Source organism: Anabaena subtropica FACHB-260 (genome assembly GCF_014697105.1).
Lineage (GTDB): Bacteria > Cyanobacteriota > Cyanobacteriia > Cyanobacteriales > Nostocaceae > Trichormus > Trichormus subtropicus.
In genome coordinates this window covers 1-57,671 of sequence record NZ_JACJRF010000033.1, presented here as the reverse complement: position 1 = coordinate 57,671, position 57,671 = coordinate 1, and the positions used below count along the sequence as shown (strand labels likewise).

Genomic DNA, 57,671 nt, shown 5'->3' with positions numbered 1-57,671 from the left:
TCAGGTAATTTATCCTCAATTACTCCGCCACCTGCGGTTACGAGGTTTTTTTGACGTTCAGCAATACCATCTAGAACAATCATTCGCACCCAGTCACCAGAACCGATGGGTACTGTAGATTTATTAACAATTACTTTATAACCACCATTGAGGTTAGCACCGATACCACGGGCTACAGCTTCAACGTAACGGGTATCACTTTCACCGGTAGGTAAAGGTGGTGTACCGACAGCAATAAATAAAATTTCTCCGTGGGCTACTCCTGCTGCTAAATCTGTGCTAAACTCGATCTTCCCAGTTTGGATTGCCGACTGCATAATTTCTGAAAGTCCAGGCTCGAAAATTGGTGACTGCCCAGCTTTCATAATCTTGACTTTCTCTTCGTTATTGTCTACGCAGATCACATCATGCCCGATGTGAGCTAAACAAGCTCCTGTAACCAAGCCAACATAACCAGTCCCAATTACACAAACACGCATTTTGTTTAACTCCTCACTTGGGGTTATTTTTAAAGCAAAAATTTGTCAAGATGACACTTACACTCTTTCTGGTTGCACTGTTGCTAAAGTACTTGCTCAAAAAAGTCAGCTACCACTTTAACACAGTGCCTCAGGCTGCTCAGGAGCCTGTATCCTAGACTGCACTCTTGATGCGATCGCGGAAATCTTCTATTGTCAGTTTTAACCCTTCTTGCAGAGGAATGGTAGGTTCCCAATTTAACAAGGTTTTGGCTTTTGTGATATCTGGTTGGCGACGACGTGGATCATCAGCTGGTAATGATTCAAACTTGATTTGTGCATCTGGATTGATCAAATTTTGCACAGCTTGCGCCAATTCCAGAATAGTGTATTCACCAGGATTTCCTAAATTCACTGGCCCCACATAGTCGCTATTCATCAAGCGAATAAACCCTTCTACCAAGTCAGAAACATAGCAAAAACTACGAGTTTGTGAACCATCTCCGTACACAGTGAGGGGTGTTCCTCGCAAGGCTTGAACTATAAAATTACTTACCACCCGCCCGTCATTTTCTAGCATTCTGGGGCCGTAGGTGTTAAATATACGGACGACGCGAATATCAACTTTATTTTGTCGGTAGTAGTCAAATGCTAGAGTTTCGGCAATTCTTTTTCCTTCGTCATAGCACGAACGTATACCGATAGGGTTAACGTTACCTCTATACTCTTCTGGTTGGGGGTGAACCTCTGGATCACCGTATACTTCGCTAGTAGAAGCTAAGAAAAACCTGGCTTTGACACGTTTAGCTAGCCCTAACATATTCAGTGTACCCATCACGTTAGTTTTAACAGTTTTGACTGGGTTGTACTGATAGTGTACTGGGGAAGCTGGGCAAGCTAAATGATAGATTTGATCAACTTCTAACCGAATTGGTTCAGTGATATCATGACGAATGACTTCAAAATTGGGATGATTCGTCCATTTCTGGATATTGCGTTTGTCGCCTGTATAGAAGTTGTCTAAACAAATAACTTCATGGCCTTGAGGTATGAGTCTGTCGATCAGATGAGAACCAATAAACCCTGCACCGCCCGTCACCAAAATTCTCATATTTTCCCAGTTGCTTACAAATACTGTTAGTGGCTTGTGATATTGTTTCTAAACGATCTAGCCCAGATATGACAATACAGCACGAACAAGAATAATTCCAGATTTTTGATTGAGGATATTTACATTTTTTTAATATTTTTGTGAATTCACTTAGAAAAATAACAAACATCATGAAGTATTTGTGTGTTTTAACCAAGACTTCATCAAATCTTCAACAAAGTAAAGTGTTGTTATAGTTCTGTACTTATACAGTAGCTGTAGGATTAGAAAAACCTGTTGTGACAGTACTTGTTTGCACGCGCTGCGGTTCTCCCAACATCACAATAGAGCAGGTAATGTAACTAGCTAGTTGGGTTGTGACATCACTCAGAGCTAATCCCCCAGGACTTGTCCGGTTACGGTTAAACGGTAAGACTACTAAGTCATATAATCGTGCTGCTTGCAAAATTGCTTGAGCAACATTTTCATGAGCAATAATTTGAATTTCTGGTGAATTTGGCAAAGCTAATGTAGACACCAACAAGGCAAGTTGCGATCGCCGTGAAGCAATTTTACTAGAACTCGTGTGGCGATCGCACACATTTAACACTGTCACTTGGGCTTGGTTTGCTTCTGCTAACATCTGAGCAAACTGGACTGGCTGTAGTGTTGGTGTGATTAAATTTTCCAACGGTACTAAGATGCGTTGAATTTTCTTGGGTGATTCTACAAGACGTGTCACAGCGACGGGACAATGGGAAGACCACAATACATTATCAATTACATTGCCAAATAAGCGCGCTCTTAACCCAGTCCGTTTACCCCAACCCATGACAATTAAATTCGCTTTTTGTTCACGAGCTGCTCTACTAATCCCTGGTGCAAAAGCATCATCAATGCGGAGTAATGGCGATGCTTCCACACCCAAGACTTGGCTTTGGGTGGTGGCTTTTGTGAGTAACCGTTCACTTCTTTGCAGGGAAGATTCTAATTGGGGTGCATCCATGTGAGCCGCAGCTGAGGCGATCGCTAATGGTATAATTCGCCCTTGAGCTTGACTTGCCAATAATGCCGCCATTTCGATCAAATATGGCTGAGTATGGGGATTATAGATAGGTACAACAATAGTAAAATCACTTTTGTGGATTTCTTCTCTCTGTTGCTCAGGCAATTTTGAAGTAACTGGCTCTGTAACTGCTCCGGTAGTTAAAGCTACAGATGTGCGACTAGTAAGCAACGGCCCTAAAGTTGCAGTCACTAACATTAAGACAATGACGCTGGTTAAAACTGCTGGTGATAATAAACCTGCTTTATACCCTACGAAAGTTGCAGCTAATGTTGTACCAACTTGAGGTATGGATAAAGACCACATGGTTAACATTTCCTGCCAACTATAGCCATAGAAAAACTTTGCTAACCAAGCAGCAATAAATTTGCTAGCAATCAAACCGAATACAATCAAAAAAGTTAACTTTAGAGTAAAAAGATTATTAATTAAATTAGGTAAATCAATCAGCAAACCAAGGTTAATAAAGAAAATTGGGATAAATAAGACACTACCAACAAAAACTATTTTTTCTTTGACAGGCCCTTCACCAACAGCTTCATTGACTGCTAAACCTGCTAAAAATGCTCCCAAAATTTTTTCTATATCGATAAATTGAGCTACTACAGTTGCCAGAAACACTGTTAGTAATACAAATAAAAACTTGTTACCCTCATCGTCCCCTGAACGCCGAAAAAACTCTTTACCAGCCCAATCAAATCCCAGCAAAATTGCCACAGAGTAAATAATTAACCAGCCTAACAAGCTGAATAACTGAGATAAATTTAATACAGTAATTTGTGATGCAGATACACAAATAGCTAATACTAAAAGTGCGCCAATATCTGTCAGCACCGTAGCGCCAATCGCCACAGTGACAGCTTGGTTACTGATTACACCTAAACGATTGATAATAGGATAAGCCAAGAGGGTATGAGAAGCGAATAATGAGCCAAGTAATACTGAAGTATTCCAATCTAGGTTCAAAAATCGCCCCAACACAGTTCCCATCAACAAAGGCACAGTAAAACTAAAGCAGCCAAACCCAAAGGCACGTTTTCTTTGCCGCCGCCACAATTTTAAGTCAACTTCTAAGCCTGCTACAAACATTAAATAAACTAAGCCAATCTCTGATAGCAGGCCAATCATGGGTGATTCTGTATGGAATAAGTTCCAACCCGACGGCCCTAATATTAATCCAGCGAGGACTAAACCTACTATTCCTGGTAATCTCAGTCTTTCAAATAGGATGGGTACAACTAAGAGAATTACCAGTAAAATTGCAAAGGGAACAATTGGTTCCTTACCGAGAACTTGAGAAGTTTGTTCTAGAGCAAGAACTGGTGATAAGGGTTCCATAGGTGGAATTTGAAAGGGCGACGGTAAGAGGGAGATTACCCTGAGGTAATCGTCCGATCAATCATACATAACTGTGAAAGCTACCCTGTAAAAAATCAAAAAGCCTTAACCTAAAGTACCGAGGTAATAGTATTTGAACTAACTACCTATGGATGGATCTGGCTGAGAATGAATCTTAGGCGATCGTAATCGTCTTTTAGCAATATGCTTAAAGTACGCCCAGCTTTGATTAACCATTCCCGATCAGCTTTGCGTAGTTGGTAGACTTCCCGAATGGCAGCTGCGGTTAACGATTCTACTGGTGCGCCATTAATAGAAAGTAACGTCCGCAAAAATTCTAATTCTTCAGTGAATTTAACTATCACCTCAGGTTCACACTGATACACGGCTTGGTGAATTTGTGGAGGACGTGGTGGTAAATACTGGTATACTCTTCTGCTGGCATTGGGAGAGGTTGGTGACTGCTCAAACCCCACGATCGCAGCTCGAAATTCCGTCTTCAGCATAGCAAATATCTGGGGTTGTTCTTCTCGCAAATCTTGCAATGACATCCCCATAGCTACTGCTCGGTGAACGGAATCCACAGGCATAGTCGTAGCATGATAGACGATCGCGTAGACTTGATTACCTGACTCTTCATCCACAGCACACACCCAACTCCCAAACGGCGGCATTGAGGGAAAGGTCAAGTCTTCCGGTTCTAGACACTGCGCCAAAAATTCAGTGCTAGCCGTTTCTATCACCTCAGCAATGTGGCTGGGGTGGCGATCGCTTTTGTCAAACTGTGGTAAGGGGAGGCGCATGATAGTTAAGAGTCAAAGGTCAACAGTCAACAGTCAAATAGCTGGGACTATTGACTATTGACTTTGGACTAAATCATTTTCCTTTCTTCTTGCCGGCAGTGATTTCGACTGCTTCTAATTCCGATAAACGAAAGGTAATTAACTTGTCCCAGTTACCGCCTTCAAACAAAACAGCTACTTTACCATCACTTACCCTTTGTACAAGTCCTTCGTAGCGATAATAAGTATCATTGGGATTTTTGACGCGAACAGTGGCTCCAGGTAGGATCATGATTTCTTGCCTCGCTTACTTCCTGTTATTAGCTTAATACTTGTGAGATGTCAGTTGTTAGTTGTCAGTGGTCAGTGGAAAAACAACTGACTATTTACTCAAAAATAATACTTTTGTCGCTGTCGGAAGTTTGCTACCGATTCTACTATTCCTAAAGCTATGAAATTGGTCAGCATGGCAGAACGTCCATAACTCATCCACGGTAAGGGAATACCTGCTACTGGTGCTAAACCTACAGTCATACCTACATTAACAACCAACTGGAACACAATCATCGATAAAACGCCAATCGCCAACAAAGAACCAAAGTTATCTTTGGCAGTTTGCGCGACGTGCAGTAACCGGAAGCAAATAAAGCAAAACACAAATAAAACAATTAAACATCCTACAAAACCGAATTCTTCACCCACCGCAGAGAAAATAAAATCGGTGTGCTGTTCAGGCACAAAATTTAATTGCGTCATCGGCCCTTTAAACAAACCCCAACCCCAGGTTTCCCCAGCACCAATGGCAATGCGAGATTGGTGTTGGTGATAGCCAGCCCCCAAAAGGTCTTGTCCGGGGCGAAGAAATGTTGTTAATCTGTCTTTTTGATACTCTTTTAAAATATTGTTCCAGGCAAATATACCTAATTCACCACCTAACATATTGAGTGAAAAGGCACCAATACCACTAAGACCAAACCGTCGCCAAGGGAGAGTTTGCCAACCGACAATGCCCATAGCAATTGACCAAATTATCCCTAAGGGGCCAAAAGATATTTCTTTAAATACCAAGGGTTCTGATAGCGGCCAGTATATGCCAAATAAAATAGCTGCGATGATGGGAGAAATCAACAATATTAACCAACCTGGATTAGCATTTGCCCAATACAGCATCCCTAAAACGATCGCTCCAAATACTAAAGATGTTGCCAAATCCGGCTGTAAAAATACTAACAACCAAGGTATGGCAGTAAATGCCAAAGCACGGCAAAAGTTAGGTAAGGTAGCAGCCGTAGTCTTGTGTAATAAAGCCGCTAAGGTAATGATGATCCCTACTTTGGCAAATTCTGACGGTTGCACGTTAAAACCAGCAATACTAATCCACCTTTGGGCCCCTTTGGCGCTAGTCCCAGCAATCATTACTATAATCAGGCTGAAGTTGGTGAGTGCATAAGTCACCCAATGCCACTGAAGTAAATTTTCGTAACGAAAACGAGAGATAAACAACGCTATCAAAACACCGATACTCGCTACTAACCAGTGCCACCACCAGTCTGTTACTGGCTGCTTAAGTTCTGTACTAAGAATCATCAAACCGCCAAAAAAGCTGACCCCAATAGGCAAAAAAAACAGGGGCAAATCTATTTGTTGCCAAGGCTTAACCCAAGACTTCCAGCGCATTTTGGGGAGCGAACGTTTTAATAGCATTTTTGTGAGTTAAAAGTTTAGCTGTTAGATTTATTCAATATTAATAACTCTGTATTCCTAAGTTGTGACGTAGGAATCAGACAAAAATTTCCCCTGAGCAAATTTAGTACTGAGTGCTGAGTAATGAGTTTTAACTTGGTACTTAGCACTCAGAACGCATAATTTTTATTATGTTAAGGCGGCGACTGATACTTTACCAGCAATTGCTAAAGCGATCGCTTTTAGTGCTTTTGCTGACGCTGAATCTGGGTCAGCCACAACGATAGGAACACCATTATCACCACCGATTCTGGTGGAAATTTCCAAGGGTATGCAGCCTAATAAAGGTACTCCTAATTCTGCTGCTGTTTTGGAACCGCCACCGGAACCAAAGATATCGTAATGTTTATCTGGCATATCAGGGGGAATGAAGTAGCTCATGTTTTCTACTATTCCCAAAACAGAGACGTTCATTTGCTGGAACATCCGCAAACCTTTACGAGAATCTAATAAAGCTACGTTTTGGGGTGTAGTCACAATTACTGCTCCAGACATTGGTACAGCCTGAGTTAAGGTTAACTGAGCATCTCCAGTTCCTGGAGGCATATCCACGATTAAATAGTCAAGTTCGCCCCATTCTACTTGATAGAGAAACTGGCGGATTACCCCATTTAGCATCGGCCCACGCCAAATTACTGGTTGGTCTCGGTCAATCAAAAAGCCCATTGAGACTAATTTGACACCATGATTAAAGGCAGGTTCCAGCACCTCACCTTTTTCTGTGGAACGCACAACAATTTGAGCATCACCCAGCCCCAGCATTGTGGGGTCGTTGGGGCCGTAAATATCCGCATCCAGTAAGCCGACTTTCGCCCCTGTTTGCGCTAAAGCCACAGCAACATTGACTGCGACCGTACTTTTACCTACACCACCTTTACCACTGGAGACAGCAATAATATTTTTTACCCCAGGAACACCATTGCGGTCTGGCAAACTTTTTTGTTGAGGTGTCTCTGCTGTCACATCTACACTGACATCTGTTACCCCAGGTAGCTTTTTCACCGCTCTTTGACAGTCTTCGACAATGAATTCCCGCAATGGGCAAGCAGGTGTAGTCAAAACCAAGGTGAAGCTTACGAGACCACCATCAATTTTGACGTTGCGAATCATATTCAGTTCTACCAGACTCTTACGCAGTTCTGGGTCTTGCACTGGTCGCAACACTTCTAAGACAGATTGTGAATCGAGGACATCGTACATATACAATTCAAAATTCAAAATTCAAAATTCAAGCTAGAGATAGATGCGACTTGGTTTTTGACCAGCTGCAAATTAGATCAGCAAAAATTGCTGAGTATTTCCTCTTGGATCGGCATAATAAAATTTAAGAAATTTTTATTATCACCTAATAAAATCTTAACTTTCTTTAGGGATTAAAGATTCGGGAGTGGGGCGTAAGAGCAAATTGCAACTCAGCACGTCAAAATTCCCTAGCCTAAAAATCAAAACAATTATCATTTAGGCTCTTTTTCTTCCCTGAAACCGCTTGTAATGTGGCTTTTTCTACGGATTCTACTAAGGAACGTGCTACACGGTCTACGTAAGGACGGGAGAATGACCAAACTAGTGGTGATAACCAACCGCGTAATGTCACAGAATACGATAAACACGTTCCACAAACTGTAGATTCTACCTGGTAAGTAACCCGTTCTTCCACACCAGGAATCGCCATGACCCGGATACAAAGTAATTCCCTGGGGTTGACACGTTCTACAAAAATCTGGATGGGAATTGGGGAAAAGCGTGTCACTGCTTGGTAAATTAATCCAGGTTTGGGTACTAATCCGTAAGGTACATTGGTACTTTTAAGTAGTGGATGCCAAGAAACATCTGTTAGATCGACTACTTTTTGCCACAGTTCATCTACGGACGCATAACTAATTTCTCGATATGTCTGTACCAGAGAAACGCAAAATCTACGGCGTTTGCGGTGGACGAATTTGGATAACCACGTTCCCATTTGCCTAATCCTCCTACCTACACACTTGCTGGTAACTCTGGAATAGTTGGCTACTGTGATTCAACCCTAAAATACATTTGCTCACAATTGCCTTCAGTATGATAAATCTCGATTAGGCATAAAGAACAACAAGATTGATCTGGGGTTGAAACTTCAACTCGTGGGGTATCACCATAATCCGTACAGCATGAAATTTGTACATGGTTCATTGAGAACCTGAAAGTATAACCTCACGGTCAAGGTATTTGTAGACTAGTTCACCAGAGTCTGGTGTTAACACCAGAATGTTTCCATCAAGAAGTACAACAAAAACTTAGTCAATATACAAGCCTATACGCATTTGAGGGAAAATAACTCTAGTCATGCCTATTAATCGTGTAAACGTTTAACAAGTAAAAAAACTACTTGGGTAATTTGAGCCTGATTTTTGGTTCGTGTAGCCCAAAAGTTTTTAAACTAGAAATTTGCGGCTTTTTTTAGGAAATTGTAATTTAGGTTCGGGAATCTATGGTGACAAACTCGCAAACCCCAACGGTAAAAGCAAAAGTATCCCCGTCTCTACCAGCGACTGACGCTAAAGCTAGAGTCAGTCATTTTATGAAACAGCTACAAGATGATATTACACAAGCCTTAACAAAACTTGATGGTGTGGGGGAGTTTCACGAAGATAGTTGGGAACGTCCTGAGGGGGGTGGCGGGCGATCGCGTGTGCTACGTGATGGTGCAATATTTGAACAAGCAGGTGTAAATTTTTCGGAAGTTTGGGGTTCTCATCTGCCTCCTTCAATTTTAGCCCAGCGTCCAGAAGCGGAAGGACATGGTTTTTATGCCACAGGTACATCCTTGGTATTACATCCACGTAACCCTTATATCCCAACGGTTCACCTCAACTACCGTTATTTTGAAGCCGGCCCAGTGTGGTGGTTCGGTGGTGGTGCGGACTTAACACCATATTACCCCTTTGCAGAAGATGCAGCCCATTTCCACAACACACTGAAGCAGGCTTGCGACGAACATCACCCAGAGTATTACCCAGTGTTTAAACGTTGGTGTGATGAATACTTCTATCTCAAGCACCGTGATGAAACTAGGGGTGTAGGAGGTCTATTTTTTGATTATCAAGATGGACAAGGTGTTTTATATCGCGGCCCCAACCCCAAAGGAGAAGCAGCCAATTACAGTAACCAAGTAGGAGAACCAGCACAACGGGATTGGGAAGATTTGTTCAGTTTTGTCCAAGGTTCTGGTAAAGCCTTTTTACCCGCCTACGTCCCCATCGTGGAACGCCGTCATGGGATAGAATATGGCGATCGCCAACGGAATTTCCAACTTTATCGTCGCGGTAGGTATGTCGAATTTAACTTGGTTTATGACCGAGGAACAATTTTTGGCTTGCAAACCAACGGACGTACTGAATCTATTTTGATGTCTTTACCACCTCTAGTTCGTTGGGAATACGGTTATCAGCCAGAACCCAATTCTCCAGAAGCAGAGTTATATGATACCTTCCTCAAGCCCCAAGATTGGAGCAACTGGAAACCAAATCAGTAATTTTGAGAATTGGGCAATGGTAATTTTTTCCAAGTATCAGCACTATCCCCTCCTATGGCATAGGAACTGACTTTGCTTAGACATAACGAACTCATCAATATGGGGGTCAAAAAAAATTGCCTTCTCTATTTCAGTACTGTTGCCTGGGTACTCACCTCAGTTTTGGTGAGTTAAACTACTAAAAGTAAGCACCTAGTCAAAAAGGTGATGAATTTAGCTGTAACTTATGAAAATTGAGTTTCAGCACTTAAATGCAGTCCTGTAATTGATGGGTTAAATAAATTACTGCTTTTTTTCAAATCTTTTTGCTGAAGAATCAGTAATAATTGTTGCCAACAATTAGGTTTTGGCTCATCAATTTCAGGACTGACCCAGCCACAGTCAATGTTGAGATGAGTGTCAAGGGAAAGACCAGTGATTCAAATAGAACAAACCACATATACAACCCAAGACGGTAATGCTGTTATTGTCTTGAAACCAGCAGGTCGCTTAGACATCACCACAGCCTGGCAATTTCGTCTGAAATTGCAGGAGTGTATTTCTAAACTTAGTCATCATGTAGTTGTAAATCTTGGTCAGGTAAATTTTATAGATAGTTCTGGACTCACGTCTTTAGTCGCCGGAATGCGTGATGCAGATAAAGTGAATGGTAGTTTTCGCATCTGTAATGTCCACCCGGAAGCTAAACTCGTCTTTGAAGTAACAATGATGGATACAGTCTTTGAAATCTTTGAGACTGAAGAGGAAGCTTTAGAAGGTGTACCTCGTAGCATGGCTAGCTAGTAGTGTATTGATTGCTGAGTACTACCAATTCGTCATTTATAATACCGCTATGGGTAGGCTTACGCCTGCGTAGCAAAGCAAGCTACGTAATTAAGAAAATCAGATTTTATTTGTGTCTACCTACTTAATGATTGACATTTTCTCAACACTCAACACTCAGCACTCAATACTGTTCTCGCTTGGTGTAACGATAGGGGCCTGTAATTGCCCCCCAAGTAGCCTTGCCAGTCTCTTGGTCAATTCCTTTATCATAGGTATACAGTTCTGTCTCGGTAACTTCAAACCCTAAAGAAACTTGTACCGTATTACCCAAGTAAGTGAAAGTACAGCGAGTATCTGGCAGAGGAGACGCAGTAAACTGATAGCGGTTAGATGCTACTGTTTGCTGACTAACTGAGAGAATGCAGCCAGGGAGTAGTTCTAATTGGTCTGGAGTTAAAGTTTTGAGTAAGTCAGGGTTACGACCTGCACCAGTTAAAGCACTGGGATTTTTGGGCATATAATACTGTACGTACAGCCCAGTTTCCGAGTTAGGATTGGGCATTAACCTAAAAATGCGCTGGCGATAAGGACGGTCTAAATTAACAATGTTGGCTTGTTCGGCAAACAGGGTAATGCTATCGTCTGGAAACAAATCAACAGGTCTTTGCCATAAACGCAAGTGAACAAACCAAACTGGTTCTGCTAAGGCTTGTTCTCGATTATCAAATTCTCCAGTTAGGTACTTACCTAAGGTGAGTAAATCGGGTGAAAAATCCATAAATGTGAGGCATGATGGCAAATATACTCACAGAATATATTGACATTTATTGGATTTTTGCAAAAGCGATGCCTACGGTAAGCTATGCCTCCCGTAAAGTTACTTCCTTGCCATAGGGAAACCCCAACTTGGCAAAGTAGCCTTTAAAGTAGAAAATAAGATAACGTCGCCCTTAATATTTTCTTTGTGAATAACGTCCGTACTGTTTCTGATACAAAGCGAACTTTCTACTCTCTACATACCCGACCGATTAACACAATTTATCGTCGGGTGGTAGAGGAGTTAATGGTAGAAATGCACCTGCTATTAGTAAATGTAGATTTTAGCTACAATCCTATTTATGCCTTGGGCGTTGTCACTACCTTTGACCGCTTCATGGAAGGCTATACACCCGAACGGGATAAAGAATCGATTTTTAATGCTATATGTCAGGCTGTAGAGCAAGAACCACAACGCTACAGACAGGATGCTGAACGGTTACAATCTGTAGCTCAAAGCTTACCTGTTAATGATTTAGTAGCGTGGCTGAGTCAAGCTAATCATTTACAGCAAGATGCTGACTTACAATCGCAACTACAAGCGATCGCTAATAATCCTAACTTTAAATACAGCCGTTTATTTGCGATCGGCCTGTTTACATTGTTAGAACTATCAAATCCAGATTTAGTCAAGGACGAAAAGCAACGCACTGAGGCACTAAAAACCATTGCCACTGGCTTGCATCTCTCTGAAGATAAACTCAATAAGGATTTAGAGTTATATCGCTCTAACCTAGATAAAATGACTCAAGCATTGATAGTCATGGCTGATATGCTATCAGCAGATCGCAAAAAACGCGAACAACGTCAACAACAAGCTAGTACCTCTGTGGCTCCTCCAAATGAGTAGTCAATAGTCAACAGTCAATAGTCAATAGTCAATAGTCAACAGTTTTTACTCTGTCTTAATGGACTATAGACTATGGACTTTTTTATAATCCCAACAACTTGTAGATTAAGCTGTTAATAATAGTGAGGGTAAATGCCCCGAGAACGGCACTCCAAATGCCGAAACGCAAGCGGAAACCCTCGACTAGCCAAGCTGCAATACTAAAACAAACAACGGCAATCATAAAGGTAAACACACCCGATAACAAGTTAAATGTGAGTATATCGGGAACTACAAATATTAGGCGTAAAATCGGTCTGATTATTGCCGTCACAATACCCAGAACAGCAGCCGAAAGAAAAGCTTTTTGTGGAGTATCAACTTCAACACCTAAAGGTAACTTACTAATAATCAATAAGCTGATTGATGTAACTACCCAAACAATTAGCAGCGTCACAATTTCGTTCATTGCCTCAACCCCTGAAACGTGTATGGTGCTTGGCGATAAATTACCCAGTTTATTCTATAGAAAAATACAGCAGAAGTCAGAACTAGAAGACTCTGAATCTCTAGGGCGCGTCATCAATTTTCTACTTCCCTGAGTTGCAAACTGCTGTATTTGAATTTGAAGCTTAACCAATTATTTGTAAGTTACCAGGAAAATATTATCTGCATAGAAAATATTTTGTATATCTTTAGGTTTGGTAGAAGATGAGAGGAGATGAAGAAGATAGGTTAAACTTGCCCTCTCTTCCCCTTCTCCCCAACTTCCTCATCTTTCCTACTCTCTTATCTCATTGCTGCGGTGCAGGGTTAGTCCCCGGTGCTACAGGAACCGGAGGAACGACTGGAGAAACACCGGGATTTACAGGAATGGTACTTTGTCCGCTTGGGGGTTGATTAGGGTCTGTGGGAAAGTTGGGAGTAAGTTCACTGGGTGGAGGATTAATTCCTGGGACTGGTGCAACGTTGGGTATGGGTGCTACACCAGGATTAATTGGGAAGTTAGGAATATTGGGTTGGGGTTGAGCAGAAGTAGGGATAATACCTAAGGATACGCGATCGCCTCCCACTTGCCGCAGCAAATCCAGTGTCTCAACAACATCGTTGTAAGTAGCTGTGCGTGAAGCGTTGAGTACTAAAACACCATTAGGGTTTGCCTGCACATACTGCCTTAAGCTTTGTGTTAACTCTTCTCTTCTTACTAGTTGTTTCTCTACATAGGTATTGCCAACTGCATCAATAGTAACAATCAGGTTTCCGCCTGTGGAATTTATCCCGGCGGCTGTACTAGTACTAGCTTTGGGCAAATCAACGTTTATCGCTTGCTGTCGAGTAAATTGCAAAGCAGCCAACAAAAAAAAGGTCAAAATACAAAAAACAACATCAATTAAGGGAATAATTTGGATTTGTACTTCTTCGACCGGAGTATGTAAATTAACTTTCATTGCCTGATTTTTATACTTATGACTGGGTTTGTATTCTCGGCTAAGACTCAAAAAATCTTGGTAATTTTTGATTTTATGGCATCAGGTTTAAATTGATAGATAAACAAATTCGTAGTGTAGTAAGCACTGGAGTGCTTACTACAAACCCTCAAAACTAACCTGACAAAATACTACACTTTGATTTGCACTTAGGGACTTCCAGATAAAAAAATATCCAAAATTTAGGGTACGTCAGTGCAAGAAAACCTAGCTGTACCAAGAAATTATTCATACTGACGCACCCTACTAACCGTCAATTTGGAATAATTTATTTTTTGGTGTTCCCTTAGGTGAGATCCGGTGGTTCAGGAGGTTGAGGAAACTTACTTCTACCTGTTTTGCTGGGCAAACTATCACGGACAATTACTGGGGTGGTATTGCTCAAATCAGGGGGAGATTGACGATATAGCAATTCCATTTCATTCCCTGCTTTCCGAAAAACTTTGAGTTGATTGACAACAAAACTTTGAAATAATCGGTAAAATACCAAACTAACAATGGCAACGATTAGCCCTGCTGCTGTACTAATTAAGGATTCACCAATACCAGTAGTCACACCAGCCGCAGATTCGGTTCCCAAATCACCGATGCGAATTGACCGCAAAGACTGGATTAAGCCTAAAACTGTACCCAACAATCCCAATAACGGTGCGAGGGCAATGACAGCTTCTAATAGCTTTTCGCCGCGCCGCATCCCTGCTAATTCATCTTCTGCTGTGGACTCCAGAGCTAATCGAAAAGTTTCTGCGTCAGTTTTTTGTAAATGTAAAGGAGCGTAGAGAAATCGACCAATTGGTTGATCTGTAGCCTGTCTAGCAATATCCGCCGCTATTTCCCAATTATCATGAGCTGCATCTATGACACGATCAACAATTTCCTTTTCTTGGGAAAAAATTCGTAGCCAGAACCAAAGACGCTCAAAAATCACACTTAAAGATAAAATCGACAGAGCCAGCAAAGGCCACATAGCTGGCCCGCCCTTGTAAAACAAATCTATAATATCCACTGTTTAAGTTTCCTCCCGCCATTGCTTAAGCAACTATCCCAAAGCATTTTAATTTTAGAGATTAATGCACAACTCAGAACTGACAAAAATAAATTTCCAGCACAATTAGAGATCATCTGGAATATAAATTTAAGGCTCTTGAATTGAACACTCGAATTTTACAACTTGAGAATTAGCTTAACGCGGGAGTATGACGAAAAAACTTTCTGTCTGGGAAATTTACTGAGACTGATGCAGAATTTTTTGTTGAATAGGTACTTGAATTCTAAATTCAGATCCTTGACCAAGGGTTGAGAAGCACTCTAATTTGCCGCCATGCTTTTCTGTGATGATTTGATAACTGTTAAATAATTGCTTACTCCCCACTCATAACTCCCTAATCGGTTTCTATGTAGCGTCTTCCAGAATAATTAGGGCGGTTATTCCCACCGGAATTTCTTCAGTCGATTTGTCAGAATTAAAAATAAACAGAGGATTAAAAGATGAATTTTTCCATCCAAGGATTGTATAACTGGTATCGTGGTTTACTACGTAATCCAAAATACCGTTGGTGGGTAATTTTAGGAACAATAGTTTACATCGTCAGCCCAATTGATATTGCTCCAGATTTTATTCCTGTTGTAGGGCAAATCGATGATTTTTTAGTTTTGTCGATTTTAGTTACTGAAGTATCTGGGCTGGTGCTGGACGGTTGGAAAGCGCGTAAGGGCGAGTCTAATACTGTAGCGAATTCTACTTCTACTGAAGCAACAGTCGATGTTAATGCTGTTCCTGTCAAGTAATTAGGTTAATTAAATCAAATTTTTAATCTCCTATTGTGATGGTCAGTAGGGGATTTTTAATATGCTGAAACTACACAAAAGCTGGTAGCGTCAAACAAAGAACAATATTTTTGTGGATGTGAGAGCTTGAAAACTCGTTCTAATTATTGGCAATTGCTGCCCTATGTTAGACCCCAGTGGCAGAATATTACTAAGGGGCTAGTTGGCATTGTGGGATATGTGCTGGCGACTTTAACTTTAATTAATTTTGCAGGTAGGTTAGCCAATCCCTTTGGACAAGGTAATGTAGTGGCGATCGCTCAATTAGCTGCCATTTTGGGCTTGGTGTTTCTTGTCCGTGGCTTTTTTCAGTCTGTGCAAGATATCTATATGTCCAAAGCTGCTTTGCGAGTGGCTTTTTATCTCCGCAAACAGGTATATGGACATTTGCAAAAGTTAGATTTAAGCTATTTTGAAACAGCTAAAGCAGGTGATTTATCTTACCGCCTCACCGAAGATATTGACCGCATTGGTGAAGTAGTCAATAAACTCTTCCACGACTTTATCCCCTGTGTATTGCAGTTACTGGCAATCCCCATTTACATGATTTATTTGAATTGGCAACTAACCTTAGCAACGGTGATTGTTGCTCCATTCATGGGGATTTTAATTGGTTGGTTTGGTGAGCGTTTACGTAAATACTCTCTCAAAAGCCAAAGTCGCGTATCCGATTTATCGGCAATTTTGACGGAAGTTTTCAGTGGTATTCGTCTAGTACGAGCATTCGCCGCCGAGAATTACGAAATTGCTAGATTTAGCCGGGAAGCGGAACGCAGTTTTCAAGCCAAATACTCAGCCGAACGACTGAAAGCAGTGCAGATTCCCATTGTGGGATTTTTGGAAGCCTTGAGTGCTTTATCTTTGTTGATGGTGGGAGCATGGCAAATTCAGCAGAATAATTTAACTGTGGGAGAATTTTTTAGCTACCTAGCCGCAGCCGGGTTGTTAATTGATCCCATCGGTCACGTAACTAACAACTACAACGAATTTAAGCAAGGGGAAGCCTCGGTTGACCGGATATTTGAATTAATGGCTATGGAACCTACGGTCTTAGAAAAGCCCAATGCTGTCACCTTACCGCCAGTCAAGGGGAAAGTAGAATACCGTCGCGTGACATTCGCCTATAAACCAGGGGAACCCGTCTTAAAAGATATCAGTTTATCGGCATTACCAGGGGAAGCGATCGCTCTTGTAGGTGCTTCTGGTGCTGGTAAAACTACTTTTGTCAATCTCCTTCCCCGCTTTTATGACCCTTCAGTCGGAGAAATCTTGATTGATGGCGTTGATATTCGGGATGTATCTTTAGAGAGTTTGCGGCAACAAATCGGGATTGTTCCCCAAGAAACTATTATGTTTTCTGGGACAGTAGCCCAAAATATTGCCTTTGGAAAAGACATATTTGATTTAGAAGCAGTCGCTACGGCGGCGAAAATTGCTAACGCCCATCAATTTATTAGCCAACTCCCAGAAGGCTACAATACCTGGGTTGGTGAACGAGGTGTAAATTTATCTGGTGGACAACGCCAAAGAATCGCTATTGCCCGTGCTGTATTACTGAACCCGCAAATTTTGATATTAGATGAGGCCACATCAGCCTTAGATTCCGAGTCAGAGGCGTTAGTGCAAGAAGCCTTAGAAAGATTAATGGAGAATCGCACAGTGTTTATTATTGCTCACCGTTTAAGTACAGTGAGAAGATGCGATCGTATTTTAGTTTTAGAACGTGGTCAAATAGTCGAATCAGGCACACATGAAGAACTATTAGCCCTGGAACATCGTTATGCCAGATTTTACACTCAACAATTTTCATAAGTTGAATCTCACTTATTTGTCATGACCAATGACCAATGACTAATGACTAATAACCACTTCCCTTTGTTGTTCCTGCATCCAACCTTCAAACAAATCATTTAACAGACGAGCTTTCATTGGTTCATCTAATTGCGCTGGGACAAATTTCTCCACCCGCACAATGACATACCACTCAGCAATACGAGATGGAGGTGAGATTTGACCTGGTTGACAACTAGAAAGTAGTTGTACCATTGCCGGATGCAGTGTACTCTGCTCGACAGGCCCAACTAATCCACCAGTTTGAGATTCTGGGCCTTGAGAATATTTCTGTGCTACTTCTGCAAAAGATTGCTCTTTGGCTTGCAGGCGGAAGTAGAGTTCTTGCGCCAATCCTGGGTCTTGAGTTCGCAGCAGGGAGTAAATTACTTTATCTAGTTTCGCCTTCAACTGGAAAAAATAAGATTCTAGTTTCGGCCCCCAAGTGACTTGTTTATATTTGTCTAGCTTAATCTTCCGAACAATAATATTGTCTAATTGTGCGTCACTCAAGCCTTGATGGGCTAACCATGCTTGAATATCAGTTGCTTGTGTTAACTGTTTCTCAGCAAAAAACCTCTGTTTAGCTTGGGCTAATTCCTCAGGCTTACACTCTATTGCTGCTATTGCTTCATCAATAATTAATTCCCGTAATAATTGCGGCAGCAATTGATAATTAGCCAGTAAGGGAATGAGTTCACTGGCTTGAATGGTACGGTTGCCAATTTGCAGCACTTCAGTTGTTGTCTGTTCATTTTGGCACTCTGGAGTGATAGATGCTGAGTTAGTATCCTGCATAACAGTGATGCCTTGACATTCTAGCTTTTAGATTCTAATAGCAAGAATACGCAATTTATGTAAAGTTTTATCGAAAATCAACCTGATTTGTGTGCAAGTAGTATACTCGCTTTTAGTTACAAGACATCATTGATAATACCCAATCTACTCTTGTGGCAAATATAGTGCTGTCAAAGTTAAATTAGTCCTGTAGGGATGAAGTGATAGATGTAGATCACAACACTCAACAATCCTCAGGGAAAATCTTTCAGCAAGATTGTAAAAAAGATTTATCGGCGGCGGTTGCTGCTTTCACCCAAGCGATTAAACTTAATCCCAAAGCTGAAGAACCCTACTATCATCGTGCAAATGCTTACGCTGCAATGGGAAATTATCAGGCAGCCGTGACAGACTATACCGAAGTGATTAGGCAAAATACGGGTAGATTGGGTTTTAGTAGTGGTACATATTGGAACAGAGCCAGAGCTTATGAAAAGTTGGGTGAAAAGCAGAAAGCAATTTCCGATTTAACTCAATTAATTGGGAAGAATAAAAGTTCTAATGCTGATGAATATTTATTAAGAGCAAATCTTTATAAAGCATCAGGGAATAAAGAAAGTGCGATCGCTGACTATAAGATAGCAGAAAAACTGTTGCAGCAATATGCAGATGGTGTTTTTGACACTGGGATGATGGACACCAGATATCAACAGATGTTGGATCAAGTCAGAAATGAGCTATCAAATATGGGTGTAGCTGTCACAGTACCCAAGACAACAACTGGTACTATTTTACACACAATTGCTAAAACAGAAGTTGAACGGGCATTAAATCTAGCTAGACTTCAGTCTCAACATCCTATAGTGAAAAATTTTGATGCTCAACTTCAGGATTTGTATAAGCAACTGGTAAACACACAACCGCAAGTAGACCAAAAAGTAGTAAAAAACCTGATAGCGAATGCAGCGTATGAAAAAATAGATAATCTAAAAATAGAGCGATCACCTACGGTGGGGCGTAGCCCATCGCAACTTTTGACAAAATATACCCTTGACAGTCCTATCATTGGGGTAATTGATAGTCAAAAAAGTGAATTAGAATCATTAATTCGCCGTAATAAATTTTAATCATCATTAAAATATGAATTACTGATGTAAAAACCCCGATTTCTTAAAAAAATCGGGGTTTTAGGTCTGCGCGCATCTAAACTTGATTGAGCTATAGAGTCTCCAAAAAGCTCAAAAGGTCTGCCATTTCTTGGGTGCTGGGCTGAAATTTTGGCATTGGTGGCGTGTCTCCACTAATGACTTGGTGAATGAGTCCATACTTGGACTTACGCTTAGACACAGCTTGTAAGCTAGGGCCGACTCGACCATCTGCTTCTAAACCGTGACAGCCAGCACAATTTATTTGAAAAATAGCGTGTCCCTGTATTGGGTCTCCTTTAATGGCAAAAACACTCTTAACATAAGGGTCAGAGGCTTTCACCAACTGAACACCAAAAAAGCCCAAAGGGACTGCTAGCAGTATCACTAGCGCCACTAAAGCGATACGCTGAATCAGAATTTCAGGTTTAGTAATCTGGTTATCCAAAAGGTGTGCTGTAAAAGTCTAGGTTTACTCAAATTTTTCATTTCCTACACATAGCTTAAAAGTTCTTGATGATGTCTGCAAGCATAAACTACAGTTTTTTGAGATATAAAGTTTGCCTAAAAATACTGTAGGAAGCAGGATTCATCCGCGATTTGGTAAAATCAGAAGCGGGAAATCAATAATGAATAATCGTAACAGGAGATTTTAAAGTGGTTGAACCCCTACTTTCAGGCATTGTTCTTGGTTTGATTGTTGTCACCCTAGCTGGACTGTTTTACGCCGCCTATAAGCAATACAAGCGCCCCAACGAGTTGGGTGGTTGAGTTTTGAAGTGCTGAGTGCTGTAAAGCGCTGCGGGCATAGCTGCGCTTAAAGCGGTAGTGGGGCGTGTAGTCGGTGCTGAGTGGGGAGTAGTGAGTAAAAAGCTTTTTTAGCTCCCCCTGCTCCCCCTGCTCCCTGCCTCTCCCAGTCCCTACTCCCCTAATTCCTCGCTTCTATAGAAAGTAAGTGCTGTGTTACCGTAGACTTTCTGGCGGCAAATTTCCCAATTAGGAATTAATATATCTACCCATCCGTGGGGATTATGTTCGATCGCAATTTCACCGCTTGGATCTAATAATTGATAGTGAGCGATCGCTTCTAGCACTGACTGATATAATCCACTAGCATAGGGCGGGTCAAAATATATTCTGTCAAATTGCTGCCCTGATAATTTTTTTAAATGCTGAATAACGTCTCCGCGCAATAATCGCCATTTTTGCTCGCTATGGGCTATAAGCTGCCAATTTTCTTCAATTACTGCACAGGCTCGGCTTGATTTTTCAATTCCGACCACCAAGCTAGCACCTCGACACAAAGCCTCTGCACCCATTGAACCATTACCGGCGCACAAATCTAGCCAGTGACACCCTTCTATTTCTCCCTGCCAAATATTAAAAACAGCTTCCCTAACCCGCGCACTGGTGGGTCGGGTTTCTTGCCCTGGTAAAGTTTTAATTTGGCGATTCCCGTAAATTCTTAGAGTCATTAGTCAATGGTCATTAGTCATTAATCATTAGTTACTAGTAATTAGTCTACTGACAAGTGACAACTGACGACCGACAAATTAATATTATGCTGCGATTTTTTCCCGTACTTGAGAGACAAAATTAGACAGAATTTGCAGTCCAATATTTGATGATTTTTCTGGGTGAAATTGTACTGCCATCAGGTTTTCATGGGCAATGGCTGCTGTGACGGTTTGCGTACCGTGAGTGACGGTTGCAGCACGAACTTGAGGCTCAACTGGGTCAACATAGTAGGAATGCACAAAATATACCCAAGGTTGGGGCGGTAAATGCTCCCACAAAATACTTTTTGGTTGGGTTAATTCCAATTGATTCCACCCCATGTGGGGAATGGTAATTTCTGGTTCAGAAACAAACCGCCTCACTTTTCCTTTGATAATTCCTAGTCCTGGTTGATTACCTTCCGCACTCGCTTCGAAAAGAATTTGCAGCCCTAAACAGATGCCTAAGAAGGGTTTGCCAGAGGCGATTGTATCTTTAATTGGTTGTTCTAAATCACGCGATCGCAGGCTCTGGACTGCTGGATCAAATGCTCCCACTCCCGGCAATATCACTGCATCAGCCTTGGTTAATTCCTTATGAGAATGAGTGATTATAGGAGTCGCCCCTGCTTTTTCTAATCCTTTGCAAACTGAATGCAAATTTCCCATCTCGTAATCTACAACAGCAATAACTGGCATTGACCTTCTCCTTGTAAATTGTTTATGGAGGGTTTTTCTATTCTAAATAATATTTTCCATGAAGAAAAGAATTCTATTAACTTCTTTTGATATTTGGCTTGATGATCAAGAGTCAAATTCTTCTGATGATTTATTATTTGAAGTCACTAAACTTAACTCACTTCCATTAGATTTAAATTTTTTGCGCTTGTTACCAGTTGATACCGGGGTTGCTAGTTCCCTAGTGATGGCAAAGATAGAGGAATTCTCACCAGATTACATTATCTGTTGTGGCATGGCGGCAAGCCGTAAAAAATTGAGTGTAGAAGTAGGTGCGACCTGTGGAGAAACCTTTTTACAGACCACAATTGATTTAAAACAATTACTCGTGGGAGCAACGGTAACTGATATTAGTGAAGACTGCGGTAAATTTGTTTGTGAAGGTCTTTATTATTCAGTACTAGACTACTTAGGACAAAAGAAACTATCATCTCATTGTGTTTTTGTTCATGTTCCAGTATTGAATCAGGAAAATTTGATGGCAATTCTCGCAGATTTCTTATTAATTATTAACAATCTGGCACTTTTATAAAATTATTACCGTCGAGGCGAGGGCGGGAAGATGAGGAAGAAGAAGCGGGGGAGCAGAGGGATAGGGAGCAAGGGGGATAAACTTAGGTAAAGATTTTCCATTTTCCTCCTACACCTTGCCCCTTTTGACCAGTTCTTAATCGCCAATCCCAGTTACTATTTAATTTTGAATTTCACCTATGTTGTCTTTATTACTAAGTTTTTTAGTGGCTCAATCAACTCCTACTGCACCACCGCCTGAAGAAGTAGTGCAACCTCAAGAAGTCCGTGCTTTACCAGGACAGTTAGATTCAATACCCACATTTAATAGCAATAGTCCAGAATTAGTTTTAAAAGAAGGAATTTTACTTTCAACTTTTCCACCAGCAGGAAAAAAAGCACCATCAGCTCATTTGAATTATCCTTTTCGTGGGCGATTTGATGTGTTTGCCCACCACGTTGCTAGAGCGGAACCACCGGAAGATTTACGCTCATTATATTTAGGGATACTTTTGCATAATCCTACATCCCAACCAGTGACGATAAATGTTTTGCAAGGAGCGAGTTATTTAAGTCAACCGGATGCACCGTTTATTGAGTTAGCATCTTTTGTTGAGAATAATTTGGGTAACGTGTTTGCGGGGCCTGGTAGTCGTGTTACGGCTGATGTATTAAGAGGACGGCGACAAGAGATTTTCCCGGCTCAAATTGTCATACCACCAGGGCAAAGTCGAATGCTCTTGAATCAACCTATACCTGTGCGGGAATTGACACCACCCTTAAATGGTCGCTCAACTTTTGCCCGACTGCGGACTAATGGTACAGTCTATGCAGCTAGTCTGGCTATGTTTGCTCGTACCAACGCTGATGGTAGTGAGCGTGCGCCGACTATAGAAGAGTGGCAAAATTTACTAGATAATAGTGATGTGTCCAGTCCCAGGGATAGGACACCTACACCCCTAGACGAAACTGGTAAACCGAGAATTTATGGACGCGTGGCTGGGGTGGCTCGTGGTTCCTATTGGCGCTCTTTTATAGTAGATAGTCCCAAAGCCAGAAGTTTAACGATTCCCCAATCAGGACAGGCTTTTTCTTATGCTCTAAGTACCTTACATGGTGGAACTTTAGGGACTGGTCAAATTCAGAGTGCGCCTATGTTGGTGCGTTATCCTGATACCGCCTATCGCGCTCATGGTAATTACGCTATTCAATATAGTTTAAAGTTGCCCTTGCATAACAATACTCCTAATGCTCAAACTGTGAGTGTATCTGTGCAGACTCCGATTAAGGAAGATCAGCTGACGAAACAGGGACTACGCTTTTTTACTACACCAGCTCGTCAAGTCTTCTTTCGGGGGAGTGTGCGGATACGTTACAGAGATGATCAAGGACAACAACAAACTCGATTTGTACATTTAGTCCAGAGGCGGGGTCAACCTGGGGAAGCTTTGGCTAGATTGAATATGAAGACAGGCGATCGCCGTTTGGTAGAGGTAGACTTTCTCTATCCCCCCGATGCTTCACCACCGCAGGTATTAACAGTAGCCACTCAGTAGCATTACGCAAAACCCTTGGTAGAGATGTAGCATTGCTACATCTCTACATCTCTACATCAATTTGATCTGTGTCTAATGTTCAATGGTGAATTTTGTCTGGTGATTGTGGGGGAACTTTACTGTATAAAGTTGTACCGTTTCCTACCTAACTTTCTTAAACTAAACCTAAACGATCCAAAATGAAAGCATACTCAAAAGCTAGTTCTCGTAAGCTTTCATAACGCCCTGATGCACCGCTATGTCCGGCTTCCATATTGGTTTTTAGCAGGAGAATATTGTTATCTGTTTTGAGTTGTCGCAGTTTGGCTGTCCATTTGGCTGGTTCCCAGTATTTGACACGAGAATCGTTTAAACCAGCAGTAATTAGCAAATGGGGGTAGTCTTTCGCTTCAACATTATCGTAGGGTGAGTAAGATTTCATATAGTCATAGTAGACTTGATCGTTGGGATTACCCCATTCTTCCCATTCCATTGCTGATAGAGGTAAAGAGGTATCCAAAATTGTTGTCACTACATCTACAAAGGGTACATCGGCAACTACAACTTGAAATAATTCGGGACGCAAATTAATCACTGCTCCCATTAATAAACCCCCGGCGCTTCCACCTGTAATCGCTAGGCGATCGCTCTGTGTCCAACCTTCTTTGATTAAATACTCAGCACAGGCGATAAAATCTGTAAAGGTGTTCTTTTTATGTAAAAATTTGCCATCTTCATACCACTTGCGCCCCATCTCTTCACCACCGCGAATGTGAGCGATAGCAAACACTACTCCTCTATCTAGCAATGCTAGTCTCGCTGATGAAAAGGATGACGGGTAAGATGCACCATAAGCACCATATCCTGTCAGCAGCAAAGGGTTTTTACCGTCTTTTTTAATGTCCTGTTTGTAAACAATTGATATGGGAATTTGTGTACCATCTTCAGCAGTAGCCAGTAACCACTCACTTTGATATTGAGTTTTATCGTAGTTTCCCAGAACTTCTGTCTGTTTTTTCAACTCTTGTTCCTGGGTTTCCATATCATAATCAAACACAGATGGCGGTGTGATCAAAGAAGTATAATTAAATCGTAAGATATTAGTATTGAACTCTGGATTATTTCCTTCAGAAAATTGATAAGTTGGTTCAGGAAAAATGATATTACTTTCATTCCCTGTAGATAGATTTTGTACCCTCGCAGTTTGCAAGCCATCCTTTCTTTCATAGATGACTAAGTGATTAATAAACAGGCTGACTCCTGATAACAGCACATCTTCCTGGTGAGGAATTATGGTTTGCCAATTCTCTTTCGATGTTGCAGCTAATGGTGTTTTGACTAATTTAAAGTTGGTAGCAGCTTCATTTGTGACTATATAAAAGTAATCACTATGATGCTCAACTTCATATTCTATTCCTGGTTCCCGTGAATAAATTATCTGAAAATCACTATGAGGATTATTAGCATCTAGATAGTGAACCTCTGACGTGATGCTGCTTTGCAAAGACATCAATATATATGCTTGACTGCGAGTTTTTCCTACAGATAAAGCATAAGCATGATCCGGTTCATGGTAGATTAATTCATCGTTTTTTGGGTGTGTTCCTAAAGTGTGTTTAAAAAGTTGGTAAGGACGATTTGCTGCATCAATTTTGGTATAGAATGAAGTTTGATTATCGTTACACCAACAAAAAGAAAAATAAGTATCAGAAATAGTTTCTGGATATAATTGGTGTGTGTTCAAGTCAAGAAATAAAAGTGTATATTGCTCAGAACCACTGGTGTCATAGGAGTAAGCTAATATTTGATGATTAGGGCTAATAGCAAATATACCTAATTCAAAAAAATCCTGTCCTGCGGCTAATTCATTTTCATCTAATAATACTTCTTCAGGAGCATCAAGACCACCTTTTTTTCGGCAATAAATCCTATAAGCTTTTCCGGCTTCAGTACGGGAATAATAATAATAATTATCTTTGCGATAAGGTACTGATAAATCTGTTTCTTTAATCCGCGAAAGCATTTCATTGTAGAGTGTTGTTTGCAGCGTTTCTGTATGCTGCATCATTGCTGTTGTATACGAATTTTCTGCTTCTAGATATTCAACTACTTTTGGGTTATCTATATCGCGCATCCAAAAGTAATTGTCTATTCGGCGATCGCCATGTAACTCTAAAACTTGGGAATCTTTATCCGCAATGGGCGGTGTGAGATGATTTTGTAAAATACTATACTTACTCATTATAATATGCAACCTGTACTCTAGATTCAGCAAATAGCCACTTATGATGGGCTAGTAATTCCAGCTTTCCTATGTAAGTTTCTTTTTAAAGTACACAAGCCAATTGCTGGGATAATTCCCAGAATGATAGCTGTAAATCCTTGTTGACTCCAATACAATATAGGAGTTCGGTAAGTTTCGGGAAGTAAAGTTTGTCCCAAAGAAAGCAACCAAACGAACAAACTGATACACAGGAAAGAAACTGAAGGGAAAAAATTCCACCACCAAGATTTAGTTGTGTAGCGCCGTAGAACTAACCATTGAAAGAATCCCAGCCAAATTCCCGAAAAAATATATGAAAATGTTGACAAAAAGCCCAAAATAAACGTTATTTCAAAAGTTAGATTTTCGTTAAGGGAAATTGCAATAGATGAAATATAGTTAATCCAGGCACTAGCCACACTATGGGCAATTAACCAACCGATGCTAGTAGCAATCAACCACAAGCGCCCAGAAAGGTAGCGACGGATAACCAAAGCTTGATCAGCCGCAAAAACTAAAGCAAATAAAACATTACTCATTAGTTTTACCCAAAAAGCCGAGGTTTGTGGCGCAAAAGCAAAAACAGTAGGCAAACTTTCCCAGATAATTTTTTCTAAAGCAATACTAGCAATACCACCTACCACCCAACCCATAATGGTCATTAAAGTAAATTGGCAAAAGAACATTCGACGTTGGGAACGGGGTATCAATAACTTGCTTAAGTGCGAATTACTATTAGTAGATGCAACACGAGGTGAGCTATGAGAGTTGGCTTGCATATTAAGTTTAGTAAAGCTAGGGAAAAAAGTTGAGGGAAGGAAGCAGGGGGCAGAAGTTGATTAAAGATGTTTATAACTCAACTACTAAATTTCCGTTTCATCGGCGTTTTCAAGTTATTTTGGCTTAAGCAAAAAAGCAATACTAAACCGTAAATTTATTTCTTTCCTCCAACCTCCTACCTTTTGCCCCCTACCTGACTTGAATAAAGCGTAATCTCAGAATGATAAGCTAAACAGTGACATAAAAAAGTGACTTAGGATGAAGTGTTAAATGGGTGTTACTTCAACGGCTCCTCACCTTTTGCGGGCTGCTCGTGGTGAAATTGTAGATCGTCCCCCCGTCTGGATGATGCGACAAGCGGGACGATATATGAAAGCATATCGAGACTTAAGGGAAAAGTATCCTTCTTTTCGCGATCGCTCTGAAATTCCAGAGGTAGCGATTGAAGTTTCCCTGCAACCTTGGAAAGCTTTCCAGCCAGACGGAGTAATTTTATTTTCCGATATTGTCACCCCCTTGCCAGGCTTGGGAATTGACATGGACATTGCGGAAGGTAAAGGCCCCATCATTCATGCGCCCATTCGCACTCAAGCACAAATTGAACAACTGCGTCCCTTAGAACCAGAAGCAGCTTTACCGTTCATTAAAACCATATTGCAGGCATTACGCCAAGAAGTGGGTAATCAATCAACGGTATTAGGCTTTGTAGGTGCGCCTTGGACGCTAGCCGCCTATGCTGTGGAGGGTAAAGGTTCCAAAACCTACTCCATCATCAAAAATCTGGCATTCTCAGAGCCAGCGATTCTGCATCAACTGTTAACTAAATTAGCCGATGCGATCGCCATTTATGCCCGTTACCAAATCGACTCCGGCGCGCAAGTAGTACAAATGTTTGACTCTTGGGCAGGACAACTCAGCCCCCAAGATTATGACACCTTTGCCCTACCCTATCAGCAACGAGTATTCCAGCAAATCAAGCAAACCCATCCTGATACACCCTTGATTTTGCTCGTAAGTGGTAGCGCTGGGGTACTAGAACGCATGGGACAATCTGGTGCTGATATTGTCACTGTAGATTGGACAGTAGACATGGCTGATGCTAGAGCTAGATTAGGCAAACAGATGAAAGTACAGGGCAATCTTGACCCTGGTGTACTTTATGCCTCTAAAGAGTTTATCCGCGATCGCATCATCGATACCGTTCGCAAAGCTGGTAACTGGGGTCATATTCTCAACCTCGGACACGGTGTACTACCAGACACACCAGAAGAAAATGTCGCCTTCTTCTTTGAAACAGCCAAGCAATTAAATGTTTTGGTGTAGTCAGTTGTCAGTTGTCGGTTGTCGGTTGACAACTGACAAACTCTCTAATTTCTTCTCTGCGCCACCCTGTGGGTTAGCCGCAAAGCGTCTACTGCGTGAATAAATCATAATTAGGAACTTAGCGTATTTATTAGTTGTCCATTTATCACTACAACTAATAACCAAACTTCAAACACATGACTAAAAAAAGAATTTTTGTGACCGGTGCTAGTGGTTGTATAGGTCACTATATTAGCGAAGCCCTAATTCAAGAAACAGATTATGAACTATATTTATTAGTCAGAAACCCCAGTAAATTACAAGTTGATACTCAGATTCGTCCTGGTATTACTGTATTACAGGGTGATATGCAAAATATTAGTCAATTTGCTGATTTATTATCCACAATTGATGTAGCCGTACTCACAGCAACAGCTTGGGGTGGTGAACAAACCTTTGATATTAATGTATCTAAAACTATAGAGTTACTTAATCTATTAGATCCCGACCGTTGTCAACAAGTTATTTATTTTTCTACCGCCAGTGTTTTAGATAGTAAAAATCAACCACTCAAAGAAGCTGGGGAAATTGGCACAGATTATATCCGTTCTAAATATGAGTGTTTACACAAAATAGCAGAATTAAGTATTGCACCTAAAATTACCACTGTTTTCCCCACCTTAGTTTTAGGTGGTGATGCCAAAAAACCCTATTCTCATCTCACATCTGGTATCCCAGAAGTTACCAAGTACATGAATTTAGCTCGCTTCTTGCAAGCCGATGGTAGTTTTCACTTCATTCACGGCAAAGATATCGCCAGCGTAGTTAAATATTTAATAGTTAATCCTCCCACAGAAGATACACCACGTAAACTGGTTCTAGGTCAAAAGCGTTTAACTGCTAATCAAGCAATAGAAGAAGTCTGCGCTTATCTCGGCAAAAAGATTTCTTTCCGTATCCCCCTATCTTTATCATTGGCAAATTTAATTATTGCTGTATTTCGGATTCAAATGGCAGATTGGGATCGCTTCTGTATGAACTATCGCCATTTTACCTATGATACAGTCATTAATCCTGATAGTTTCGGCTTACCTAATTACTGTGTAACCATGAGTGATGTATTAAAAATTAGTGGTGTTGATAGTCCACATTCTCTATAGAAATAATGACATTAACGTGAGTTTGATGAACCTCTCCCCAACTCTTCTGTCTTGAAAAGTTCTGAGTGGAGGAAGCCTCTGCTCAGACTTTTCGATCCGACGAGGAGAGGGGCAAAAATCTTTCTCAAAAAATGATCAAAATCAAAGCTATGCAAAAATAGGCTGTAAATTTAAAATAAACCCAGGAAGAACATCTTCACCAGATAAATTTGTAGGAGATTGTAAAACTTCTGGGGCTTGATGGGGACGATAAATTATTATCAGTTTATCTTTGGGATTAATTAACCAACCCAGTTGTAATCCATTTGCCAAATATTCCAGCATTTTGCCTTGAGTATCTTCTACATCATCAGTTTCCGAAACCAATTCCACCGCAAAATCTGGACACAAGGGAAGATATTTTTTTCTTTGTTGTGGTATGAGAATATCCCACCGTTCCATTTTTAACCAAGAAGCATCAGGAGAACGAGTTGCGCCATTAGGAAGTTTAAAACCAGTGGAAGAATCAAAAGCTTTTCCTAAATTATTTTGACTGTTCCACAACCATAGTTGACCTAATAAATCGAAATTACGGTTTCCCGTTTCTCCCCCAGTGGGTGACATGATTACTAATTCCCCGTCAGCAGTTAATTCCAAACGTAATTCTTGATTCACAGCCACAATTTGCTCAAATTCTTCATCTGTCAATTTGAGATGAGGTGGTAACTGTAAAGTTAAAGCAGTCATAATCCATTTTTCTCTACTAAAATCAGCGTGCGTCAAACTTATATACAAGCAACAGGTTAGCTTCTCACTTTACTTTAGAAAGTATCCCTAACAGATGCGTTCATTTGCAAATTAAGTTTTGTAGAAGCTGTGGGTTTTGGTGAAAATACGCCACGGTTTTGAAATAATACAAATGCTGCTACTGCTAACAGAAAATAGCCAAAACTCTTTTGCAATCTAGCCGCAGGGACAAACCTAGTCAAATATGCACCAAGCAAAGTTCCACCACTAGCAGCGAGTATAAAACTAAATATGAGATTCCAGTCTAAAGTGACGTGTCCTAAATAACCGAGAAAGCCAGCGATCGCATTCATGGCGATAATGAATAAAGATGTGCCAATTGCTGCTTTCATTGGTACTTTACCAAGTAACACCAAAGCCGGAATAATCGCAAACCCGCCACCAACACCAACCAAACCAGTCAAACCACCAACTATAATTCCTTCACTCATCAACCACAGCCAGCAATATTTACATACTGGTGGTGGGTAAGGTATTGTATCGTCAGATTTTTGAGTGCGGGTGCTGCGCTGAATCATGATGATACTAGCCACCAACATCAACAGCGCAAACAGCAACATTTGGATATTATCAGTAATAAATGGCAGTGTAGCCAACCTAGCCCCAAAAAAAGCTCCTAACATTGTCGCCGCACCAAAAATATAACCAGTTTTCCACTGGATATTTCCTGCACGCCAATGGGAGATGCTACCTAATAAACTAACTGTACCAACAATCACTAAAGTCATAGCGATCGCATTTTTGGGCGCAATTCCCATGACATATACCAACACAGGTAAAGCCAGCACGGAACCACCACCACCAAGTAACCCTAAACTAATACCAATACCAATGGCGAGAAGATGACCAATTATCCAAGTCATATTTACACCATTCGACGGTTATAGGGAAGTTTCGCCAGTAAATTAGCCATCGCACAGGTATTTGTCACCCCCGCAAATACCAAACCCCCACCAACAAAGCCACTCAATATTAAGAACCAAGGTGAGACAAACGCACCTAACACTGTTCCCAGAAAAACCAACGAACCCGCCACAATTTGTACTTGTCTCATCAAGCTAATAGGTGCGCGGGGGTTGATATTTGTTGATAAACCTGCGGCTTTCCAAGTAGGTAGTCCGCCTTGGAGTTGATAGACGTTGCTAACACCCGCATCTATCAATTTCTGCAAAGCTTGATTTGAGCGATTCCCTGAGCGACAATATAAGACTATGTTTTCATTGTGCGGTGTTACTTGGTCAGCACGAAAATTAGACAAAGGAAGTAGCTTTGCACCAGAAATATGTTCTGCTGCATACTCCGCAGCTTCGCGCACATCAATTAATTGGACTGTATTTTTATCCATCCATTGCTTGAGAGTACTTGCATCGATGTCAGTCAAGTTTTTAGTTTGCGTCATTTTTTTTAATTCCTTGTCAAAAATATTAGTCTGTCAACCCTTACCGTAAATTTCCGCAACGCTGATTTGCTGGTACAGCTTCCATAATCTTTTGCGGATTTGGCAGATTTAAGTTACCCATCAATTCGATAAATTCTGGACGAGTGCGGCCTGCTAATCGCAGATTAAAGCTTTTTTCTTCGCCAATTGTGGAAACCGTGTGTCCATGATAATCATGTCCTGGATAAACGAGTGTCGTCTCAGGTAGTGTCCAGAGGTTTTTGGTAATGCTGTCGTAAAGCGTTCCTGCATCACCACCTTGGAAATCAGCGCGTCCACATCCACGAATCAGTAGTGAATCTCCTGTAAGTAAGTATTTTTTATTAACCAAATAAGCCATGTGACTATCAGTGTGTCCTGGTGTAGCAATAGCTTCAATGTCAACTGTCCCGAATTGCAGCACATCGCCATGTTGCATTTTCCGGTCAGCACAAGCTGCATTTGCACCAAAAGGCACAATACTTTCACATCCTGTAATCTCCCGCAGTTTTCCTGTTCCGGTGATGTGGTCGGCGTGGATATGTGTCTCTAGACAGTAGCGTAATGTTAAACCCAGTTCTGTAATTAACTTTTGGTCACGTTCGATTTGTTCTAATACTGGGTCAAATAATGCAGTCGTTTTGGTTTCTAAGTCTGCAATCAAATAGGTGTAAGTGCTTGTTTCTGGGTCAAATAGTTGCCGAAATAACATAGCTTGTTGTTCCCCGATGATTTACCTTTCTATTATACTACTGTATAGTAATACAATAGTTATGTTGTATAATATTTTTAGATAAATTGTCAATAAACAATATACTGAGATTGTTCTAAAACTATGCTCGAAGCGTCACCAACAGCACTTGCACCAATAGCCGATTATTTCAAGGTATTGTCTGAAGTGAGCCGCTTACAAGTATTGTGTGCGCTCAAATCAGGAGCAAAAAATGTAACTGAAATCATGGAAATTACGCAACTCAAACAGGCGAATGTTTCCAAACATCTGCAAATTTTGGCGCAGACTGGTATTATCAAGCGCCAACCCCAAGGAGTGAGTGTATTTTATGAAATCGCTGATCCGATAATTTTTGAGTTGTGTGAGTTAGTTTGTCAGCGTTTAGCGCTGCAATTAGCAGAGAAGTCACAACAACTCAAACAACTAGAGAATAGTGCTTTAGGAATTCACAGTTGATTCACATAAACCTGAAATTTCCCCAGATTTATGGAACATGACACTATAAAATCAAGTCAAATACGTAGCGTATTGTTTTAATAATTGCCAAGCAAAAGCATTAACGGTAAACTAAAGCCAATTTAGAAAACAAGTTAATAAGTAATTATTTTTGTTAGCGTGGGATCACAATCACAGCGTGAGGATTGATACGAGATGCGAATTCTACTAGTGTATCCAGTATTTCCAAAAACCTTTTGGTCATACGAAAAAATTCTAGCTTTAGTCGATCGCAAGGTGTTGTTACCACCCTTAGGTTTAGTAACAGTGGCAGCGATTTTGCCCCAAGAATGGGAATTTAAGCTGGTAGACCGCAATATCCGTCCAGCCACTGAGGAAGAATGGAACTGGGCGGATATCGTTATCTTCTCTGCGATGATTGTCCAGAAACAAGATTTACTTGAGCAAATTCAAGAAGCAAAACGACGTGGTAAATTAGTCGCCGTAGGTGGCCCCTATCCCACCTCTACACCTCATGATGTGGAAAACGTCGGGGCAGATTTTCTCATCCTTGATGAAGGGGAAATTACCCTACCCATGTTTGTAGAAGCAGTCCAACGGGGGGAAACTTCTGGTACTTTCCGCACCGCAGAAAAGCCAGATGTGACAAGCACACCAGTACCCAGGTTTGATTTACTAGAATTAGATGCCTATGACATGATGTCGGTGCAATTCTCGCGCGGATGTCCTTTCCAGTGCGAATTTTGTGACATCATCGTTCTCTACGGACGCAAACCACGCACCAAAACCCCAGCACAATTATTAGCAGAGTTAGATTGTCTCTACAACTTAGGCTGGCGGCGTGGTGTGTTCATGGTAGATGACAACTTTATCGGTAACAAACGCAATGTGAAATTGTTACTGAAAGAGTTAAAAGTCTGGATGGTTGAACATCAATATCCCTTTAAATTTGATACCGAGGCTTCCGTTGACCTAGCACAAGACCAAGAAATGCTGGATTTAATGGTCGAGTCTGGTTTCTCCGCCGTTTTCTTAGGAATTGAAACGCCGGATGAAGATAGCTTGCAACTAACCAAGAAGTTTCAAAACACCCGCAGTTCCTTGACTGATGCAGTGCAAACCATCATTAAAGCTGGGTTGCGCCCAATGGCTGGGTTTATTATCGGGTTTGATGGTGAAAAAGCAGGCGCAGGCGATCGCATTGTCCGTTTTGCAGAACAAGCCGGTATCCCTTCCACCACCTTCGCCATGTTGCAAGCACTACCCAATACAGCATTGTGGCATCGCCTGAAGAGAGAAGGACGACTACGGGAAAATCAAGATGGTAACATCAACCAAACAACCTTGATGAACTTTATTCCCACCCGTCCTCTAGAAGACATTGGTAGGGAGTATATCGAAGCCTTTTGTACTTTATATGACCCCGTACAGTATTTAGACCGCACCTATCGCTGTTTCCTCATGTTGGGTGCGCCACGTTACAAAACCCCATTCAAAATGCCAGAGTGGGTAGTAGTTAAAGCCTTGTTAATTGTCATTTGGCGACAAGGTATTAAACGAGAAACTCGTTGGAAATTCTGGCATCACTTGTTTAGTATCCTCAAGCGCAACCCCGGAGTTGTCGAGCATTATATTTCTGTCTGCGCTCATAACGAGCATTTTCTCGAATATCGCCAAATTGTGCGCGATCAAATTGAAAAACAACTGGCTGAATACATAGCACAAGGTGTAGAGAAACCCTATGTACCTGTTGTTGAGGCAAAAGCTGAAGCAGTAGTTAGTTAAATAAATCAGAAATAATAGGCGATCGCTCTTTTATTATATGGTTGGGAGCGATCGCTTTATTATTTTGTTATGCAGGGACAAACTTCAACGATACACCATTCATACAGTAGCGCTTTCCAGTGGGTGCAGGGCCATCATCAAAAACATGGCCTAGATGTCCACCACAACGGTTGCAATGCACTTCTACTCTAGTCATGAAAAATGATCTATCTGTAGTAGTACCAATTGCACCTTCAATAGGGTTGAAAAAACTAGGCCAGCCAGTACCACTGTTAAATTTAGTATCAGATGTAAACAAGGCTTGTCCGCAACCAGCGCAGACATAAGTCCCTTGACTATATTCCTTATCGAGTGGACTGGTAAAAGCCCGTTCAGTTCCATGTTTCCGCAAGACGCGAAACTGTTCAGGGGTTAAAATTGTTTGCCACTCTTGTTCAGGCTTGGTGATTTCAAACTTAGTATTAGACGCTGCCATAATGCTTGACCTTTGCAGAATATAGGGTGGTAACAAAGCTGTGCCAGCTAACGCAGCACCAGTTTGTAAAAAATAGCGTTTCTTCATATATCTATTATTTTCTATTTTTACTTAGCCATCCCAGTAACTATGTTGGGATTTCTCTACCTTGACACCAAGAATTACTTATCTTCCTTAATTAAGGTTGATAAATAGATTAAAGCAGGCTAAAAAGATGGCGAAAATTTGCTCATTTTTAGGCATTGGTTTTTCTTTCTCCATCTCCAGTACCAATTACCCAGAAATTAATCCCCGTGTCATGTGATTTCTTCATGAAGCTGCCATATATTTTACATTGCGTTTAACACCATAACCCTTCAAATAGAATTATAAAAAAGTATAATCAAGCACTCCTTCATAGAAAATTAATATTACTCTTTCTCATTTAAGCTTCCCAAAAAATACATTGGTAGATATACTGCTAATAATACTTAAGTATCTTCTAAAAAATAGTTCTAAATTTTATAAGTATTTTGTTCTAATTATAATTAAGTAAGTACACTCAAGTTTATTTTTTATTAGTGCTTTTTTACTCTAAATGAGTACATAATATAACTAGGTATGAGCAAAAATAGACAACTCATATTAAAGGAGCCTCAATGAATCGACCTATTAAAAGTGCAGTAAATTCATTAGTGACAAAATTCTCACGACGAAATGCCCTGCTTTGGCTTGGAGGTAGCGGATTAGGTACTGCTTTTGCTGTGGGAACACAAAAAGAGGTAAGTGCCAATGGCCCCCAAAACAGGGATGTGAAGTTGCTGAACCCACCAACTTTATATGATGCCACCCAAAATGGCTATAGTCATATAGCTGTTACACCACCAAGGACAAGAACAGTTTATATTTCTGGTCAATTTGGTTCAGATTTAGACGGCAATATTGTCTCTAATGACTTTGAAGAGCAGTTAATCCAAGCTTTTCAGAACCTCCGCTTTGCCTTAAATGCAGTTGGTGCGAAGCCATCTGATGTAGCAAAAACGACTGTTCTTATAGTAGATTACGATCAAAGTAAATTGCCCCCGTTAGGACGTGAAATTATCAACTTATGGGGGAATAAACCACCAGCGAACACCCTCATTCCCGTTCCTAGACTGGCACTTGATGATATGTTGTTTGAAATTGATGCTTATGCTGTAATTCCAGAAAACCGTAATGTATAACTGGTTTCTCAGTTACTTCCCATCTAAAATTGTCCAGTAGATATGTTAGATGGTTGAGCGATCGCCTTGAATTTTACATTTTGGGCGTTGCACAATTACGGGATAATTTAACTAGTTTTTTGGGATAGGCATCTTGCCTGTCCTTTTTATTGTGAATTGATTTCACGCTGGTTCTACAATTACACCCATGAACCAGATATTTTTGCTTTGATTATCACGAATTGCATAGAAGAAGGGACGATCAACAATCATTTTAAATGGCTCTTGTGGCTCTCTTAAAGATGTCGCTACTATCCCTACAGAAGTCACTGCACTAGCTTCTGTACCCTCTTCATTCACATCGATAAAAGTTTTGTGTTTAACTTGACTAATAGTTAAGTTGTCTCCAATACCGGAAAAATTGGCTTTATTACTAAAAGCCTCTCCCATGCCTAAAGCTTTGAGTGTATCGTTGAGTGTAATGTCATAGTTTGTTTGAAAACGCGGTAAACTAATAGCTCCTTCACGCTTACTAAAATTAGACATCCATTTTTCCCAGTTCTCTGCATTTAAGTTTTCCGAGAAGGCTTTTAGGTTAGAGTTTTGTTTGGGCAAAAATATATATAAACTCGTCTTACCATCTTTACCATAAGGTAAACTTACAGCCTGGAATTGTGGATTTTCATAATATCTATATTCACCCGTTTGTGACATCATTGGGTGTTGTTTCTGTTGACCAGACGCAGTATAGAATGGTTGTGGCTTTGTCTGGGATTTATCAAATTCTTGGCTCCATTTCCCATTGAAATATATGGCATTAATTAAAAATAGTGCCTGATTTGGTTCAATTTTATCGACAATTTTATCGATTTTACCTTTGGTATTGTCTTTCACCCAATCATTGATTGTACTTGTAGCCGTGACATTTTGAAAGTCTAAATTTGTCACCTTGGCTTGATAAAAATTGCTGGTTGTTTGCACAAAATCGGGACGCAAACTAATATCTTGATTTACCCACAGGGAATTAGCAATATTTAATTGCACATTTTCATCAGGATTTTGTAGCTGCTTGTTTAAGGAAGCGTAAGCAGAGTTGAGTTCTGGTAGACTGATACCCTGTAACTCCAAGGTTTTAGCCATTGCTTGTTGAGTGGAGCCGTTAGCGCCATTGTAGGTCATGGCTAGGGCGATCGCTATACTTGTCGGTGAAACATTAATGTTTTTGGCATTAATGTCTGGTTTTGCTATTTCCGAAAACAGCTTAAAGCCAAACTTATTGTTCGCATCAACAATTTTGGTATCAATTACTACTGTTTTTTTTTGCAATGATGGCTCTGGTTGAGATAGCCCAGGTTGGGCTAGCGCACTAGTATTAGTATTTACTTGAGAACAACCTAATACACTGAACAAAACAACGCTAGCTGCTGCTAGAACATAACGTCTTCCTAGACTAACCGCGTAACGTCTTTGCAAGAAACTGTTTTTCACACCACTGAACTTCTGCCGATTCATTTTCCTACCTCACTTGCCAAAGTTTTTAGCTGTCTACCAAACTTGACGTTGTTAATACTGTATTAATTATTTACTATTGCATTAACACAAATGAAACACTCGATGGTTACAGTTTTGGTAACAGTAAATTTGCCAAAAGAAGTAAATATAACTATTGCAAAATTTTCATTAATATGGCAACGCAGATTAATTTTGCAGCATCTGATTTTTTTAGTTTATCTTGAGATTGAATATTTGTATTTTAAACTACTGAATAATAATTTTTCTAAGGTAACTAAACCTTTTAGTTAACTAAAGAGCTTGAAGAACCCTTGTATCTTTGTAGGTGAAGATTTTTTATCACAGAGACAAGAGAAAGAATTTGATTTTAACCGTTATAGATTTTTTGTCCCTTCCCTGTCTCCCAGCGCGCTGCGCGTTGGCGTAGCCTCTAGTAGAGAATGTAGGGAAGGGATTGGGGTTAGGTTCTGCCGAACTCACGTTGATTTTAGTTAACAGGAACAGTCCACCAAGCTAAGGCATAGGGTTGAGTTGCTTCGTTAACCTGCTTTTGATACTGAACGCGGATTTTGTAGTTCCCATTAGCAGGAACGGGACAAAAAATATGTTCTACACTATCAATCTCACTAATTGAAGAACAAACAACACCAGGATCTGTATTATTCGCATCAGCTTTCACTAAATAAAGGTCGAGGTTATTCAAACCGCGATCGCTAAAATTTTCACCTACATCAAATTCCTGATTTTTATTAGTATCATTTAGCTCTACCAAACGATTCCAACTTAAAGTAATAGCTACAAAACTGCCTTGCTTTAACGGTTTTGCTAACGCATAATCAACAGATTTACCCACATCTACCTGTCGATAATCCCACCCAATCCCTGGAACTGGATCTGTTGGCTGCCATTGACCTGCATTAAATTGTTGGTAAGCACGAAAAGCATTTAAATGACCTGTTCCCATTTGAGCATCCAAGGGAATTTTCGGGTCTAGGTAGGCATCAGAAGTCAGCCAGTCTTGACTTTGTTTATCAATCAGTGTGCGAGTCATATCCAGCCTTAAACCGTCACCACTATCTTGAATTTTTTCGGCTGAATTGAGTAGTACTGCTTTCATCACTTGCTGACGGCGGCTATCAATGCTCCAGTTGGGTTTTTTTGTGCGTAGCTGTCTGTCACCAAATTCTTGTAGCAAAGCCACAGTAGCAGTGAGATGTGGTGCAGCAAAACTTGTACCTGTAACCTTGTTCAACTTGCCATCGGGATTGAGCAAAGTAATATTACTACCCGGCGCTACTATGGCAACTGAACGACGGCCATCTATATTAAATTCCTTGCCAGCCAAGCGACCACTCACACCTTGGTTTACCCCAGCTAGGTTAGAAACATCAACTTTATTAAAAATCCCTCCTCTTCGGGATGAAAAAGCCACGTTTATTCCGTTAAAATTGTCTGTAGGGATGGGTATACCCCCTTTACCCTGATTGCCTGCGATCGCATACAAGACATCGTGGACACGACTCGACCAGTCAATACACATAGTGAGTAAAGCATTACCATCTAAAACAGCCTCTGGTCGGGGGTCGCGGTTGAGAGGTTCACCAAAGCTAAAATTAATAGCCCTGACATCACCACCATTTTGTAAGGCTATATGCTGGGCCGATAAACACTCCTCCGGTTGACCCATATTTTTTGTAGAACCTACCGCCGACGAATATAATCTCGCTTCTGGCGCCACCCCAGGTAAACCTTTGTCCCTACTGACCATCACACCAGCAACGTTATAAGCATGGGGGTCAACACCATTATTAGACTTAGCTGGGCCATTGCGTAAAAAAACAGCTGCTAATGAAACAGCACGATTTTTAGCAACAGCCTTATCCCAACCAAACATCCCCGGACGACCGATTTCCACCTGACCGATAGCAATCTTGCGACCGAGCAAATTATAAGGAATTTGATGTAACTTTAAAGCATCAATACCATTAGTTCCTAAAGAACTTCTTAAAGCTGAAGCTAATACAGGCACACTCAAACAAGAAGCACTCAATCCAAAAATTATCCAAGTTAGTTTTCTCATAGTCCATAAGTTCATCGTTATTACTCAACATCTATAGTTCTCTCCCTGCTCCCTGCTCCCTGCCCCTCACTTTCAAAAATTCTCAATATTTTGTTACAGTATTTTATTACAATGCTTACAGACGAGGACGCTTAGAAACCCACTAGCCATGACCCAAAACCGATCTGAAAAACCCATAGTAATTGCTCCATCTATCCTATCAGCCGACTTTAGCCGTTTAGGTGACGAAATTCGCGCCGTAGATGCTGCTGGAGCCGATTGGATTCATGTTGATGTAATGGACGGTCGTTTCGTACCTAATATTACGATAGGTCCTCTGGTAGTGGAGGCGATTCGTCCGGTGACAACTAAACCTCTGGATGTTCACTTAATGATTGTGGAACCAGAAAAGTATGTAGAAGGATTTGCTAAAGCGGGTGCTGATATTATTTCTGTCCATGCTGAACACAATGCTTCACCACATCTGCACCGCACCCTTGGACAAATCAAAGAGCTTGGCAAAAAAGCCGGGGTAGTACTTAATCCTGGTACACCTCTAGAACTGATCGAATATGTTCTAGAATTGTGCGATCTAGTACTAATCATGAGCGTTAACCCAGGCTTTGGTGGTCAAAGTTTCATTCCTGGCGTATTACCTAAAATTCGCCAGTTACGTCAAATGTGCGAGGAACGCGGTTTAGATCCCTGGATTGAAGTGGATGGTGGACTTAAAGCTAATAATACTTGGCAAGTTTTAGAAGCAGGCGCTAATGCGATCGTTGCTGGTTCTGCTGTATTTAACGCTAAGGATTATGCAGAGGCGATTACTAATATTCGCAACAGCAAGCGTCCTACGCCAGAATTGGCTAAGGTTTAGTTTCAGTCACTGTAAAATAAAATAATTAGTAAAATGAAAGGGCGATCGCCCTTTCATTTTAGGAAGCAGTCAGAGTTTGAAGTTTAAATTTTTCAGATACTTCAAAATCAACTCTGTCACCTAAACACTTCTACGTTACCTGTAAAGAGTACAAAAACTCAGGAGAAAGGAAGAAACCTTGGGTATTAATTGGGTCAATGATATTGGCACTTAAGTTTTGTCTAAGCGCTTCCACAAACTCCCAGTAATTGCTATTTAGCAACTGGTATCATTTTACTCTTCTAAATCCTCGATTTCTTCTGCATCCAAGTCATAGGTATCTACAAACTCTTCCACGTATTCTTCTTCGTCTTCTACCTCGTCTTCATAATAGTAGTCAATAGGTTGGAAAGAAACTAATCGACCTGTACTTTGCAACCAATTAAGCAACGATTCTTCTTGCTTGAGAGGAATGATAGCGCCTAGCTGGTGACGGGGTTCTTCGTGGAGAGCCGGGTTAGACAATTTAATCATTGTTGTATACCATAATCTCTCTTAATTAATACTGTGATTAGTATATTGGCAATGACTTCTGTCTTATGGATGATGTTTTTTTATCAATAGTTTAGATTCAAAAAAATTGGTGGGTATTCTATTTTTTCAAACGGGAAGAGAAATAGCCACGCGCCGATGGAGTAATTGGTCATTAAGTAGGGCTTGCTGAAAAAGAAAGAAAAGGTCACAAATAAAACTGACTAGAGAAGGAGAAAAAACTTAGCAGGAGTCAAACAAATAGCGATCGCATTATGACTCAGCGTGGCATTACTCCTCGAACAATTCCCCAAATAATTCTCGTACTTTTTCTTTCGCATTCTCTAACATGATTTTTCCTAAATCAGTGGCTCTGTAGAGTCTGCGACTTTGCCGCCCTGTTTTTTCCTCTAAGGAATACAAATATCCCTTACGCTCCATATCGTGTAGCATTGGGTATAGGGTTCCAGCACTGAGTTTATAACCATGATGTGCCAGTTCTTCGATAATGCCTAGCCCAAAAATTGGCTCCTGAACTGCATGGTGCAGAATATGAAGCCGAATCAAGCTAGAGTAAAACTCACGTCCATCCATCAAGCAATACTTTTACAACACTGAGAATTTTATCAAGAAAGGCAGCTATCCTGGAGGCCGCTATGCTGAAGGGAATTATGCTTCCTGCTCTCTCTCTGCCCCTTCCCTACGGGACGCTACGTGAACGAACTTTTGCCTTCTTCAATTTCGCTCATATGAGGTATTTTTGAAAAATCTACAGATCAAATCACCAGGATCTTGGTGTTCAAATGGCACTACAGTTCCATTTGGTTGCACTTTAAATCGTTGGCGACAGTTGTAGACTTCCAAAGGCTTTTTTTGTCCATCAACAGTGATACTTGCCCTATATTCCCAATAATTTTTGGCACTGCGGTTAATGTTAAGAATACAAATATTTTGACCATTATAATTACGGCATACACTAGAAAAAGCTGGGTATGCCAAGATATTTGAAAGAATAAATATTAGTATAAAAACAATATATTTGTCAGCTTTAGCTGAGATGTTGTTAAACATTAGCAGTCTGTAAGTAAGAGAGAGTGGCTCAAAAAAATGCGTAGTTCCAATTTGAATTACGAATTACGCAGCTTGCTTTGCTAGGTAACCGCGCTCTTTAGGGGACACTAACGCGCAGCGTCTCGTAAGATAAGGATTCACCGAGTAGCAGTATTACGAATTAACATCAGCCAATGGCAACACCAAGCGGCTAACTACCCGATGATCGGGCAACTGATAAATATCCAATTCCCCTCCTAATTGTTGCATCATCTGTTGGCAAATTAGCAAATTTAGATTTGGTGATTGATCGAAATGGCAGAAAGCGAGAACATCCTTGTGTGTTTTTTGCTGTAATTCTGTGAGTAATTGTGTTTCAATTGTGCCGTTATCTGTAATTGATACCTCTAAAAATTGTTCATCTAGACGACGACACCAAATATCTATTCTGCTACCGTTGGGAGAACGATGACAGGCGGCGAGTAATAATTCATGGAGGACTAATTCAAATTTCCCAATGTCGCCAGAGATCGCCATTGTCGATGGGTTAGCTGCGGTAGGAACGCCTTTGAGAAATGCCGGACTATTTGCTGCTTCCTTTTCTGTGGTGGGTTGTCCCAAACCGTGGACACCAATCCAGAGTTTTTTTTGCTGGACTAAGTTATCTATGCGTTCGAGCGATCGCTTGAGTAAACTGGATATGGGCATAGTTTCCCAGCTTACGTGTAACTGCCATTGTTCCAGTTTGACTATACTTGTCATTGAAGCAGTTGTGTGGTCTAATTGCCGCAGCAATAATTGATATCGTGTCTGTGTTAGGTCGTTGCTAGGAATGCCCAAATCATGAATTTGACCCAGTAAGTGTATGGCTGTACGCTGAATCTCTTCCAAACGACGATGTTTGTACCAATTGAGTTGGCGTAATTCCTGAGTTGTGGACTCTAGACGTTGACTAATTTGTTGTTGACGACGCAACCAAGCCAACTGATCAATTAAAATTTCTCCTGTATTGAGGCTATGTTGTGGCCAGTGGCGTTCTCGATGGTCTGCTAACAATATTACCCCTGTCGGTTGATGATCAACCCCAGTGCGTAAAGCCATCAGCAAAACTTGTCCAATACCAGAACCATGTAACCATTGGCGCGTTTCTGGAGGCAAATGATCTACACTTACGTTTAAGTAACTATTTTCAGCCAGCGCCCATTGAATCAAGGCTTCATACTGAATGGAGAGTTTGGACTTTAGCACTACTTCAAATCGGCTATCGGCAATTACCCCAGGGATAATTTCTGCTGTTGACTCACCATGTGACCAAGATAATAACAGTGCCAAAGGACAGTTAAGTACAGATGCAATTTGCCTGAGTGCAGTGCATTCTAAATGATGTTGCTCCGTTTGGCTGTTTGGGCTTTCAGTTCCTTCTATTCTTAAACATTGTTGGATACTGTGGAGTATGTGTTGCTGTTGTTCGTTATTAGTTTGTAGTCGCCATTGTCTGACAACTACGCCAATTTGTTGACTCACAATCCACAGCATTTCCTTCTCTAAATTTGTCCAACTGCGATGGTTTGTGTGGGTGACAATTAATAATGCCTCTGCTTTATGACCTTGAGCGCAATTGCAAATTAATAGCGATCGCACGCCATTTTCTAATAGCAGAGAACGCCAATTAAAAAACCGTAAATCTTCTTCTACGTTCTCAATTTCTACTGTAGTCTTGGTAGATTTTAACATCTGCCTGTCAGTCTCTGACAATAAACTAAACCCACTGATTAAAGGGCGGCGATTATGGGGTTGGGTTTGGTAAATAACTTGATAATTATTTTGGTCTTGGTCGTAATGTAAGAGTAAAAAGCGGGTAGCATTTAATCGAGTTAGTACTCTAGATGCACAAGTATGTAAAGTTTCCTTCAGGTCTTGGTGAGTATAAATACTTTGGGCAACTTCACTAGTTAACTGGGAGTCTTCTTGAATTTGTTTAACAGTATTTTCTATCTTGTCATTGGGAGCCACCAGAGAAATAAATCCTGCTGCACCTTGGACAAAATTTTTATCAGCCTCTGTCCAAATCCGTGGCTCATAACCTTCTACCGCGAGAAAACCCAATAGGTCTTTTTGCCAGATAATAGGAGCTGCTAGGAGCGATCGCACCCGCAACTTTTGCAACAACTTAGCAGTAAACTGGCCTTCTAAGGAACTACGAGCGTCACCAATCCAGACTATTTGATTAACAGATAAAGCATAATATAATTCGCTCAATTCTTGTACCGTCATGCCTGCGGCTAGTTTTTCTTTATTAGCATCTCGGTGAAGATTGACTAATTGATTGCCCATGCGACACCAAAAATAGCGCCCTTGTCTCTCAAACCAGTAAACATTGGTACGACTAGGAGAAACAAAATCTTGGGTGGCTTCTACTACTGCTTTTAGCCTTTCTTCTAAATTGTTTAGGTTACGGACGTTTTCCAATAAATGTAATAGAGGTTCATCTGGACGCTTGATTTGTTTCTGCTGTAAATGTATTTCGTGTTGATACAGTATTGCTCCCAGTTCACCCAATACCATCATTAAACGAGCTTTGGCATCTTCTGGTAGCAAGTAACCCCAGCGTTCCGAACCTAGTAAAAGCACGCCCATACATCGGTCTTTATGACGCATGGGTAGAATTATTGTCCCTTGGATATTAAATTTTGTGCCAACTTCTCGCCATTCTCCAGCGCGCTTTTCGTTGCGGATATCAGCCACACCCAAAGGAGACTGTTGAATCACTACTTGTTCTAATAGATCCCCTGGTTGAAGAACCAGCCGTTTTCGTAAAAAATTAACATCACCACCAGGAGTAATACCACCCTTACCAAATAAACTGTGCTTGAGGCGATCGTAAGCAGCAATCCAAATCAGCTTATAGTTAAATTCTTGATGAATGTAATGAATCGTAGTTTCAATCAGAACGTCAACATCATCTCCTTCCCTCAGGCTTTGTAAAACACGCCCCAAGGCAAGAATTGGTTGTTCGGCGGCTATCGATTTGTGTGGCTGCCCCATCTGATTTTTGATGAACATAGCTTGTAATATATAAGATGCCCAAATTACACTCACTAATATCTTTACAAGCGTTTTTTTATACTTCGGGATAAAAGAGGTGGGGGAGTGGGAGGAGAAGGAGCAGGGGAACAGGGGGAGTATTGACTCACTACTCATTACTCATTACTGTAAATAGCAACCGACTAATGACTATGGATATATATAAATTTGCCCTTCGTCCAGTTTTATTTGATTTGGTGAAGGCTGATCCGGAGTGGCTGCATCAGCAGACTATGCGGAGTTTTAGTTGGCTTTCGCAAACAGGTAATAGTTCAAGTACTAGATGGGTGCAGAATTTATTACAAAAGTCTCTGTGTCTACAAGATTCCCGTCTGGAACAGAGTTTGTTTGGTTTGAAGTTTTCTAACCCTGTCGGTTTAGCGGCTGGTTTTGATAAAGATGGTGTAGCTGCTAGGATTTGGTCTAGTTTGGGTTTTGGGTTTGCGGAATTGGGAACTGTGACGTTTGTCCCCCAGCCTGGTAATCCCCCTCCGCGCCTGTTTCGCTTGCCGTTGGATTATGCTGCTCTTAATCGTATGGGTTTTAATAATCATGGTGCAGCAGCAATGGCGGCGCGTTTGGCTCAGGAACAAGGGCAGTTTTCCATACCTATAGGTGTCAATTTGGGTAAATCTAAGGTGACACCTCTAGAAGCAGCCGCAGAAGATTATTTAAATAGTTTTCGCTTACTGAAGGAGTTGGGAGACTATTTTGTAGTTAATGTGTCTTCTCCCAATACTCCGGGTTTGCGATCGCTCCAAGATGCTTCTATGCTCGGTTCTATATTAGATGTATTACAACAAGAAAATAATTCACATAAGCCAATATTTGTCAAGATAGCGCCGGATTTATCATGGGAAGCGATCGCGGACATTATCGGATTAGCTAAAACCTACCAGTTAGCGGGGATTATTGCCACTAATACGACCATTCGCCGTGATGGACTGAAAACTCAAGTAATTGAGCAAACAGGTAAATCACCCCAAGAAGAAGCTGGTGGAATTAGCGGTGCGCCAGTGCGCGATCGCTCTACGGAAATCATTCGTTTTATTTGGCAGCAAACCCAAGGACAAATACCCATAATTGGGGTTGGCGGTATATTTACCCCTGGAGATGCTTGGACAAAAATTACTGCTGGAGCCAGCCTGATCCAAGTGTATACAGGCTGGATTTATGAAGGCCCAATGATGGTACGTCGTATTTTAACTGGGTTGCTTGCCAAGTTAGAAGAACATGAACTAAATTCCATCAGCGAAGCTGTAGGTTTAGAATTTAAGGGTGAATGAGTCATACCAATTCAAAATTCAAAATTCGTCTTGAAAAGTTTCCTACGGCGGGAAACCCGCCTACAGAACTTTCCGCAAAATTCAAAATTAAGAAACCTATATTTTGCAAAGGTTTCTGGGTTTGGATTTGTATCAGAATTTTAGTGAAATGGTATCAGTAGTCATGGACTATTGGGTAATTTTTGATCCACTGCGTGTGTCAGTTGTTAGTTGTCAGTTGTCAGTTGTTTTGGATCTGGTTTAATACCCCATCTCCTAGTGTGTGGTTTTTAAGTGTCTTGTCCCAAGGGGACACGCTGCGTGAACGCCACTGACTACTGACCACTGACAAAACTCCACCCGTGAAGGGATGGAGTTTTGATTAATTTTTGCCTTCATTTTCTTCTAATGGGAAAAATTCCTTAGTTCTTTCGGAAAAAGTCCAGGCAATTCCATCAGGATCACGAGTGCGAGTCCATTCGGGAAAATCTGGATCATTACGACGTTTATAGACAGTACTGGAGTAAACACTAAGCCGTTTTGCCAATTCTGATTGAATTAGAGAGCCAAAAATTAGCTGTCTTTCCAGGTTTGGCTTAACTTCTTGATGAGTCGCGGGTGGTGGTAATTCAGGTTCGGTTTCAGTTTCGGGTTCTGTTACTACTGCTTCTGGTGGTGACGGTGGCGCTAAGAGCGATCGCATTTCCGTAGTTACTGGTTGAGGCGCAAGTTCTTTAACAGGATCACTGCTATCTAAGATATTTCCTAAAATACTTGCTGTGATGAAGTAGTAAACTTCACCTCCTTCTCCAGCTGGTAGTAAACTTGCACCAAATTCTGAAGCTTTACCATCTAAATAACGTTTTGCCGTCGGGCCGGGGAAGTTGCCACGAATCGCCAAATCCATTGGGGTAATTTTGCCTTGGTTTTCCCTAATTAACTGACTGAAAATTGGGTTAACTTGCTGACACCACTGTTGCCATTGATATTCCTGAAAAATTTTGAAACCAATGACCAGGACAATCAGAGCAAGCAAAAATCTCCAGGTAGAAACTAAGAAAATGACCAAAAACGATATTGGCAAAAGTAGAACGAGAAACGCCTTCCCGTTACTTTCTAATGTTTTTTCACTCATGCCGATTTTTGCCAAGCGATTTTTTTGGGAAATAATATATTATATTGGCAAAAATCGCGGCAAGTTTTTGTATATTTTGGCAAAGTGACAGCAAAAACATTGGGGTATGAGGAAAATATTGATTGCTCATACCATTTCACTAAAATTCTGATGGAGATCCAAACCCAGAAACCTTTGCAAAATCTAGATTTCTTAATTTTGAATTTTGCGGAAAGTTCTGTAGGCGGGTTTCCCGCCGTAGGAAACTTTTCAAGACGAATTTTGAATTTTGAATTGGTATTACTCCCCATTAAGTAGGGCGTGTTCTTTCAAATCAGCGAGAGAAGAGACTTCCAAGGCTCTAGCATGAGTGGCTGACAGGATTACAGGTGGTGCAACTCCAGCTTCCAGGGCTTCTTGCCAACGGGCTGCACATAAACACCAGCGATCGCCTGGTTTCAAACCGGGGAAATTATACTCAGGATGGGGCGTACTCAGGTCATTACCACGAGATTTGGTAAACTCTAGAAATTCTGCTGTCACCTGAGCGCAAACAACGTGCATCCCCGTATCATAAGCACCTGTTTGACAAAAGCCGTCACGATAAAACCCAGTGACGGGAGAGGAACAACAAAGCTCTAAGTCTGTGCCGATGACGTTTTTTGCCTTTGCCATATTGAATGCCTTAATTTTTTCAATGGTTGGTGCATAGGTTTGTAGTGAGAACTTTAGTTCTCTCTTTGAGACGCTCCGTAAACAAAAAAGGACTAAGGTCCTTACTACAAAACGAATACTACTATCTTTACATTGCTACAATTAGCCTGGTTTGTAGTGAGAACTTTAGTTCTCTCTTTGAGACGCTCCACGAACAAAAAAGGACTAAAGTCCTTCTTACTACGAAACGAATCCTCTCCCATCCTATCTACCAAAAACACTCCCCAAAGAACGGCTAATATTTTGTGGCTGCATAGCGTCCATTGCGGCTGTGGGTTCATAGCCGCAGTGAACCATGCAATCGGCACACTTAGGATTACCACTAGCACGACCATATTTGCTCCAGTCTGTTTCTTCTAGCAATTGTTTGAAGCTGGTGTAATGTCCTTCATTTAAGAGATAACAAGGTTTTTGCCAACCAAGAACACTATAACTAGGGCTACCCCAAGGTGTGCATTCATAATCTTTCTCACCTACTAGAAAATCTAGGAATAAAGGATTGTGGTTGAAGTTCCAGTTTTTCTTGCCAGTTTTGTAGGGGGTGAGGATTTCCCGAAACAGGGCGCGTGTTTGCTCTCGTTTGAGGAAATGGTCTTGATCTGGGGCCCAGTCGTAACCATAACCAGGAGAGATCATCATGCCATCTGTCTTGAGGGTTTCCAAGAAGTCGAAAAACTCTTGCATTTCTTTGGGATCGCAACCCTCAAAAATAGTGGTGTTGGTGGTGACGCGAAACCCTTTAGCTTTAGCAGCTTTGATGGCTTTCACCGCAATATCAAATACCCCTTGCCTGTCTACACATTTATCGTGCCATTCCCGCAACCCATCTAAATGGACGCTAAAAGTCAAATAAGGTGATGGTTGAAATTTATCTAGGTTTTTTTCTAATAACAAACCATTGGTACATAAGTAAACATATTTTTTCCGTTCGACTAAACCCTTGACAATCTCGTCAATCTGGGGATGCAGCAGGGGTTCTCCCCCAGGAATAGAAACCACTGGTGCGCCACACTCATCTACTGCGGCGAAGCACTGTTGGGGAGTCAAATTTTGCTTCAATATCTCTGTCGGATGCTGAATTTTTCCACAACCAGAACACGCTAAGTTACAGCGAAAAAGTGGTTCTAGCATCAATACCAAGGGAAAACGTTTGCGTCCTAAAAAACGTTGCGTAACTAAATACTTACCAATATCGATCGCTTGTTGTAAATTAACCGCCATTGTTCCTATCACTCCTCATTTTTGATTGATCGTTGGTCAACAGTCAACACTCAGCACCTCACATAACCCTGAGAAACAAACCAATTCACTGCATCTTTCAGGGCAGTATTTATCGGAGATTGGGGCAAACCTAATTCTTTGACTGCTTTTGAGGCATCGTAGTACATGGTTTGCTGTGCCATGCGGACACCATCTATGGGTACTGAAGGCTGCTTTCCGATTGGTGCGAGGATGTTTTCTTCAATCCAGGCGACACTTAGGGGTAGCCAGCCAGGGACTATCCATTGGGGTGCTGATAAACCTGTGATTTCGGCGAGTTGCTCAAGTAATTGCTTGAGGCTGATGTTTTGATGTCCTAGAATATAGCGATCGCCACTTTTTCCTTTTTCTAAAGCTAGTAAATGTCCCCAAGCTACATCCCGTACATCGATTAAATTCAATCCTGTGTTGACGTAAGCGGGCATTTGTCGCCGCAAGAAGCGGAGAATAATATCGCCGGTGGGTGTGGGTTTGATGTCCCAAGGGCCGATGGGGGTGCTGGGGTTGACTATGACTACATCTTGTCCTTTGGCTGCGGCTTGTATAGCTTCTTGTTCTGCTAAAAACTTGGATTTTTTATAATGTCCAATTAGCTTATCTACAGGACTTTGATAAGTTTCATCCACCACGCCACCAGAGGGATTTACCCCAATGGCTGCTACAGAACTTGTGTAAACGGTGCGTTCAATTCCAGCTTTTTGGGCTGCATCTAACATCTGAAAAGTGCCAAGGACGTTGTTTTGATAGAGTAAATCGCGGTCTTTTTGCCATAGGGAATATTGGGCTGCTACATGGAATAGGTAGCGACAATCAGCCATTTGTTTCCAAAGGTATGGATTTTGGAAATCGCCTTCGACAATCTCCACATCCAAACCGTGTAAGTTACCCAAGTTGCTGTGAGGACGAACTAAGGTTTTAACTGTGTATCCTTGTTGCAGTAACAACCGGACTAAATTAGCACCAACAAAACCAGTAGCCCCTGTGACAAAGACCCGCATTAATTGTCCTCCTTGCGGGCAAATCGGGGAAACCAGTCATCTAAGAAGGAGTAAACCACGGGTATCACAATTAAGCTGAGGATTGTGGAAGTTACTAGCCCCCCGGCGATCGCTACAGCCATAGGCGATCGCAATTCTGAACCTGCACCTAAACCTAAGGCGATGGGTAGCATCCCGATAATTGTAGAAATGGTGGTCATCATGATTGGGCGCAGACGGACTGGCCCGGCTTTGAGAATTGCTTCTGTGCGGGTTAATCCAGCTTTACGGAGTTGGTTAATGTAATCTACCAGGACAATGGCATTCTTATTTGCCAATCCCAGCAGGAAGACGAAACCAATCAACGAGATCATGCCAAAGTCACTCTTGGTAAAAAGTAACGCCAGCATTGCACCGACAATTGACAGGGGTAAAGAAACCCCGATAATTACCGGGTCTATCCAACTTTTGAATAATAAAATTAGGACTGCAACGATACAAAGGGCTGACAGCAACAAAGTAGACACAAAACTACCAAAGACTTCACTTTGACGAGCAGAATCTCCTCCCAACTCTAAAGTGATATCAGCAGGTAAAATTTTTCTTGCTTCCTCTACTATCTTATCAGTAGCATTACCTAAAGACAATTCCTGTCCTAAGTTAGCACTGATATAAGCTACCCGTTGATTGTTGAGCCGTTCAATTTGTAAAACCTGCTCTTGGGTATTGGTTTCACCTGTAATTGACACATCAGCAAATCCAGGTATTTTCTCGATGCTCTCCTTGATTGTCCTAGCGGCTTGGTTGAGAGCTTGTAAATCATTACCACTTAAGGCAACTTGCAGGGGTTTTTGTCCACCAGTGTCCACAAATTGGATATCTTCTACGCTGGTATTCACACCAGGAAGATTGGGCAAAGTTTCCCGTAATTGGTCTTGCAGTTCCGCAGTCTGGATTTGGCGATCGTCTTTCAGGCGCACGTAGAGAGTGCCTTTATTTGGTTCGCCTTCACGAGAACCCACTGTAGTAAATACTGTTTCCACATCTGGGGATTTTCTCACCACATCTTCTAGTTGTTTGGCTACTTCTAGAGAGTCGTTGAGGGGGTTGGGGATGGGAAATGAGGGAGTGGGGGAAGATGAGGAGGGAGAAAGATTGTTTGCTTGTGCTGCTTGTGCTGCTTGTAGCTGTAAGGCTGCTAAATCGGGGGGGATTTGCGGTAAAGGTGCGGTGTAGGTAATGTTAAATTCACCCCGATCTAATTTGGGAATAAAGCCTTTGGGGATGAATGGTATTAATGCTATCCCTGCAATAAAACTGAGTATTGCTAATGCGATAACTGTCTTACGATGGTTTAGAGACCAGTTGAGTAGGTTTCTATATGATTTGGTGAATTTTCCCCAGATGTTGTCTTTTCGACGTTGAGAATTTCCAGTTACAGGTTTGAGAAAGTAGGTAGCTAAAACTGGTGATAGGGTACGAGCGACTAAAGTAGAAGCTATGTAAGCAGCCGAAACGGTGATTCCGAATGGTTTGAAGAATTGCCCAACGACTCCACCCATCAAACCAATGGGTAAGAAAACTGCTACAGATGTGGCTGTGGTGGCGATGACGGCTAAACCAATTTCGTCTGTAGCTGAGTAAGCGGCTTGGCGGGGGGTTTCTCCTTCTTCGATGTGGCGAGTGATGTTTTCTACGTCAAGGATGGCATCATCGATTACGCTGCCAATGACCAAGGCTAGAGCCAACAAGGTGATTGTTTCTAAGTTAAAGCCAAAACTAGCCATAACAATAAACGTCGCCAACAAAGACGTAGGAATAGCTAAGGCAGAGATGAAAGTTGCTCGCCAATTCCACAAGAAAGGAAAGATCACCACAATCGACAAGACAATGGCTTCCATCAGCGCATTGATAGTTGATTGTGTGGCTTGGTTGATATATTTGGCTTGAGTTGCGGCTATGGTAAGTGTGACATCTTTGAGGTTGGCGCGGAGTTTCTGGACTTCCTGCTCAACTTGACTGACAACTTCTAAGGTGTTGGCGTTACCTCGTTTAATTACCTGAAATGCCAGAGCTTCTCGACCATTGAACCTAACTAGTGTACCTGCGCCTTGACCGAGAGCCGCACTGTTATTACTACTCGCTGGACTCAGAGGCGGTGATGCTGTAGGAGCGCCCAAAAGTGAGACTCTGAGGACTCCTGGTAATTGAGCGATCGCTGGTGTAATTTGGTCTTGGGCTAATTTCGTTAAATCTGCTAAATTCCGAGAATTACTTTCAATGGCATAACTCACGGATGCTGACTCGTTCAGGTTCAAGGGAATAATCTTGTAACTTGCCCCTTGAGGGAGAGTTAATTCTTGAAGTGCTGTTTCTACTTGGCTTGTTGATGTTTCCAGATTTGTCCCTACACTAAAAGCCAAACTCACAGCAGCTTGTCCAGGATAGCTAGATGAACGGAGATTATCTAGACCTGCCACAGAACGCAGACGCTCTTCTATGGGTATGGTAAGCCTTGCTTCAGTATCAACCGCAGTTTTCAGAGGAGCCGTAGCATTTACCACTACTACCGGAAAGGTAATGTCTGGAAACAAAGCATACTTAAGAGAACTGAACGCCAGCGCACCAGCTACCGCTACAGCAATCCAAAAACTAACAGTCAGCCACGAATACTCAATTGCCCATCGGGAAAAGTTGAAGCGTTGCCGTACTGATTTTGAGCTATTTAGCTTTACCATCTTGGAAAATCATCATGCTGAAGACACAATTATTGTCATGCTACAGTAATCCAGGGAACTTTGCGAGTCAAAGAAGAGGCAGAGGGGCAGGGAGCAGGGGTGCAGGGGAGGAAAATCTAACAGTAATATTTGTTCTGAACCATTGAATATTTTATTTTCTGGAAGTCCCTTAGCAAATGACAACTGACTGATGATTATTGACACAATTTTTGTACCGCAGGGATCTGAATATGGGGCTGTGTGTCGTGGATTGCGCCGCATAAGTGGTAAGATACCAAAGGTTGTGGCTATACCAGTAGGCGTAAAGCCGTTGACAACATACTTGCAACAATGGCAAAAGCAGGAACACTGGCAAAATGCCCAACAATCAAAAGTTTTAGTGATGGGTTTGTGTGGCAGTTTGACAACTGACCATTGTGTAGGTGATGTTGTGTTGTATGAGAGTTGTATTTATCAGCAAAGATTGCAAGAGTGCGATCGCTCTTTGACTACAAAAATCTACTCAGCACTTCAGACTCAGTACCCAGCACTGAATTTAGTTAAATCATTGACAAGCGATCGCGTGGTTTGCTCTGCTGTGGAAAAACGCTATCTAGGTGAAACTTTGGGGGCTGATGTGGTTGATATGGAGGGATTTGCTGCCCTAGAGTTGTTAAATAAAGTTGGTGCGACAGTGGCGATGCTGCGGGTAGTCAGCGATGATTGTCGTCATGATATCCCTGACATCACAGCAGCTATCAATGTTGATGGTTCTCTACAACCTTTACCTCTAACATTGAGTTTTCTTCGTCAACCTATTGCCGCTACTCGCCTAATTCGGGGTTCTCTACGGGGGCTAAAAGTACTTGAGCAATTGACAACATCACTATTTTCGGAAAAATTTAAAGTCTAAAAATTTAAGTAACAATGACAATTTGGCTTTTCAATCAATGACTCAACCAAGGCATTCAGTGCAGTAGCAGCCAGCAAACCACCTCCTATAGTCCCCTCAATTGTAATGAAAGGTGATGTTTGTTGCATTAATCGTCTTTTGGCGGCGGGAGCATGACTAAAACCAATTGGCATTCCAATCACCAGTGAAGGTTGGATTTTTTCCTGGTTAATCAGTGTGCAGACTTCTAAGAGTACTGAAGGAGCATAACCAATGACTACTATGCAACCCTCACTCACTTTTTCTAATGTTTCCCGCCATTGTTGATGCTGCCAAAATTCTTTTTCTGCTTCAATGGCTGTGGTGATGTGGGGATTATTAATTAAGGTGGTGACTTTACAGCCTAGATGCACTAATCTTGTTTGGTCTATGGCTGTGGCAATGGTGCGGATATCAACGACAATCTCGCAAGCTGAAGCCAGGGCTTGACGACTCACAGCGATCGCTTCTTTGCTTACCCTGATAAAAGATACCAAACTCACATCACCACAAGCCAAAACTAGCTGAGAGATTAGATGTTGTTCAATTTCTGATCGCTCGGATAAATCAGGTAGTATGTGTTGCAAAGATTCGGCAAATACTTCTGGGTGGGTGTGAACTTCTGCATCTAAACCATGCCAAAGTCTTGCTAACCCTCCTAACCCAACTTTGGTTTCCACTTCCAATAATTTAAGTTGTGCTAATACTTCCGCCTGCATAATTTGACAATGGCGATCGCGTCCTAATAAACCTTCTAACGCCGATGCTGTTTGTCGCAGTTGGGCTATTTGCTGCATGACTGAGCGATATTGTTGCTGTAACTGTGCCATGAAATTGGCATTGTTATCTGTTTCTAGTTCTACTTCCAAGATGTTACGGATGTGGTTGAGTTGGAATCCTTGCTCTTTCAGGGCCACAATCCGTTGTAGTCTGATCACATCTTGTTGATTGTAAAGGCGGTAATTGCTAGGCGATCGCTCAGGCTGGGGTAACAATCCAAGCTCATGGTAATGGCGCACCATCCGGGGAGTGATACCGCCTCCCACTGCTTGGGTGAGTTCTTTAATTGTTAAGCAACCGGAATAAATTCGCTTTAGCATAAGATTTTTCTTCTCAGTGGAGTTTCGCCTGACTTTTCACGGGATCTGGAAAACCCCTCCCCATAGAGCGTTCGCGTAGCGTGTGCTTTGCACTCAGCGCTTCCCCTACAAGGAGAGGGGCTTTAATTTTTCCCCCTTCCCTCGCAGGGAAGGGGGTTAGGGGGTTAGGTTTTACGTTAGCTTTTCCACATAACGTGAAAAGTCAGAGTTTCGCAGGTTACAACAATCAAAAATCATTTAGCAGTTTATAAGAATTCTGCTGTAATCACTACTTTCACCATTTTTGCTGTCAATACCTTGACATTAACATCAATGTCAAGGTTTAGGCTAAAAGTATTCCTGACTCATGCAACTCTATGCTTTACCCCCAAAGTTTTCACAAATTCACCAAAGAACACACTGACACCTTAGCCGCCCTGGTTTGTGGAGTGTTGTTATTTTTGGGATGGTTCGCTTTACATTTAGGTTGGTTGGGGTTGGCGTTGCTGCTACTACCTGCTGCTTATGTGATTGGTGGTTACGAAAGCGCCCGTGAGGGAATGACGACGCTGATTCAGGAGAAAGAATTAGATGTTGATTTGCTGATGATTGTTGCAGCTCTTGGTGCAGCAGCTTTGGGTTTATGGCGTAGGGAATATTATTTAATTATTGATGGGGCAATTTTGATTCTCATCTTTGCTATCAGTGGTGCATTGGAAGGTTACGCCATGCGCCGTACTGAAAAAAGTATCCGCAGTTTGATGAGCTTGACACCAGATACAGCCAGGGTTGTCAATCAAGGTGGTGAAGAAACTATTCCCATTAGTCAGTTACAAGTAGGGGATGAGATTGTTGTTAAGCCCGGGGAGTTGATTCCTACTGATGGGATTATTGTGTCTGGTTACAGCACTATTAATCAAGCCGCAATTACGGGTGAATCTTTACCTATAGAAAAGACGATAGGTGAGGAAGTATTTGCTGGGACACTCAACGGTTATGGGGCGCTGAAGTTAAAGGTACACAAACCAGCCGCCAGCAGTTTAATTCAGCGTGTAATTCGCTTAGTAGAACAAGCGCAAACAGAAGCGCCTCCATCGCAACAGTTTATTGAAGGTTTTGAGAGGGGATATGCACGGGTAATTGTGATTGCTGGGATATTATTGGCAACTTTACCGCCGTTTATTTGGGGTTGGAATTGGGAAACAACTATTTACCGTGCCTTAACTTTTTTGGTAGTCGCTTCTCCTTGTGCATTGATGGCGGCAATTATGCCTACATTATTATCAGGTATTGCCAATGGCGCAAGACAAGGGATTTTATTTAAAAATGGGGCGCAGTTGGAGAAGATTGCTAAAGTCCGCGCGATCGCCTTCGATAAAACTGGTACTCTGACTACAGGACAAGTCAGGGTATCTCAGGTAATTGCTGCTAGTAATTATACAGATGCAGATGTTTTAAAAGTAGCAGCAGGTTTGGAATCATCTTCAGAACATCCCATCGCTCAAGCTATTGTTCAGGCGGCTAATGATTTGGTATGGGTACGTGCAAGTGAGGTACAAGCGATACCAGGACAGGGAATTGTGGGTATTGCCAATGAGCATCAAGTAATTGTGGGGAATGCAGCTTTTGTCCAGCAGTATGTGAATAAGTTACCAGAGAAATTACTCAAGGTAGCGCCATCTTTGGAAAATCAGGGGAAAACTGTTGTTTGGGTAGCACAGGGAAGGCGCAGGGAAGATGAATATGAGGTAATGGGTATAATTGCGATTGCAGATATGGTAAGAGCAGAAGCAGCTGAAACTATTGTCCGGCTGCGGAAGTTGGGCATAGAACAAATTGTGATGATTACGGGGGATAATCAACGCACTGCTGAGAGTGTGGCGCAAACGGTGGGGATTGACCAAGTGTTTGCCGAACTCTTACCTGAAGATAAATTAGATGTGATTCGCAGTTTGCAGCAAAAGTATCAAACAGTGGCAATGGTGGGGGATGGTATTAATGATGCACCTGCTCTAGCTCAAGCTTCTGTAGGTATTGCGATGGGTGTGGCTGGTAGTGATGTGGCTCTGGAAACCGCAGATATCGTATTGATGGCAGATAAATTAGAGAAAATTGCCTCAGCTATGGAATTGGGTAGGCGATCGCAAAGCATCGTCAAGCAAAATATAGTTATAGCCTTAGGATTTATTGCTCTATTGTTAATTGGTAACTTTCTTGGCAATGTCAACTTACCCATTGGTGTAATCGGTCATGAAGGTTCCACAGTGTTAGTTACCCTGAGTGGTTTACGGTTGCTGAAATAAGGACTGGCTGATTGAAAATACGTCTTTCTTAACAATACCTTTGCCAAATTACGAGGGTTCAACGCCCGTAGAAACGGGATGAATACGTCCTAAAGAAGTAAGCTTGGCAAAAATCTGGTTTAATAAAATAGGCTCAGG

Annotated in this window: 53 protein-coding genes (1 of these 53 running past the window's edge); 18 read left to right on the top strand and 35 right to left on the bottom strand. The window is 41.5% G+C overall.

What is annotated here, in order from left to right:
- From H6G18_RS17635 to H6G18_RS17600, 8 genes are all read right to left on the bottom strand, one after another.
- A protein-coding gene (locus tag H6G18_RS17635) for a UDP-glucose dehydrogenase family protein (protein ID WP_190408399.1) crosses the window boundary here: on the bottom strand, positions 1-479 show its 5' portion. 910 nt of this gene lie to the left of the window's left edge; only the first 479 of its 1,389 coding nucleotides appear in the window; its start codon is at positions 477-479; its stop codon lies beyond the left edge, outside the window.
- Positions 480-633: 154 nt separating this feature from the next.
- Positions 634-1,569 carry a UDP-glucuronic acid decarboxylase family protein gene (locus H6G18_RS17630; protein ID WP_190408398.1) on the bottom strand — a complete coding sequence of 312 codons (936 nt, stop codon included), beginning with the start codon at positions 1,567-1,569 and terminating at the stop codon, positions 634-636.
- 244 nt (positions 1,570-1,813) lie between these two features.
- Positions 1,814-3,952 (bottom strand): cation:proton antiporter domain-containing protein, encoded by a 2,139-nt coding sequence (locus H6G18_RS17625; protein WP_190408397.1) that lies wholly within the window; start codon positions 3,950-3,952, stop codon positions 1,814-1,816.
- Positions 3,953-4,098: 146 nt separating this feature from the next.
- Complete coding sequence (locus H6G18_RS17620) at positions 4,099-4,755, bottom strand: hypothetical protein (protein WP_190408396.1); 657 nt, start codon at positions 4,753-4,755, stop codon at positions 4,099-4,101.
- A 73-nt stretch (positions 4,756-4,828) separates the two neighbouring features.
- A complete protein-coding gene (locus H6G18_RS17615; RefSeq protein WP_190408395.1) occupies positions 4,829-5,026 on the bottom strand; it encodes an NAD(P)H dehydrogenase subunit NdhS in 198 nt (65 codons plus the stop codon).
- 98 nt (positions 5,027-5,124) lie between these two features.
- Entirely contained in the window at positions 5,125-6,438 is a 1,314-nt protein-coding gene (gene rodA / locus H6G18_RS17610) for a rod shape-determining protein RodA (RefSeq protein WP_190408394.1), read from the bottom strand.
- A gap of 168 nt (positions 6,439-6,606) precedes the next feature.
- Entirely contained in the window at positions 6,607-7,677 is a 1,071-nt protein-coding gene (locus H6G18_RS17605) for an Mrp/NBP35 family ATP-binding protein (RefSeq protein WP_190408402.1), read from the bottom strand.
- 235 nt (positions 7,678-7,912) lie between these two features.
- Entirely contained in the window at positions 7,913-8,437 is a 525-nt protein-coding gene (locus H6G18_RS17600; RefSeq protein ID WP_190408393.1) for an SRPBCC family protein, read from the bottom strand.
- A gap of 507 nt (positions 8,438-8,944) precedes the next feature.
- On the opposite strand from H6G18_RS17600, the gene hemF reads away from it, so the two are divergent.
- Both hemF and H6G18_RS17590 read left to right on the top strand, forming a co-directional pair.
- Positions 8,945-9,988 (top strand): oxygen-dependent coproporphyrinogen oxidase, encoded by a 1,044-nt coding sequence (hemF, locus tag H6G18_RS17595; protein ID WP_190408392.1) that lies wholly within the window; start codon positions 8,945-8,947, stop codon positions 9,986-9,988.
- Between the two features lie 414 nt (positions 9,989-10,402).
- Positions 10,403-10,771, top strand: coding sequence for an STAS domain-containing protein (locus H6G18_RS17590; protein ID WP_190408391.1), 369 nt, complete (start codon positions 10,403-10,405; stop codon positions 10,769-10,771).
- A gap of 163 nt (positions 10,772-10,934) precedes the next feature.
- On the opposite strand, the gene H6G18_RS17585 is transcribed toward H6G18_RS17590, so the two are convergent.
- Positions 10,935-11,531 carry a chromophore lyase CpcT/CpeT gene (locus H6G18_RS17585; protein ID WP_190408390.1) on the bottom strand — a complete coding sequence of 199 codons (597 nt, stop codon included), beginning with the start codon at positions 11,529-11,531 and terminating at the stop codon, positions 10,935-10,937.
- A gap of 186 nt (positions 11,532-11,717) precedes the next feature.
- Between H6G18_RS17585 and psb29 the strand changes: the two genes are divergently transcribed.
- Positions 11,718-12,419, top strand: a complete 702-nt coding sequence (gene psb29 / locus H6G18_RS17580) for a photosystem II biogenesis protein Psp29 (protein ID WP_190408389.1) — start codon at positions 11,718-11,720, stop codon at positions 12,417-12,419.
- An 82-nt stretch (positions 12,420-12,501) separates the two neighbouring features.
- Here the strand turns inward: psb29 and H6G18_RS17575 are convergent, their stop codons facing one another.
- From H6G18_RS17575 to H6G18_RS17565, 3 genes are all read right to left on the bottom strand, one after another.
- Positions 12,502-12,867, bottom strand: a complete 366-nt coding sequence (locus tag H6G18_RS17575; RefSeq protein ID WP_190408388.1) for a phage holin family protein — start codon at positions 12,865-12,867, stop codon at positions 12,502-12,504.
- 325 nt (positions 12,868-13,192) lie between these two features.
- Positions 13,193-13,846 carry an ExbD/TolR family protein gene (locus H6G18_RS17570; protein ID WP_190408387.1) on the bottom strand — a complete coding sequence of 218 codons (654 nt, stop codon included), beginning with the start codon at positions 13,844-13,846 and terminating at the stop codon, positions 13,193-13,195.
- A 325-nt stretch (positions 13,847-14,171) separates the two neighbouring features.
- Positions 14,172-14,891, bottom strand: a complete 720-nt coding sequence (locus tag H6G18_RS17565) for a MotA/TolQ/ExbB proton channel family protein (RefSeq protein ID WP_190408386.1) — start codon at positions 14,889-14,891, stop codon at positions 14,172-14,174.
- Positions 14,892-15,373: 482 nt separating this feature from the next.
- Here H6G18_RS17565 and H6G18_RS17560 point away from each other — a divergent pair, with 482 nt between their 5' ends.
- Complete coding sequence (locus tag H6G18_RS17560; protein ID WP_190408385.1) at positions 15,374-15,673, top strand: YkvA family protein; 300 nt, start codon at positions 15,374-15,376, stop codon at positions 15,671-15,673.
- Between the two features lie 126 nt (positions 15,674-15,799).
- On the top strand, positions 15,800-17,524 hold the full coding sequence (locus H6G18_RS17555) for an ABC transporter ATP-binding protein (RefSeq protein WP_190408384.1): 1,725 nt from the start codon (positions 15,800-15,802) through the stop codon (positions 17,522-17,524).
- Positions 17,525-17,563: 39 nt separating this feature from the next.
- On the opposite strand, the gene H6G18_RS17550 is transcribed toward H6G18_RS17555, so the two are convergent.
- Positions 17,564-18,340: a peptidylprolyl isomerase gene (locus H6G18_RS17550; protein ID WP_190408383.1), complete on the bottom strand. Its 777-nt coding sequence runs from the start codon at positions 18,338-18,340 to the stop codon at positions 17,564-17,566.
- A gap of 200 nt (positions 18,341-18,540) precedes the next feature.
- Here H6G18_RS17550 and H6G18_RS17545 point away from each other — a divergent pair, with 200 nt between their 5' ends.
- Positions 18,541-19,446 (top strand): tetratricopeptide repeat protein, encoded by a 906-nt coding sequence (locus H6G18_RS17545; protein ID WP_313954441.1) that lies wholly within the window; start codon positions 18,541-18,543, stop codon positions 19,444-19,446.
- A 91-nt stretch (positions 19,447-19,537) separates the two neighbouring features.
- On the opposite strand, the gene H6G18_RS17540 is transcribed toward H6G18_RS17545, so the two are convergent.
- Complete coding sequence (locus H6G18_RS17540; protein WP_190408382.1) at positions 19,538-19,912, bottom strand: c-type cytochrome; 375 nt, start codon at positions 19,910-19,912, stop codon at positions 19,538-19,540.
- A 209-nt stretch (positions 19,913-20,121) separates the two neighbouring features.
- Here H6G18_RS17540 and petG point away from each other — a divergent pair, with 209 nt between their 5' ends.
- Positions 20,122-20,235, top strand: a complete 114-nt coding sequence (gene petG, locus H6G18_RS17535; RefSeq protein WP_010995538.1) for a cytochrome b6-f complex subunit V — start codon at positions 20,122-20,124, stop codon at positions 20,233-20,235.
- A 149-nt stretch (positions 20,236-20,384) separates the two neighbouring features.
- On the opposite strand, the gene rsmD is transcribed toward petG, so the two are convergent.
- A complete protein-coding gene (rsmD, locus tag H6G18_RS17530) occupies positions 20,385-20,939 on the bottom strand; it encodes a 16S rRNA (guanine(966)-N(2))-methyltransferase RsmD (RefSeq protein ID WP_190408381.1) in 555 nt (184 codons plus the stop codon).
- A gap of 84 nt (positions 20,940-21,023) precedes the next feature.
- Entirely contained in the window at positions 21,024-21,659 is a 636-nt protein-coding gene (gene hisH, locus H6G18_RS17525; RefSeq protein WP_190408380.1) for an imidazole glycerol phosphate synthase subunit HisH, read from the bottom strand.
- Positions 21,660-21,717: 58 nt separating this feature from the next.
- Here hisH and H6G18_RS17520 point away from each other — a divergent pair, with 58 nt between their 5' ends.
- Both H6G18_RS17520 and H6G18_RS17515 read left to right on the top strand, forming a co-directional pair.
- The gene (locus H6G18_RS17520; RefSeq protein ID WP_190408379.1) at positions 21,718-22,230 is read left to right on the top strand and encodes a pyroglutamyl-peptidase I family protein; all 513 of its coding nucleotides are present in this window, start codon (positions 21,718-21,720) and stop codon (positions 22,228-22,230) included.
- 178 nt (positions 22,231-22,408) lie between these two features.
- The gene (locus H6G18_RS17515) at positions 22,409-23,764 is read left to right on the top strand and encodes a DUF3370 domain-containing protein (protein ID WP_190408378.1); all 1,356 of its coding nucleotides are present in this window, start codon (positions 22,409-22,411) and stop codon (positions 23,762-23,764) included.
- A gap of 154 nt (positions 23,765-23,918) precedes the next feature.
- On the opposite strand, the gene H6G18_RS17510 is transcribed toward H6G18_RS17515, so the two are convergent.
- Both H6G18_RS17510 and H6G18_RS17505 read right to left on the bottom strand, forming a co-directional pair.
- Positions 23,919-25,985, bottom strand: a complete 2,067-nt coding sequence (locus H6G18_RS17510; RefSeq protein WP_190408377.1) for a S9 family peptidase — start codon at positions 25,983-25,985, stop codon at positions 23,919-23,921.
- A 41-nt stretch (positions 25,986-26,026) separates the two neighbouring features.
- Complete coding sequence (locus H6G18_RS17505; protein WP_190408376.1) at positions 26,027-26,785, bottom strand: hypothetical protein; 759 nt, start codon at positions 26,783-26,785, stop codon at positions 26,027-26,029.
- Between the two features lie 271 nt (positions 26,786-27,056).
- Between H6G18_RS17505 and hemE the strand changes: the two genes are divergently transcribed.
- Together hemE and H6G18_RS17495 are read left to right on the top strand one after the other, a co-directional pair.
- Positions 27,057-28,109, top strand: a complete 1,053-nt coding sequence (hemE, locus tag H6G18_RS17500; protein WP_190408375.1) for a uroporphyrinogen decarboxylase — start codon at positions 27,057-27,059, stop codon at positions 28,107-28,109.
- Between the two features lie 176 nt (positions 28,110-28,285).
- On the top strand, positions 28,286-29,248 hold the full coding sequence (locus H6G18_RS17495; protein ID WP_190408374.1) for an NAD-dependent epimerase/dehydratase family protein: 963 nt from the start codon (positions 28,286-28,288) through the stop codon (positions 29,246-29,248).
- A gap of 147 nt (positions 29,249-29,395) precedes the next feature.
- Here H6G18_RS17495 and H6G18_RS17490 read toward each other — a convergent pair whose 3' ends face one another.
- The 4 genes from H6G18_RS17490 to H6G18_RS17475 all read right to left on the bottom strand — a co-directional run bounded on the left by H6G18_RS17490 (position 29,396) and on the right by H6G18_RS17475 (position 32,163).
- Positions 29,396-29,974 carry a Uma2 family endonuclease gene (locus H6G18_RS17490; RefSeq protein ID WP_190408373.1) on the bottom strand — a complete coding sequence of 193 codons (579 nt, stop codon included), beginning with the start codon at positions 29,972-29,974 and terminating at the stop codon, positions 29,396-29,398.
- A 74-nt stretch (positions 29,975-30,048) separates the two neighbouring features.
- Positions 30,049-30,897: a sulfite exporter TauE/SafE family protein gene (locus tag H6G18_RS17485; RefSeq protein ID WP_190408372.1), complete on the bottom strand. Its 849-nt coding sequence runs from the start codon at positions 30,895-30,897 to the stop codon at positions 30,049-30,051.
- Between the two features lie 2 nt (positions 30,898-30,899).
- Positions 30,900-31,433 (bottom strand): rhodanese-like domain-containing protein, encoded by a 534-nt coding sequence (locus tag H6G18_RS17480; RefSeq protein ID WP_190408371.1) that lies wholly within the window; start codon positions 31,431-31,433, stop codon positions 30,900-30,902.
- Between the two features lie 40 nt (positions 31,434-31,473).
- Positions 31,474-32,163: an MBL fold metallo-hydrolase gene (locus tag H6G18_RS17475; protein WP_190408370.1), complete on the bottom strand. Its 690-nt coding sequence runs from the start codon at positions 32,161-32,163 to the stop codon at positions 31,474-31,476.
- A gap of 123 nt (positions 32,164-32,286) precedes the next feature.
- On the opposite strand from H6G18_RS17475, the gene H6G18_RS17470 reads away from it, so the two are divergent.
- Positions 32,287-32,640, top strand: coding sequence for an ArsR/SmtB family transcription factor (locus H6G18_RS17470; protein WP_190408369.1), 354 nt, complete (start codon positions 32,287-32,289; stop codon positions 32,638-32,640).
- A 195-nt stretch (positions 32,641-32,835) separates the two neighbouring features.
- The gene (locus H6G18_RS17465) at positions 32,836-34,425 is read left to right on the top strand and encodes a B12-binding domain-containing radical SAM protein (RefSeq protein WP_190408368.1); all 1,590 of its coding nucleotides are present in this window, start codon (positions 32,836-32,838) and stop codon (positions 34,423-34,425) included.
- A gap of 67 nt (positions 34,426-34,492) precedes the next feature.
- Here H6G18_RS17465 and msrB read toward each other — a convergent pair whose 3' ends face one another.
- Positions 34,493-34,987, bottom strand: a complete 495-nt coding sequence (gene msrB, locus H6G18_RS17460) for a peptide-methionine (R)-S-oxide reductase MsrB (RefSeq protein WP_190408367.1) — start codon at positions 34,985-34,987, stop codon at positions 34,493-34,495.
- Positions 34,988-35,538: 551 nt separating this feature from the next.
- Between msrB and H6G18_RS17455 the strand changes: the two genes are divergently transcribed.
- Positions 35,539-36,102: a RidA family protein gene (locus H6G18_RS17455; protein ID WP_190408366.1), complete on the top strand. Its 564-nt coding sequence runs from the start codon at positions 35,539-35,541 to the stop codon at positions 36,100-36,102.
- Positions 36,103-36,264: 162 nt separating this feature from the next.
- Here the strand turns inward: H6G18_RS17455 and H6G18_RS17450 are convergent, their stop codons facing one another.
- Positions 36,265-37,593, bottom strand: a complete 1,329-nt coding sequence (locus tag H6G18_RS17450; RefSeq protein WP_190408365.1) for a serpin family protein — start codon at positions 37,591-37,593, stop codon at positions 36,265-36,267.
- 487 nt (positions 37,594-38,080) lie between these two features.
- A complete protein-coding gene (locus tag H6G18_RS17445) occupies positions 38,081-39,688 on the bottom strand; it encodes a S8 family serine peptidase (RefSeq protein WP_242040381.1) in 1,608 nt (535 codons plus the stop codon).
- A gap of 133 nt (positions 39,689-39,821) precedes the next feature.
- Here H6G18_RS17445 and rpe point away from each other — a divergent pair, with 133 nt between their 5' ends.
- A complete protein-coding gene (gene rpe / locus H6G18_RS17440; protein WP_190408364.1) occupies positions 39,822-40,529 on the top strand; it encodes a ribulose-phosphate 3-epimerase in 708 nt (235 codons plus the stop codon).
- Between the two features lie 273 nt (positions 40,530-40,802).
- Here rpe and H6G18_RS17435 read toward each other — a convergent pair whose 3' ends face one another.
- The 4 genes from H6G18_RS17435 to H6G18_RS17420 form a co-directional block, all read right to left on the bottom strand.
- A complete protein-coding gene (locus H6G18_RS17435; RefSeq protein ID WP_190408363.1) occupies positions 40,803-41,042 on the bottom strand; it encodes a DUF3134 family protein in 240 nt (79 codons plus the stop codon).
- 288 nt (positions 41,043-41,330) lie between these two features.
- Positions 41,331-41,633, bottom strand: a complete 303-nt coding sequence (locus H6G18_RS17430; RefSeq protein WP_190408362.1) for a PadR family transcriptional regulator — start codon at positions 41,631-41,633, stop codon at positions 41,331-41,333.
- Positions 41,634-41,774: 141 nt separating this feature from the next.
- The gene (locus tag H6G18_RS17425; RefSeq protein WP_190408361.1) at positions 41,775-42,110 is read right to left on the bottom strand and encodes a hypothetical protein; all 336 of its coding nucleotides are present in this window, start codon (positions 42,108-42,110) and stop codon (positions 41,775-41,777) included.
- A gap of 153 nt (positions 42,111-42,263) precedes the next feature.
- Positions 42,264-45,134, bottom strand: coding sequence for a sensor histidine kinase (locus H6G18_RS17420; RefSeq protein ID WP_190408360.1), 2,871 nt, complete (start codon positions 45,132-45,134; stop codon positions 42,264-42,266).
- Between the two features lie 191 nt (positions 45,135-45,325).
- On the opposite strand from H6G18_RS17420, the gene H6G18_RS17415 reads away from it, so the two are divergent.
- Positions 45,326-46,459 (top strand): quinone-dependent dihydroorotate dehydrogenase, encoded by a 1,134-nt coding sequence (locus H6G18_RS17415; RefSeq protein WP_190408359.1) that lies wholly within the window; start codon positions 45,326-45,328, stop codon positions 46,457-46,459.
- Between the two features lie 361 nt (positions 46,460-46,820).
- Here the strand turns inward: H6G18_RS17415 and H6G18_RS17410 are convergent, their stop codons facing one another.
- The 5 genes from H6G18_RS17410 to H6G18_RS17390 all read right to left on the bottom strand — a co-directional run bounded on the left by H6G18_RS17410 (position 46,821) and on the right by H6G18_RS17390 (position 53,241).
- A complete protein-coding gene (locus H6G18_RS17410) occupies positions 46,821-47,573 on the bottom strand; it encodes a hypothetical protein (protein ID WP_190408358.1) in 753 nt (250 codons plus the stop codon).
- Between the two features lie 279 nt (positions 47,574-47,852).
- On the bottom strand, positions 47,853-48,227 hold the full coding sequence (locus tag H6G18_RS17405; protein WP_190408357.1) for a DUF2237 family protein: 375 nt from the start codon (positions 48,225-48,227) through the stop codon (positions 47,853-47,855).
- Between the two features lie 243 nt (positions 48,228-48,470).
- The gene (gene hpnH, locus H6G18_RS17400; RefSeq protein ID WP_190408356.1) at positions 48,471-49,487 is read right to left on the bottom strand and encodes an adenosyl-hopene transferase HpnH; all 1,017 of its coding nucleotides are present in this window, start codon (positions 49,485-49,487) and stop codon (positions 48,471-48,473) included.
- A 50-nt stretch (positions 49,488-49,537) separates the two neighbouring features.
- Complete coding sequence (gene hpnA / locus H6G18_RS17395; RefSeq protein WP_190408355.1) at positions 49,538-50,524, bottom strand: hopanoid-associated sugar epimerase; 987 nt, start codon at positions 50,522-50,524, stop codon at positions 49,538-49,540.
- Positions 50,524-53,241 (bottom strand): efflux RND transporter permease subunit, encoded by a 2,718-nt coding sequence (locus H6G18_RS17390; protein ID WP_190408354.1) that lies wholly within the window; start codon positions 53,239-53,241, stop codon positions 50,524-50,526. Before H6G18_RS17390 ends, hpnA begins: the two co-directional genes overlap by 1 nt.
- Positions 53,242-53,431: 190 nt before the next feature.
- Between H6G18_RS17390 and H6G18_RS17385 the strand changes: the two genes are divergently transcribed.
- Complete coding sequence (locus H6G18_RS17385) at positions 53,432-54,133, top strand: 5'-methylthioadenosine/S-adenosylhomocysteine nucleosidase family protein (RefSeq protein WP_190408353.1); 702 nt, start codon at positions 53,432-53,434, stop codon at positions 54,131-54,133.
- On the opposite strand, the gene H6G18_RS17380 is transcribed toward H6G18_RS17385, so the two are convergent.
- Positions 54,130-55,251, bottom strand: coding sequence for a precorrin-8X methylmutase (locus tag H6G18_RS17380; RefSeq protein ID WP_199311733.1), 1,122 nt, complete (start codon positions 55,249-55,251; stop codon positions 54,130-54,132). The two genes, H6G18_RS17385 and H6G18_RS17380, sit on opposite strands and share 4 nt — an antisense overlap.
- Before the next feature lie 356 nt (positions 55,252-55,607).
- Here H6G18_RS17380 and H6G18_RS17375 point away from each other — a divergent pair, with 356 nt between their 5' ends.
- The gene (locus H6G18_RS17375) at positions 55,608-57,533 is read left to right on the top strand and encodes a heavy metal translocating P-type ATPase (RefSeq protein WP_190408352.1); all 1,926 of its coding nucleotides are present in this window, start codon (positions 55,608-55,610) and stop codon (positions 57,531-57,533) included.
- Positions 57,534-57,671: the final 138 nt, after the last annotated feature.

Bases quoted from the DNA above. Each gene is read 5' to 3' on its own strand.
- H6G18_RS17630 (WP_190408398.1), bottom strand. From the start codon at position 1,569: ATGAGAATTTTGGTGACGGGCGGTGCAGGGTTTATTGGTTCTCATCTG.
- H6G18_RS17625 (WP_190408397.1), bottom strand. From the start codon at position 3,952: ATGGAACCCTTATCACCAGTTCTTGCTCTAGAACAAACTTCTCAAGTT.
- H6G18_RS17620 (WP_190408396.1), bottom strand. From the start codon at position 4,755: ATGCGCCTCCCCTTACCACAGTTTGACAAAAGCGATCGCCACCCCAGC.
- H6G18_RS17615 (WP_190408395.1), bottom strand. From the start codon at position 5,026: ATGATCCTACCTGGAGCCACTGTTCGCGTCAAAAATCCCAATGATACT.
- rodA (WP_190408394.1), bottom strand. From the start codon at position 6,438: ATGCTATTAAAACGTTCGCTCCCCAAAATGCGCTGGAAGTCTTGGGTT.
- H6G18_RS17605 (WP_190408402.1), bottom strand. From the start codon at position 7,677: ATGTACGATGTCCTCGATTCACAATCTGTCTTAGAAGTGTTGCGACCA.
- H6G18_RS17600 (WP_190408393.1), bottom strand. From the start codon at position 8,437: ATGGGAACGTGGTTATCCAAATTCGTCCACCGCAAACGCCGTAGATTT.
- hemF (WP_190408392.1), top strand. From the start codon at position 8,945: ATGGTGACAAACTCGCAAACCCCAACGGTAAAAGCAAAAGTATCCCCG.
- H6G18_RS17585 (WP_190408390.1), bottom strand. From the start codon at position 11,531: ATGGATTTTTCACCCGATTTACTCACCTTAGGTAAGTACCTAACTGGA.
- H6G18_RS17575 (WP_190408388.1), bottom strand. From the start codon at position 12,867: ATGAACGAAATTGTGACGCTGCTAATTGTTTGGGTAGTTACATCAATC.
- H6G18_RS17570 (WP_190408387.1), bottom strand. From the start codon at position 13,846: ATGAAAGTTAATTTACATACTCCGGTCGAAGAAGTACAAATCCAAATT.
- H6G18_RS17560 (WP_190408385.1), top strand. From the start codon at position 15,374: ATGAATTTTTCCATCCAAGGATTGTATAACTGGTATCGTGGTTTACTA.
- H6G18_RS17550 (WP_190408383.1), bottom strand. From the start codon at position 18,340: ATGCAGGATACTAACTCAGCATCTATCACTCCAGAGTGCCAAAATGAA.
- rsmD (WP_190408381.1), bottom strand. From the start codon at position 20,939: ATGACTCTAAGAATTTACGGGAATCGCCAAATTAAAACTTTACCAGGG.
- hisH (WP_190408380.1), bottom strand. From the start codon at position 21,659: ATGCCAGTTATTGCTGTTGTAGATTACGAGATGGGAAATTTGCATTCA.
- H6G18_RS17520 (WP_190408379.1), top strand. From the start codon at position 21,718: ATGAAGAAAAGAATTCTATTAACTTCTTTTGATATTTGGCTTGATGAT.
- H6G18_RS17515 (WP_190408378.1), top strand. From the start codon at position 22,409: ATGTTGTCTTTATTACTAAGTTTTTTAGTGGCTCAATCAACTCCTACT.
- H6G18_RS17510 (WP_190408377.1), bottom strand. From the start codon at position 25,985: ATGAGTAAGTATAGTATTTTACAAAATCATCTCACACCGCCCATTGCG.
- H6G18_RS17505 (WP_190408376.1), bottom strand. From the start codon at position 26,785: ATGCAAGCCAACTCTCATAGCTCACCTCGTGTTGCATCTACTAATAGT.
- hemE (WP_190408375.1), top strand. From the start codon at position 27,057: ATGGGTGTTACTTCAACGGCTCCTCACCTTTTGCGGGCTGCTCGTGGT.
- H6G18_RS17495 (WP_190408374.1), top strand. From the start codon at position 28,286: ATGACTAAAAAAAGAATTTTTGTGACCGGTGCTAGTGGTTGTATAGGT.
- H6G18_RS17490 (WP_190408373.1), bottom strand. From the start codon at position 29,974: ATGACTGCTTTAACTTTACAGTTACCACCTCATCTCAAATTGACAGAT.
- H6G18_RS17485 (WP_190408372.1), bottom strand. From the start codon at position 30,897: ATGACTTGGATAATTGGTCATCTTCTCGCCATTGGTATTGGTATTAGT.
- H6G18_RS17480 (WP_190408371.1), bottom strand. From the start codon at position 31,433: ATGACGCAAACTAAAAACTTGACTGACATCGATGCAAGTACTCTCAAG.
- H6G18_RS17475 (WP_190408370.1), bottom strand. From the start codon at position 32,163: ATGTTATTTCGGCAACTATTTGACCCAGAAACAAGCACTTACACCTAT.
- H6G18_RS17470 (WP_190408369.1), top strand. From the start codon at position 32,287: ATGCTCGAAGCGTCACCAACAGCACTTGCACCAATAGCCGATTATTTC.
- H6G18_RS17465 (WP_190408368.1), top strand. From the start codon at position 32,836: ATGCGAATTCTACTAGTGTATCCAGTATTTCCAAAAACCTTTTGGTCA.
- msrB (WP_190408367.1), bottom strand. From the start codon at position 34,987: ATGAAGAAACGCTATTTTTTACAAACTGGTGCTGCGTTAGCTGGCACA.
- H6G18_RS17455 (WP_190408366.1), top strand. From the start codon at position 35,539: ATGAATCGACCTATTAAAAGTGCAGTAAATTCATTAGTGACAAAATTC.
- H6G18_RS17450 (WP_190408365.1), bottom strand. From the start codon at position 37,593: ATGAATCGGCAGAAGTTCAGTGGTGTGAAAAACAGTTTCTTGCAAAGA.
- H6G18_RS17445 (WP_242040381.1), bottom strand. From the start codon at position 39,688: ATGAACTTATGGACTATGAGAAAACTAACTTGGATAATTTTTGGATTG.
- rpe (WP_190408364.1), top strand. From the start codon at position 39,822: ATGACCCAAAACCGATCTGAAAAACCCATAGTAATTGCTCCATCTATC.
- H6G18_RS17435 (WP_190408363.1), bottom strand. From the start codon at position 41,042: ATGATTAAATTGTCTAACCCGGCTCTCCACGAAGAACCCCGTCACCAG.
- H6G18_RS17430 (WP_190408362.1), bottom strand. From the start codon at position 41,633: ATGGATGGACGTGAGTTTTACTCTAGCTTGATTCGGCTTCATATTCTG.
- H6G18_RS17425 (WP_190408361.1), bottom strand. From the start codon at position 42,110: ATGTTTAACAACATCTCAGCTAAAGCTGACAAATATATTGTTTTTATA.
- H6G18_RS17420 (WP_190408360.1), bottom strand. From the start codon at position 45,134: ATGGGGCAGCCACACAAATCGATAGCCGCCGAACAACCAATTCTTGCC.
- H6G18_RS17415 (WP_190408359.1), top strand. From the start codon at position 45,326: ATGGATATATATAAATTTGCCCTTCGTCCAGTTTTATTTGATTTGGTG.
- H6G18_RS17410 (WP_190408358.1), bottom strand. From the start codon at position 47,573: ATGAGTGAAAAAACATTAGAAAGTAACGGGAAGGCGTTTCTCGTTCTA.
- H6G18_RS17405 (WP_190408357.1), bottom strand. From the start codon at position 48,227: ATGGCAAAGGCAAAAAACGTCATCGGCACAGACTTAGAGCTTTGTTGT.
- hpnH (WP_190408356.1), bottom strand. From the start codon at position 49,487: ATGGCGGTTAATTTACAACAAGCGATCGATATTGGTAAGTATTTAGTT.
- hpnA (WP_190408355.1), bottom strand. From the start codon at position 50,524: ATGCGGGTCTTTGTCACAGGGGCTACTGGTTTTGTTGGTGCTAATTTA.
- H6G18_RS17390 (WP_190408354.1), bottom strand. From the start codon at position 53,241: ATGGTAAAGCTAAATAGCTCAAAATCAGTACGGCAACGCTTCAACTTT.
- H6G18_RS17385 (WP_190408353.1), top strand. From the start codon at position 53,432: ATGATTATTGACACAATTTTTGTACCGCAGGGATCTGAATATGGGGCT.
- H6G18_RS17380 (WP_199311733.1), bottom strand. From the start codon at position 55,251: ATGCTAAAGCGAATTTATTCCGGTTGCTTAACAATTAAAGAACTCACC.
- H6G18_RS17375 (WP_190408352.1), top strand. From the start codon at position 55,608: ATGCTTTACCCCCAAAGTTTTCACAAATTCACCAAAGAACACACTGAC.